This is a genomic window from Sphingomonas sandaracina (assembly GCF_036663695.1).
In the GTDB taxonomy this organism is placed as follows: Bacteria; Pseudomonadota; Alphaproteobacteria; order Sphingomonadales; family Sphingomonadaceae; genus Sphingomonas.
In genome coordinates this window covers 397,160-454,830 of the sequence record NZ_JAXOJK010000002.1, presented here as the reverse complement: position 1 = coordinate 454,830, position 57,671 = coordinate 397,160, and the positions used below count along the sequence as shown (strand labels likewise).

The window sequence follows — 57,671 nt, the reverse complement described above, 5'->3', positions numbered from 1 at the left end:
CGCGTGCCGCATTCGACATACGCTCGAACAACGTGCCGCCAAGCTTCACGCGCGGCGCGGCCGGAACGGCTTCGGGCGCAGCCTCGGCACCCGGAGCGAGCCAGCGGCGACGTGCGCCACCTTCGTCGGCAGCCGGTGTCGGCACCGGAACCGCAGGGGCGACCGGGGCGCGAGCGGGCGGCACCGACGATGCCGAAGCCGGACGCGCGATCGGGCCGCGGCCGTAAGGCTCCTCGCCATAGGTGCGCGGCGCGGGCGCTGGCTGAGGCGCTGGAGCAACCGGCGCAGGCGCGGCCTGCGGCACGATCGTTTCTGCACCGAGCACCAGTTCGTCATCCGACTTCGACGACGCCGGCTCGACTTCCGACGACGCGTTCAGATCGAGCGGCTCTTCGTCAGCCGACGACGCAGCGGGTGCGGCCGACGAAGCTGCGGGCTCGCTCGGACGGAACGAGGTGTTCTCGTCGGTCTTGCGCGATCCGAAGCTGAACGAGCGGGTCGGCTCGGGCGCAACTTCCGGAGGACGGGCATCGGCGTCGATCCCGGTCGCGACGACCGAGACGCGGATCTTGCCTTCCAGCTCCTGGTTGAACGCCGAACCCCAGATGATGTTCGCATCCGGATCGACCAGATCGCGGATGTGATTCGCGGCTTCGTCGACTTCGAGCAGGCGCATGTCGTCGCCGCCGGTGATCGAGATGATGACCCCCTTCGCGCCGCGCATGCTGACGCCTTCGAGCAGCGGGTTCGAGATCGCCTTTTGCGCAGCCTCCAGCGCGCGGTTGTCGCCGCTCGCCTCGCCGGTGCCCATCATCGCCTTGCCCATCTCCTGCATCACCGAGCGGACGTCGGCGAAATCGAGGTTGATGAGGCCCGGCATCACCATCAGGTCGGTGATGCTGCGGACGCCCTGCTGGAGCACCTCGTCCGCCATCGTGAACGCTTCCTTGAAGGTCGTGTTCGCGTTAGCGATGAGGAACAGGTTCTGGTTCGGAATGACGATCAGCGTATCGACGTACTTCTGCAGTTCCTCGATGCCGCCCTCGGCCGACTTGGCGCGACGGTTGCCCTCGAACGCGAACGGCTTCGTCACGACGCCGACGGTCAGGATGCCCATGTCGCGCGCTGCCTTGGCGATGACCGGCGCCGCGCCCGTACCCGTACCGCCGCCCATGCCGGCGGTGATGAAGCACATGTGCGCGCCTTCGAGCATCTTGGCGAGCTGGTCGATCGTCTCTTCGGCGGCCGCACGGCCGATCTCGGGACGCGAACCGGCGCCGAGACCTTGCGTGATCTTGGTACCCAGCTGGATTCGCTGCGGTGCGGTCGACTGCTTCAACGCCTGCGCGTCAGTGTTCGCCACGAGGAAGTCGACGCCCTGGACGTCGGCCCGCATCATGTTGGCGATCGCGTTGCCGCCCGCGCCGCCGACGCCGATCACCGCGATGCGGGGGGCCAGATCGTCCACTTCGGGACTAAGGAATTCGATGCTCATCGCCGTTCTCCGCACAACCCGGTAGATACGCTACGGCCGGGCCCCTGATTAATCTGTGTGCACCAACGTCACGGCCTGTTCCAGCCGAAATAACGCCAGCGCCCTCGAAACTCTTAATAATTCGCGCGTGCCGCCTGAATCAACTTGCGCATCATGCCCATACCCTTTGGCCGATGCACCGTCGTCCGCTGCGGCGCGAGCCCGCGAAGGTCGATCGGGTTGGTCGCCGCATAGAAGGCCAACCCGGCTAGCGTCGCGAACGCCGGTCCGCCATGCGCTTCCGGCAGCGCGGTCAGACCACGCGGTCGACCGATCCGCACCGACCGCCCGAGCGCCTGTTGCGCATAATCGGCGATGCCCTTCAGCTCGGCACCACCGCCGGTCAGCACGACCTGACGCCCGACCGGCCCCTCGAACTTCAGCTTGGTGAGCGCGTTGCGCACTTCGCCCATCTGATGCTCGAGCCGCTGGCGGATCACGCCGATCAACTGCGCCTTGGTGATCTGAGCCCCCTCGCCCGCGCCGTCCTCGGCGGAGATCGGCATGACCGGGATCATGTCGTGATTGTCGCGGGGGCTCGCATTGGCCGAGCCGTGGAAGCACTTCATCCGCTCGGCATTCTGCCGCCGCGTGCCGAACGCGCTGGCGATGTCGTCGGTGATGTCCTGCGCGCCGATCGGGATCGAGGTCAGCCCGACGAGCATGCCCCCTGCGAACAGCGACACGTTGGTGATCCCCGCCCCCATCTCGACCAAGGCGACGCCAAGCTCGCGCTCCTCGTCGCTAAGGCACGCAAGGCCCGTCGCGACCGGCGAGGCGATGATCGACTTCACCTCGAGATGCGCCGACCGCACGCACAGATCGAGGTTGCGCACCGGTGAACCGTCCGCTGCGACGACGTGGATATGCACGCCGAGCCGATCCGCATGCAGACCGAGCGGCGTCTTCACGCCCGTCAGGCCGTCGAGCGTATAGAGCGCTGGCTGCGCGTGCAGCACCATGCGGCCCTGCGGATCGATCGAGTTGCGTCCGGCGGCGAGCAACGCGTCGATATCCTGCTGCTCGACGCGGTGGCCGCCAAGCTCGAACTCGACCTCGGCGACGTCGGACACGAGCCCGCCGGCCGAGAACCCGACCCAGACGTTCTCGATGTTGATCCCGGCGATCCGCTCGGCCTGCTCGACCGCCTCGCGCACCGCCGCCTCGGTCGTCGCCATGTCGGCGATATAGCCGCGCTTGACGCCGCGGCTCTCGCGCTGGCCGGTGCCGAGCACGATCAACTCGCCCCCGTCCCCCTTCTGCGCGATCATCGCCGAAACCTTCGACGATCCGATATCGAGCGCCGTGATCAGCCCTTCCGGTGCCACCTTCGCCATGTCATCCCTCCCCGCCCGTTACGTTCGCGCCCGCCGTTTGCGACGGAGTATTCGTAGTTTCGCCTGCCGCCGGCGCGCTTGCCCCTGCGCTGGCTGGTGCCGGCACGTCGACGCTGTGCGCCAGGCTCGCGCCCGGCTTGCGCGCGACCAGCTTGGTCGGATCGCGCATGTCGAACCGGATCCAGCCGCGCCCGAGCAACGGCCGCGCCCCATCCAGTTCGGCGAACTTCACCAGCGCACGCGGCGCACCGTCTTCGGGCAGCGCCAACGTCTCGCCGCTCTCGAACGTCAGGTCCCAGCGCCGATTGCCGACCCAGGTCGCCGCCTTCACGCGCGGCTTGAGCGCAGGCGCGGCGGCGAGCAGCGTCTGGTACGACGCCTCCTGCCGATCCGCACCCGGCCCGATCACCAGCGGCAAATTCGGGATCGCATCCGGCTGGACCGGCTCCAGCAGCACGCCCGAAGAATCGATCAGCGTCAGCTGCCCATTGTCCTGCCACACCGCGGCGGGGGTCCGCTCGACGATATCGACCAGCATCGTATTGGGCAGCCGCCGCGAGACATGCGCGTCCGCGATCCAGCCATAGCGCAGCAGTTTCTGCCGCACCGCCTCCAGGTCGACCGACAGCATGGACGTCTGGTTCTGCTTGTCCTCCAGCGCGACCGCGTAGACCGACATCCGGTCCATCCGCTTGAGGCCCGTGACCTCGATCTGCTCGACCTTGAAGCCGGCGCGCCCGGCGCCCTCGGCCACCGCCGCGCCGATCATCCCGGGGATGCCGACCCACGTCGCCGCCGCGATCGCCACCGCACCACCCGCGCCGAGGATCGACCAGGTCGCGATTTTCCGGAGCGTGTCCTCGCTGACCGGGAGCATCCCGACCAGCCGGTCCATCACCGACACCTTCTTGACCGCGACCTTGCGGCGCGGGGCGGGCCGCTTGGGCGGCGGACCGCGCTTGATCGTGCGGCTCATGGCGCCCCGCTTTGCGCAAGCGGATGATCCGCCAGCGCCTCGTCGACGATCGCCTGGACCAGTTCGGCATAGCTCATGCCGATATGCCGCGCCTGTTCGGGCACGAGGCTCAGCGGCGTCATCCCCGGCTGCGTGTTCACTTCGAGCAGGAACAGCCCGTCGACGCCGCGCTCGTCATCCCAGCGGAAATCCGACCGCGAAGCGCCCTTGCAGCCGAGCAACCGGTGCGCTTCGAGCGCGAGGCTCTTGCAGGCGTCGGTGATCTCGTCGGGAATCTCAGCCGGGCAGACGTGGACCGTCATGCCATCGGTGTATTTCGCGTCGTAGTCGTACCAGCCGCTCTTGGGCTTCAACTCGGTGACGCCGAGTGCCTTGCCGCCGAGCACAGCAGTCGTGAGTTCACGTCCACGGATATACGGCTCGGCGAGTAGTTCCTCGAACTCGCCCCACGGCCCGACGCTGTCCCGCGCGATCGGATTGCCGTAATTGCCGCTGTCGGTGACGATCGCCACGCCGACCGACGAGCCCTCGTTGACCGGCTTCAGCACATACGGCCGCGCCATCGGGTCGCTTTCGAACAGGTCGGCGGACTTGACGATTCGCCCACCCGGCATCGGCACGCCCGCGGGGACGAGCAGCAGTTTGGTCAGTACCTTGTCGATTGCGATCACCGACGTCGCGAGACCCGAATGCGTGTAGCGCAGACCCATCAGGTCAAGCAGCCCCTGCACAGAGCCATCTTCGCCAGGCGTCCCATGCAGCGCATTGAACACGAGATCGGGCTTCGCCTCGACGAGCTTGGCGGCAACATCCCGCCCCATATCAATCCGCGTAGCCCGGTGCCCGAGCGACTCAAGCGCATCCGCACAGCCATTACCCGACATCAGCGAAACCTCACGCTCCGCCGACCAGCCACCCATGAGCACCGCGATGTGAAGAGCCACAGTCATGCCTCCCCTCCCGCATGCGGGAGGGGACCGAGGGGTGGGCGCCCGCCATCACCGGCCGCATCGCTGGTGGAAAGCGCGGGCGCAGCACTGCTTGGCTGCCCCTCACCTCGACCCTCTCCCCGCAGGGGAGAGGGAGCAGCGATGCCAACCCGCTGGATTTCCCATTCCAACGTCACCCCCGAATGCGCCTTCACTCTGTCCCGTACCTCTTCACCCAGCGCCTCGATCTCCGCACTCGACGCGGACCCGAGGTTCAGCAGGAAATTACAATGCTTCTTACTGACCTGCGCATCGCCGCGTGTCAGCCCCCGACACCCGGCCGCGTCGATCAACGCCCACGCCTTGTGCCCCTCGGGATTCTTGAACGTCGACCCCCCGGTGCGCGAGCGGAGCGGCTGCGAAGCCTCGCGCTCGGCCGCAATCCGGTCCATCTCCGCACCGATCACTGCCGGTTGGCCGGGTGTACCGGAGAACACCGCTTCGACCACCACGGCGCCCGCCGCAAGGTCGGAATGACGATAGGTGAAACCAAGTTTTTGGGCAGGCCAGACTTCCACCGAACCGTCCCGCGTGACGACGGTAGCCTCGACCAGAATATCGCTGACATCCCGCCCATAAGCGCCCGCGTTCATCCGAACCGCACCGCCGACCGTCCCCGGGATCCCGCGAAGAAACTCAAGCCCGGCAATCCCCGCGTCCCGCGCAGCGCTGGCCACGGTAATCCCCATTGCCCCCGCGCCCGCCCTAACGCGCCCGTCCTGCACTGAAACCTTCGCCATAGCTTTCGGAAGTCGTACGACGACCCCCGGCACGCCACCATCGCGCACGATCAGGTTGGACCCGACCCCGACTGGCAGCACCGGTGTCGAAGGATCGAGGGTCTTTAGCAGGTCAGCCAAATCCTCGACATCCGCAGGTCGCACTAACACCTCCGCCGGCCCGCCGGTCCGGAACCAGATAAAGTCCGCGAGCGAACCACCGGCCTCGACGCTCCCCCTAATGTTCTCCCGCGAAGGCGGGAGCCCAGTCTGGGTCCCCGCCTTCGCGGGGAAACAAGCTGCCGCAGAACTCACGCCAGCACCTTCGCGCGCTCGGCGGCGATCGCGTCGGCCAACCCAGCCGCCCACTTCGTGATGTCGCCAGCGCCGAGACAAACGACCATATCGTCCGCCTCGATCGTCGCCGCCAACTCCACCGCGAGCGCATCCGCATCCGCGACCACACCCGCAAACCGGTGTCCGCGCCGCTTCAGCCCCTCGACCAGAGCCGCCGCATCGACCCCCTCAACAGGCACCTCGCCCGCAGCGTAGACCGGCGTCACCAGCACCCGGTCCGCGTCGTTGAACGCAGTCTGGAAATCCTCCATCAGATTGCCGAGTCGCGAATAGCGATGCGGCTGCACGACCGCGATCACGCGACCCTTCACGCCTTCGCGCGCCGCCGCCAGCACGGCGCGGATCTCGACCGGGTGATGGCCGTAATCGTCGATGATCGTGACGCTCCCACCTTCGACGGCCACTTCACCGACCTTGGTGAACCGCCGCTTCACGCCGCCGAACTTGGCGAACCCCTGCTGGATCGTTGCGTCCGCGATGCCCAGTTCCAGCGCCACGCCGATCGCCGCCAGCGCGTTCTGCACATTATGCCGCCCCGGCATCGGCATCTCGATTCCGTGAATCGTCCGCGTCGCGCCATCGCGCTCGCGCACGACGCAATCGAAGCGGTTGCCGCCCGGGATCGACGTAACCTCCACCCCGCGCACGTCCGCCTGCGCCGAGAAACCGTACGTTACTACCCGCCGATCACGCACCCGCGGCAGGATCCCCTGCACCTCCGGATGATCGAGGCACAGCAACGCCGCGCCATAAAACGGCACGTTCTCGACGAACTCAACGAACGCATCCTTTACCGCGTCGAACGAGCCGTAATGGTCGAGATGCTCGGGATCGATGTTGGTCACCACCGCGATCGTCCCATCGAGCCGCAGGAAACTGCCGTCGCTCTCGTCCGCCTCGACCACCATCCAGTCGCTCGCGCCCAGTCGCGCGTTCGAGCCGTACGAGTTGATGATCCCGCCGTTGATGACCGTCGGATCGACCCCGCCCGCATCGAGCAGCGCCGCGACCATCGACGTCGTCGTGGTCTTGCCATGCGTGCCGGCAACCGCAACCGTCGACTTCAACCGCATCAGCTCGGCTAGCATTTCCGCGCGCCGCACCACCGGCACGCGCGCGTTCAACGCCGCCTCGACCTCCGGGTTCGAGCGCACGATCGCGGTCGACACGACCACCACCGCGGCGTCGCCGATGTTCGACGCGGCGTGACCGATCGCCACAGGAATGCCCTTGTCGCGCAACCCCTGCACGACATAGCCCTCGGCCACGTCCGACCCCTGCACACGGTAGCCGAGGTTCTTCATCACCTCGGCGATGCCCGACATGCCGATCCCGCCGATGCCGACGAAGTGGATCGTGCCGATATCCGTCGCGACGCCCTTCATGCGAACTGCGCCTTGGGCTTGGAGGGCGCGCCAACGGGGATACGCGACACCGGCGCATCCAGGCTCTCGACCAGATCGGCCAGATCGCTCGCCGCATTCGGCCGCCCGCAACTGCGCGCGCGTCCCGCCGCATTCTGCAACGCCGCCGGATCGAGCCCGAGTTTCTGCATCTGCTTGGCCAGTTCCACCGCGGTAAAATCCCCTTGCGCGATCGTCCGCGCGCCGCCGGCCCGCGTCATCTCGCGCGCGTTGACGGTCTGGTGATCGTCGGTCGCACTCGGCAACGGCACCAGGATCGCGGGTCGCCCCGCCGCGGTCAGCTCCGAAATCGTCGACGCCCCGGCGCGTGCGATCACCAGATGCGCCCAGGCCAGTTGCTCGGGCATATCCGGCAGATACGTCGCAAGCTCCGCCGGGATATGATGCTCGGCGTACTTGGCGCGCACCGCATCGATATCCTCGATCCGCGCCTGATGCGTCACCTGCAACCGCCGCCGGAACGTTACCGGCAGCATCGCCAGACCATCGGGCACGACCTGAGACAGGATGCTAGCACCCTGGCTGCCACCGGTCACGAGCACACGGAAGATGCCATCTTCCTCCAGCAGCGGATAGGGCCGAGAGCGCAGCGCCAGCACCGCCTCGCGCACCGGATTGCCGACCAGATGCGTCTTGCCCAGCAGCTTCGGCGCCAACCGCTCGGTCGGCTCGGAAGACGTCGCAATCGCATCCACCCGTCCCGCGACGAACCGGTTCACCCGCCCCAGCACCGCGTTCTGCTCATGCACCGCAGTCGGGATCTTATCCGCGAACGCTGCCAGCAACGCCGGCAAAGCAGGATACCCACCAAAGCCGATCACTGCTGCCGGCTTGAACGTAGCGTACAGCTCGCGCGCCATCGCTCGCCCGCGCCACATCTCGCGCGTCGCCCTCGCCCAGCCAAGCGGTCCGCCAGTAAAGCGCCCCGCCGGCAGGACATGCGTCTGGATCTCCTCGAACAGCCCCGGAAACCGCACGCCGCGCGCGTCGCTGACCAGCGCGACGCGGTGGCCACGCTTGGTCAATTCGGCCGCGAGCGCCGCTGCCGGAACCATGTGTCCGCCCGTGCCACCGGCGGCCAGGACATAATGCTTACTCATTCACCACTCCAGCGGACGACATAGGGGCTCCGCGTGAGAAACGGATTGCGCCGGGTAAACGCCAGCAGCAACCCCATCCCGATCGACAACGCGATCATCGAAGACCCGCCATAGCTGATGAACGGCAGCGTCATACCCTTAGACGGCGCGAGGCCCGTGTTGACCGCCATGCTCACCAGCGCCTGCGCGCCGAACTGCGTCGCGAGGCCGGCGGAGGCGAGCAACTTGAATTCGTCCTGCTCGTCCAGCAGCTTGACGAACACCCGCACGACGATCGCGAGGAAGATCACCGCGATAACCGAACACGCGATCAGCCCGAACTCCTCGCCGATCACCGAGAAGATGTAATCGGTATGCGCCTCGGGAAGTCCGAACTTCGCCGCGCCCGCGCCAGGCCCGGTCCCGGTCCAGCCCCCCGCGGTCAGCGTGTTATGCGCGGCGTTCGTCTGGAAATGGTCCGATGCGCCCTCTCCTTCGACGCCCGGAAACAGGAACGCATCGATCCGCGACCGCGCCACGCCGTAGAATATATAGGCCGCGATCAGCCCCGCCGGCGCCAATGCGATCAGTCCGATCAACACCTTGGCCGGCGTCCCCGCGATCATCAGCAGCGCCATCCACACCGCGCAGAAAATTATCGTCTGGCCGAAATCGGGTTGCAGCATTAGCAACACGGCAACGCCCGCGGTCATCGCCCCGGTGATCAGCACGGTCGGCAGTTCGCCATCCTTGGCGCGCAACGACAACAACCACGCGACCGTGACGATGAAAAAGGGTTTGAGGAACTCGGACGGCTGGAACTGCGCGAACCCGACGCCGAGCCAGCGCCGCGCGCCGTTCGCCTCCACGCCGATGAACGGCGTCACCATCAGCATCAGCACGAGCACCGCGCATCCGCCGATCGCCATCCGCCGCGCCATCGACACCGGCATCATCGACACACCGAACAACACCGGCAGCGACACGCCGACCCACATCAACTGTCGCCAGAAATAGTAGAGCGGCGCGATCTTGTGATGCTCGCCCGAATAGCGGACCGCACTCGCCGGCGACGCCGCCGCCACCGCGATCAGCCCGATCGCGATCAGGAACAGCGTCAGCAACAGCAGCATCCGGTCGATATCCCAGAACCACGTGCCGAGCGGCGACTGATCGCCCCGCCCGCCGCGCCGCTTCATCTTGGCGACGATCCCGTTCTTCTGTCCGGACGCATCCATATCCATGGTCCCAACGCGCATATCGGTCATGCCAGCGACGCAACCGCAGCGCGGAACGCCGCCCCGCGCGCTTCGTAATCGCGAAACTGGTCGAAGCTAGCACAGGCTGGGGATAACAACACCGTGTCGCCGGGTTTGGCGTTGGCCGCGGCGCTACGGACGGCGGCGTCGAGCGTACCGACGTCCTCGACGGGCATGGACTCTTTCAGGATCTCGGCGAATTTCGGCCCCGCGTCGCCGATCGTGTAGGCGCGGACGACACGGCCGAAGGCGGGCTTGCACGCATCGAGGTCGTCCCCCTTCGCGCGCCCACCGACGATCCAGTGGACCCGGTCGAACGCGGCAAGCGCCGGCGCGGTACTCTCGGGATTGGTCGCCTTGCTGTCGTCGACATAGGCGACGCCGCCATACGAGGCGATCTGCTGCATCCGGTGCGGCAGGCCGGTGAAGCTGGCGAGGCCACGGTCGATATCGACCTCGCTCACACCCAGCGCTTTGGCGACAGCAATAGCGGCGAGTGCGTTCTGCGCGTTGTGCGGACCCTGGAGCGCGGGCCAATTGCCTTGAAACAGGCACACGCCCGGCGCGATTTTAGTCAGATGCTCGCCCTTCGCGGACAGTCCGCGCGCGATCAGGGCGGACGGCGCATCGCCGATGCCGATGACCGCGTCATGCTCCGTCGACTGCATTGCGAACAACCGTGCCTTGGAGGCCGCATAGCCCTCGAAACCGTCATACCGGTCAAGATGATCGGGCGTGATGTTGAGCAGCACCGCGACGTCGCAATCGAGCGTCTGCGTCAGGTCGATCTGGTAGCTCGACAGTTCGAGCACATAGACGCCACCCTCGGGCAGCGCGTGCTGCTCGAGGATCGGCAGCCCGATATTGCCGCCCATCAGCGTCGGGATGCCGGCAGTCCTAAGGATATGGTGCACGAGCGCGGTGGTGGTCGACTTGCCGTTGGTCCCGGTGATCCCGACGACCCTGTGGGGGGGCAGGTCTGCGCGGGCCTGCGCGAAGAGTTCGATGTCGCCGATGATAGCCACGCCCGCCTCGCGTGCGGCGGCGGCGAGCGGGTGCGTGTTGAGTGGCACTCCCGGCGACACGACCAAAGCGTCGAACTCCGAAAGGTCCTCCAACGGCGCGACACTCAAATCCTCCCCGGTACGGGGAGGGGAACCGCCAGCCGCAGGCTGGGGGTGGAGGGGGCCATCCGCAGGCGTAACGCCTGGAACAGCCCCCCCTCCACCAGCAGAGCTGGTCCCCCTCCCCGTACCGGGGAGGATTGCGTCACGCCGAGCCTCGTCCGAGTCCCACGCGACGACCTGCGCCCCGCCAGCCACCAGCGCCCGCACGGTCGCAGCCCCTGACCGCGCCAGCCCCAGCACCGCATAGCGTTTCCCGCGCCAAGCGTTCGCGACGATCACCGCAGCTTCAACGTCGAGAGGCCGACCAGCGCCAGCACCAGCGCGATGATCCAGAAGCGGATCACCACCGTCGGTTCGCTCCAGCCGAGCTGTTCGAAATGATGGTGGATCGGCGCCATCCGAAACACCCGCTTGCCGGTGCGCTTGTAGAAGAACACCTGGATGATCACCGACAGCGCCTCGATCACGAACAGCCCGCCGATGATTCCCAGCACGATCTCGTGATGCGCGACGACCGCGATCGTCCCGAGCGCGCCGCCGAGCGCCAAGCTCCCGGTATCGCCCATGAACACCGCCGCCGGCGGTGCATTGAACCAGAGGAACGCGAGACCCGCGCCGACGATCGCTCCACAGAATATCGCCAGCTCGCCAGCCCGCGGCACGTGAGGAATGCCGAGGTAATCCGCGAACTTCACGTTCCCGACCAGATACACGATCACCATGAACGCGACGCTGGCGATGATCACCGGCATCGTCGCCAGCCCGTCGAGCCCGTCGGTAAGATTGACCGCATTGCCGAACGACACGATCGTGAACGCCGCGAACACAGGGAAGAACCAGCCCAGATCCAGATACATGCGCGACGTGAACGGCAGATACAGATGCGGCCCGTTCTGCGACATGATGATCGTCGCGGCGACGCCGGCGATGATGAACTCGAGCAACAGCCGGGTGCGCCCGCTGATCCCCGCCGTGCTCGCCTTACGCACCTTGTCGTAGTCGTCCATGAAACCGATCGTCCCGAAGCCGAGCGTCACGAACACGCACGCCCAGACATACGGGTTGCTCAGGTCCATCCACAGGAAAATGGCCAAGCACATCGAGGTCAGGATCATCAGCCCGCCCATCGTCGGCGTGCCGCGCTTCGACAAATGCGACTGCGGGCCGTCGGCGCGGATCGGCTGGCCCTTGCCCTGCCGCACGCGCAACCAGCCGATGAACTTCGGCCCGATGATCAGGCCGATGATCAAGGCCGTCGCCACCGCGCCGCCGGTCCGCACCGTCTGGTAACGGATGAGGTTCAGCAGACCGGGAAACCCCAGATGCTCGGCGAGCCAGTACAACATTCAGTTAATCCCGCCTTTGAGGCTAGCCCGAAGACCCGAAACGACACGAGCGAGGCCCACCCCGTTCGATCCCTTGACGAGCACGACATCGCCGGGCGCCAGGATCGTCCGTAACGACGCGAGCGCGGCCGCAGCGTCGCCCACATGGACGGTTTCGACTTGTCCCTCAAGCACCTGCGCTAGCGGCGCCATCGCTTCACCGACAAGCAGGGCCATTTCGACCCGCGCGGCGAGGATAGGTTCGGCCAGCCGGGCGTGATAGTCGGCAGCCCCCTCGCCCAGTTCCCGCATCTCGCCGAGCACCGCGACATGGCGGCCGGGTTCGTGGCCGAGCACGCTGAGCGTTGCACGCATCGACGAAGGGTTGGCGTTATAGCTCTCGTCGATCACCAGCGCCTGCCCGCCGCCCACGTCCACCATCGACCGCGCACCGCGTCCCTGGAGTCCGCCAAGCTCGGCCAGCGCCAACCCGGCCAGCCCAAGATCACTCCCCGCCGCTTGCACGCACGCCAGTACGCCGAGCGCGTTTGACACCCAATGCGCACCGGGCTGCGCGATCGTGAAACTGAGCTCGTGCTCGGCCCCCTGCCCCATGCGCGCGGTGACGAACGTCCCGCCGATCGGTAGCCGCATCGCCTCGATCGCGCGGACATCGGCGCCCTTCTCGCTGCCGAACGTGACGATCTGCGCAGCGTGCGGCGCGGCATGGCCGAGCAACCGGTCGCGGTGTGGGCTGTCATAGGGCAGGATTGCGGTCCCGCCCGGCTCGAGTCCGGCAAAGATCTCGCCCTTCGCGTCCGCGATCGCGCTTTCGTCGGGGAAGAACGCGGTATGCGCCGGCGCGATTGCAGTGATCATCGCGATGTGCGGGCGTACGAGTTGGGTCAGTTCGGCGAGTTCGCCGGCGTGGTTCATCCCCATCTCGAACACGCCGAACTTCGCGTCGCGCGGCATGCGGGCGAGGCTCAGCGGTACGCCGGTGTGGTTGTTGTAGCTCTTGACGGAGCGATGCACCTCGCCCGGGACTGCGCGGTCGAGGCACGCGAACAGCGCCTCCTTCGCGCTGGTCTTGCCGACCGAGCCCGTAACGCCGATGATCCTGGCGCTGGAGCGCGCGCGGCTGGCGCGGCCGAGTGCTTGCAACGCGCCGAAGCTGTCCGCAACGAGGACGTGCGGGTGGTCGCAGGGTTCGGACACGATCGCCCCTGCCGCGCCCTGCGCAAAGGCCTGGTCGAGGTAGAGGTGGCCATCGCTGGCCTCGCCCTTCATGGCGATGAAGAGGTCGCCAGGGCCAACCTCGCGCGAGTCGAACGCCACGCCACTGACGGAGAAGTCGCCAGACGCGACGCCGCCGGTAGCGGCCGCGATCTCAGCGGAAGTCCACAAACTCACTTCCCCCCCTCCCGCAAGCGGGAGGGGGTCGGGGGGTGGGCACGCGCTATCAACGAAGCGCAGCACTCGCCGAACCTGCGAGCCCACCCCCGGCTTCTCCCGCTTGCGGGAGGGGAGAAGAAGGTCGCCCCCCTCACGCCGCGCACTCCCGGGCGACGGTCACGTCGTCGAACGGCAAGACCATGTCGCCGACGATCTGTCCTTGCTCGTGCCCCTTGCCCGCAATCAGTACGATATCCTCCGGCCCTGCCTCGCGTACCGCCGAACCGATCGCCGCCCGCCGGTCGCCGATTTCCTCGGCCCCGCGCGCGCCCTTCAGCACATCGCAGCGGATAGCCCGGGCGTCCTCGGTCCGTGGGTTGTCGTCGGTCACGATAACGCGGTCGGCGTGCTGCACGGCAACCTGCCCCATCGTCTCGCGCTTGCCGGTGTCGCGGTCGCCGCCAGCGCCGAAAACCACGACGAGTTTTCCACCTGCATGGGGTTTGAGCGCGGCGATTGCTGCTTCGAGCGCGTCGGGGGTGTGGGCGTAGTCAACATACACCGGCGCGCCGGACTTTGCGATCACAGCACGCTCCAGCCGCCCGCGAACTGGCTGCAACCTCGCGAGATTGGCGATCGTTGCCGCCACATCGCCCCCGGTCGCGATCACCAGCCCGGCCGATACCAGCGCATTCGCCGCCTGGTACGCGCCGATCAGAGGTAGCGTCACCGTGTACGTCTGGCCCTCGGCCTCGATCGTCAGTCCCTGTCCCAGCAGAGTCGGATCACGTCCCACCAGCCGCAACGTCTCGCCCTGCGTCCCGACCGTCACCAGCCGATTGCCGCGTTCGCGCGCTAGGTCGATCACCCGCGCCGACTGGGGATCGTCCGCCCAAACCACCGCCGTCCCGTCGGTCGAAAGCACTTCGGAGAAAAGGCGAATTTTGGCAGTGAAATACGCCGCCATATCGCCGTGATAGTCGAGGTGATCGCGGCTAAGGTTCGTGAACGCCGCGGCGGCCACCTTCAGTCCCTCGGTCCGGTACTGCGTCAGCCCGTGACTGGAAGCCTCGAACGCCAGATGCGTCACGCCTTCCCGCGCCAGCCCAGCCACGTTCGACAGGAACGTTACCACGTCAGGCGTCGTCAGCCCCGTCGTCACCCGCTCGTCCGCGGTCGTGACGCCCAACGTGCCGATCGAAGCCGCGTGGAACCCCGCCATCCGCCACAGCTGACGAGTCATCTCGACGCACGACGTCTTTCCGTTCGTCCCCGTGATCGCCACCGACGTCTCGGGAAAAGGCGCGAAGAACTTCGCCGCCAGTTGCGCGAACCGCTCGCGAGGATTGTCGTCGGCGATGTAGGTGACGCCCTCGACCGTCAGTCCCGGCCGCGCGACCACCGCGATCGCGCCCGAACGGATCGCGTCATCGATAAAGTCCTCGCCGTTGACGCGCGCGCCTTCGAACGCGCCGAACACGGTGCCCGGCGCGACCTTGCGGTGATCGATCGCGAACCCCGTCACCTGCGCGTCTTCCGTCCCGTCGGTCAGCGCTGCGAGTTTCATGCAATAGTCCTCATTGCCCGGTCGGCTGTGTACGCGACGGGTCCTGCCACAAAGTCGGCAGGATGTCAGACACGTCGATATCGCGGTGCGCATCGGGCACCACGCCCAGGATCGCCCCGACGCGCGAGATCGTCCGCCCGACGACCGGCGCGGTATTCCACGCCGCCGTCTTCCAGCCGAAGGTTTCCTTGGTCCCCAGCGGCGAGTCGAGCATCGCCAGCACGACGTAACGCGGCGCATCCATCGGAAACGCCGCCGCGAACGTCGCCACGTTGCGCGAATGGTCATACCCGCCCGAGACCGCCGCCTCTGCCGTGCCGGTCTTGCCGCCGACGCGGTAGCCCGGCGCATCGCCCTTGCGACCCGTGCCGCGCTGCACGATCAGCCGCAGCATCTGCCGCATCCGCGCGCTGGTCTGCTCGCTGATCACGCGACGACCGGCAACAGCATGACCCGGCGCGACCTTCAACAACGTCGCCGGCCGCCAGATCCCGCCATTGACCAAAGCCGCATAGGCGCTCGCCAGATGCAGCGGCGTGACCGCGATGCCGTGACCATAGGCGGTGGTCATCGTCGTCGTCCGCGCCCAGTATTTCGGCCACAACGGACGGCCTTTCTCGCGCAGTTCGATATCGGGCTTGGTGTCGAAGCCAAGCTTCTTGAACATCGCCTGCATCTTCGCGGGCCCGACCTCGTCGGCGACGCGCGCGGTGGCGATGTTGGACGAGTAGATCAGCGTCTCGGCCATGTTGAGCCAGCGCTTCGGATCGCCGCGCTCGTCGTGAATGGTGAAGCGTCCAACCTGGAGCGGATGAGTCGCATCGAAGCGTCGCGCGAACGACGTCACCACGCCGGTATCCATCGCGGTCGCCATCGTGATCGGCTTGAACGTCGACCCGAGCTCGAACACGCTCTGCGTCGTGATGTTACGCAGTTCCTCGCTGCCCGCCATGCCGACGCGGTTGGGATTGAACGTCGGCAACGACACCATCGCGATCACCTCGCCGGTCTTCACGTCGAGCACGATGCCCCCGGCGCCCCGTGCCGAAAACGTCGCCATAGCCCGGCCGAGTTCGCTCTCGATCGCCGCCTGGACGCGATTGTCGATCGACAGCGCGACCGGCGTGCCGTTCAGCGCCGGGTTGGTCAGCCGCTCGTCGAGCACCCGCTCCATCCCGCTCATGCCGTGGCCGGCGGTCGACAGGAAGCCCAGCGCATGCGCCGCCATGGTCGATTGCGGGTACAGTCGCTGCGTATCGCGGTCGAACACGATGGCAGGCTCGCCGATCGCGTTGACCTGCTCGACCAGCGCCGGCGACGCGCGCCGCTGGAGATAGATGAAGCTCTTCCCCGACGTCAGCAGCGCATAATAATGCGCCTGGTCGCCCGCCTCGGGCATCAGCGCGGCGAGCTTGCTGGCGATCTCGGTCGGATCGCCGATCAGTTTCTTCGGATGCACCGCGATCGTCCACGCGTCGATCGTCCGCGCGAGCGGCGCGCCGTTGCGATCGACGATGTCGCCCCGCGCCGCGATCGCTGCGGATAGCGCCCGCGGATCGGCAAGCGATGCCTGCACCGCGAGCATCCCGAGCCGCCCTATCACCACCAGCACCGCTGCGCCGAACAGGAACATCAGCATCATCAGGCGCGTGTGCGCCGTCGCCACCAGTGCATGACGCTGGTTGGCGCTACGGTGTTGCGAGACAGGCCGGGCGACCAAGGCGGTCACCGCCGCTTACGGCTCTCGGATCGGGCGCCGCTCATGATGTCACCCAGCGTCGTGTCGGACAGCAGCTTCCGGTCGAGCATCGCGACCGCCTGTGGCCGAACCTTCGATACGGCCGCGAGACGCTCGGTCTTCGCCGCACGAACCAGCGCAGCCTCGGCCGAGCGCGGCGTCGAGACGGACGCGCGGATCACGACCGGCTTGAGCGCTGTCTTCGACGCAGCCTGGATCGCGACGTTCATCGCACGGGGTGCGCTGACCTGCGCCATCTGGACGGGAGCTAGCTTTACCACGGCAGGCGCGGCGGTGACCGGGACGATCGGCATCGTCACGGCGGAGCCGGCACCCGATGGCACCAGCAACGCGGCGGTCTGGACCCCGTCCGCGCGCAGGCTGTTGACGTCCAGCGCCGCGAGCGCGGCCTCGCTCACGACGAACTGGCCTGCGGTCGGTGCCGACAGCGCCAGCGTGTCGCCGTTCCAGCGCTCGAGCTGCGCCAAATTGCCGCGCGTGTCGAACTCGGTCTCGAGCGCACGGATGTCGCGCTGCGCGACACGGATCTGACCATTGACCGCCTCCAGCTTCTTGCGCTCGGCGGCGACCTGCAGCGATACGAGGTAGAAACCGAGCACGACGGCCACGCAGCCCCCGAACCAGCCCACACCCTTCATCCGATACGCCGCCGTCATGTCGTCACCTCTTCCGTCCAGGGTAAAGCGGCTGTCCGCCGCGCCGTCCGTAATGTCGCCGAGCGCGCGCGCGGATTGCGCGCGATCTCGGCCTCGCCGGCGCGAACACCGCGGCCGACATGAGAAAAACTAGGTTCCGCAACGGCTTTCACCTGCGGAAGATGACGGGACCCTGAAGGCGAGCCACCGGACCGCGTGCGCAGGAAGCGCTTCACCATCCGGTCCTCGAGGCTGTGGAACGTCACGATCGCGAGCCGACCGCCGGGCTTCAGAACGCGTTCGGCCGCCAGCAGTCCGTCGGCGAGTTCGCCCAGTTCACGGTTCACGTGGATCCGGATCGCCTGGAAGGCGCGCGTCGCGGGGTCCTTCTTGTCGTGTGCCTTGTAGCCGAGCGCACGCCGGACGATGTGCGCCAGCTCGCCCGTCCGCGTCAGCGGGCGCGCCGCGACGATCGCGCGCGCGACACGCCGCGACTTGGGCTCGTCGCCATATTGATAGAGCACATCGGCGATCTCGTTCTCGTCCGCCTCGTTGACGAAGTCCGCCGCCGACATGCCGGCCTGCGCCATCCGCATGTCGAGCGGGCCATCCGACTGGAACGAAAAGCCGCGCTCGGCCTGGTCGAGCTGCATCGACGACACACCGATATCCAGCGTCACGCCGTCGACCGGCGCCAGGCCACGCGCTTCGAGTTCGGACGCCATCGCCGAAAAATCCGCCGAGATCAGCGTCAGTCCGTCTTCGGCCTCCTCAATCGACCGACCGGCGGCGATCGCGTCGGGATCGCGGTCGAACGCGACGATCCGCGCGCCCGACTTGAGCAACGCCAGCGTGTAGCCGCCCGCGCCGAACGTGCCGTCGACCATCGTCTCGCCGGGCTCGGGGGAAAGCGCGGCCAAGACTTCGTCAAGCAGGACGGGGATGTGTGGCGCGTCGGGGTTGCTCACAGCTGCACCCCCTTCTCGGCCATGTAGAAGCGCGCCATCTCCTTGACGACGGGGGGCATGCCGTCGGTGGCGATCAGCGTCGCCGGGTCCCAGATCTCGATATAGTCGAGCACGCCATAGAAGAATGCATGCCCCTTGATGCCCGCATAGAAGCGCGGGAACGCCGGCATGATGAAGCGCCCGGAGCCGTCGAACGGCACCGCTTCGCCCGACGCGGCGGCGCGTTTGATGTTGTAGTCGTATTCGCCATTCTCCGACGTGTTCTCGGATTCGCGGCGGTCGAGGCGTTCGGCAAGGATGTCGACGTAACCGGGATCATACGCGACCAGGCAACGATTCTTCTGATGCGCGCCGATGATGATGGTGCCGCCGTCCTTACCGTTCGCCTTGGGAGCATTTGCCGAGAGCGTGGTGCGGAGTGCCGAAGGGATGGCTACCCGGCCCTTGTCGTCGACAAGGCCGATACCGTCTCCTTGATAGCGACCACGTACCGACACGCCAAAACCCTTCGAAATGGCGCACACGCTTCACCGTTTCGAAACACGACCATCGTCGCGTCCCGACCGCGCCATCAGCAAACGGTGAACGTGCCCCTGTATTAACCTCCATCTACCATAGCGCCTCAGGGACGCAACGGGATTTTTGGGGATTGGACGGAATCCACGGTCGGTTTCGCTGATCAAATCGGGGAAAATTGGGCTCCACGACGCGGATTAACGCGCCGTTAGGGACGGTAGGCTGGGGATTTCCGGGGATCCGGCGCGGATGGCGTGCGAACGAGCAGTCTCGTCGTACCCAGGCGAAAATTCGTCATGATGCGAATCGCGTCAAGCGAACCGCCACGGTTACTGTTCAATCCGGGGAAGCAGTCGGCGTCAGCGGGTCGGGGCTTGCCCGTTACCACTCGGGGCGACACCCATTTCGGCCAGAGGCTCGCCGGAGTCGGCTGCGTCGGCGCTGTTCGTCATACCCATGTTCGCGACCACGTCGGGCTGGGCTGCCCCGGCCGCCGCCACCGGCCGCTCGCGGCTTGCCGAACCGATGATCGCGCTGGCAAGCCCGATCAACAGCACGACCGCGGCAAGCCCGATCAGGCCGACTTTAACGCGCTGCATGCGCTGATAGGGATCATTCGACGACTTCATCTTGTCCCGCCCCGATACCCGACCACCGTCCAGTTGTCGATTCTCGGGCCCGTCCGGCCTCAATCGAGCCCCTTGGATGCGCGCCATTCGGGATCGTACAACGTCGATAGGTACCGAAATCCGGTATCGCACAGGATCGTCGCGATGCGCTTACCCGGTCCCAGATGACGCGCCAGGGCGACCGCGCCCGCCACGTTGATACCGGAGGACAGGCCGAGACATAGTCCCTCGTCGTCGAGCAACCGGCGTACCCAGGCATAGCCTTCCTGATCCGAGATTCGGAACTGCGTATCGATCGGCGCGCCTTCGAGGTTGGCGGTAATCCGCCCCTGCCCGATACCCTCGGCGGCAGACGACCCTTCCGACTTCAGCTCACCGTGCGCGTAGTAATTGTAGAGCGCCGCGCCGTGCGGGTCGCTGAGCGCTATGCAGACCGCCTCGTCCTTGGCCTTCAATCCCAGCCCGACGCCGGCGATCGTGCCGCCGGTACCGGCCGCACAGGTGAAGCCGTCGACCCGGCCTTCCATCTGGTTCCAAATTTCTTCCGCGGTGCCGACGATGTGCGCGCGACGGTTGGCGATATTGTCGAACTGGTTGGCCCAGATCGCGCCCGGCGTTTCTTCGGCGATCCGGCGCGAGGTGTGGACGAAATGGCACGGCGAGGAGAATGCCGCAGCCGGCACGAGCACGAGTTCGGCACCCAACGCCCGCAGCGTATCCATCTTCTCCCGGCTTTGCGTCTCGGGCATGACGATGATCGTCTTGTAGCCCTTGGCATTGGCGACGAGCGCAAGGCCGATACCGGTGTTACCCGCAGTCCCCTCGACGATCGTGCCGCCGGGCTGGAGCAGGCCGCGCGCCTCCGCATCCTCGACGATGAACAGCGCAGCACGGTCCTTCACCGACGCGCCGGGATTCGCGAACTCGCATTTTCCGAAGATATCGCAGCCCGTTGCGTCGCTGGGCCCCTTGAGCCGAACCAGCGGGGTATTGCCGATCAGGGCAAGCGTGTCAGGTATCGTGTGCATCCCCGCTAGATGGCGGCAGCGCCAGTCGCGAGCAACCCATCGAAAGTTTGGCGCGCTAAACCCCGCCTCCGTCCTGCAACGCAGCCTCTGGTATCGGCGCACCAAGGTTGCCGAACAGGGGAGCACGAATCAGGCGTGATCGCGGCAACGCTCTGGTCGTGACGCATATTGCGACGCCGATCGATCCGGACGAATTGCGCCTTATGGACCTGCGCCGATCACAAGGTCGTGGATCGAAAAGGCACTGATCCTTCCGCCCCGCCCCTCCTGTCAGGCCATGGAGCTATCTCGATCAACTCGTCAGCAACGCTGACCTGTTCATCGTCACATATTGCGATGGTAGCGCAAACACCTTGACGCCCTATGCTGCATGCGCGAAGCGGAATCCCGCTATGAAGATCATCCCCATCACCGCCGTTGCCGCGCTGCTTGCGCTGGCCGCCTGCAACTCCAAGCCCGCCTCGCCGGAGGTGATCGACTCCAATCCCGATCCCATGGCGAACACGCTGGCGAACGCCGCTCCGGTCGAACTGCCGCCCGCGATCAAGTCGGAAAAGACGCTACGCTGCAAGGACAACAGCCTGTTGTACGTGACGTTCTTCCAGGGCGACAAGCAGGCCGTGGTTCGCACCAAGCAGAATGGTCCCGCTACCACGTTGAAGTCGGACGTCGCCGGTTCGCCGAAGACCGCGGACGGCGGCTGGTCGATGGCCGGCGACGAGGATAGCGTCACGTTGACCCGTCCAGGCAAGTCGGCGCAAATCTGCCACTCATAAGGTTTGTACGGCCAAGATCCTGGCTTGAACGGTTGAAAAAACGGCTGGCGGTTTCCCCGCCGGCCGTTTTTCTTTGTGTCATGCACCCTTGCCCGGACGCCGCCGGCCCGGCACCGTGTGCAGCATGGCAACATTAGCGATCTACAGCCTGAAGGGCGGCGTCGGCAAAACGACGCTCGCCGTAAACCTCGCATGGTGTGCTGCCGCGCTTTCGGCGCGGCGAACATTGCTCTGGGATCTCGACCCCCAGGCCGCCGCGACCTGGATACTGAATAGCGGCGCCAAGACCAGGAGCGGATCCACCGATCAGGCGCATGCGATGTTCACCAAGGACATCGGCGTTCGCGACCAGGCGCGGCCAACTGCATACCCCCATCTCGACCTTATCGGCGCCGATGCGTCGTTGCGTGGGCTGGACCAGCTCTTCTACGATCTCGACAAGAAGAAGCGGCTGGCAAAACTGGTGTCAGACCTCGCCGGTTACGACCGCGTCGTCCTGGATTGCCCACCTGGCCTGACCGAAACTGCCGATCAGGTCATGCGAGCCGCCGACCTCATCGTCGTGCCGGTCATTCCCTCGCCCTTATCGACCCGCGCCTATGACGCCGTCGTCGCCCATCTCGGTGGACGGACTCCGTTCCTGCCGGTTCATGTCATGGTCGACAAGCGTCGCGCATTGCATGCCGAAGCGCTCGCCCGGCACCCCGATTGGCCGGTGATCCCGATGGCGAGCGGGATCGAGGCGATGGCATCGAAACGCGCGCCGGTCGGCGTCTTCCAGCCGAAATCCGCTGCGGCACGGGCGTTTGCCGATTTGTGGCGACGGGTCGAACAGCGGCTTGCCCGATGAGCGACGTCCTCGACCCCAACCTCGTCCTCGGCGCCTATTCGGTAGGCGTCTTTCCGGTGGCCGACAGCCGCGATGCCGCCAGCGTCTACTGGGTCGAACCGCGCCGCCGTGCCGTATTGCCGCTCGACGCGTTTCGGGTTTCGCGATCGCTGCGCAAGACGATCGTCGCCGATCGCTTTCAGGTCACCGTCGACACGGCGTTCGAGAATGTCCTCCACCTCTGCGCCGAAAGCGTCGCCGGCCGGCCCGAGACTTGGATCAACGCCGGCATAGAACGCGTCTTCATGACCCTGCATGCGATGGGCTTCGCACATTCGGTCGAATGCTGGGACGGCGGCAAGCTGGTTGGCGGGCTCTACGGGCTCGCCCTGGGTCGGGCATTCTTCGGAGAGAGCATGGTCAGCCGCGCGACCGATGCCTCGAAGGTCGCGCTCGCGCATCTGGTCGCACGCCTGCGCGTCGGTGGCTTCACGCTGCTCGACTGCCAGTTCCAGACCTCGCACCTCGCCTCGCTCGGCGCAGTCGAGATCGAGCGCGCGGACTACGTCGCGTTGCTCGCCGCTTCGCTGGACGGGGTCGTCGGCGCGGCACCCGCATCGCTCGGTATGGCGGCAGGAGATTTCCGGGCGCTGGACCGGCTGGCCGGCGCAGTCGGAACGACCGGCGCGGTATCGGGGCCCGTCTCGGGGAACGTCATCGCGCAGCTTTTGGTCCAGACGTCGTAGACCGGATGCTGCACGGCGTTCAGGGCCGGACGCTCCTTGTAGAGCCAGCCCGAAAACGTTCGGCGCCAATGGGAGTCCACTCCGCGAACCAACACCTGAACGAACGCCCCCGTCAGTTGCTCCTGCTCCCAAGGTGCTGTCTGTTCGCAGGCGCGCAGACGTAAGACCACGTCACCCATCCGCGTCGCCTGACCCGGCTTCAGCGTGACATCCCGCGTCTCGCCGTTACGTTTGTTGAGAAGGCCGAGTACCGCCACGCGTTGCGCCATCGGCGTCCCGCCGTTCGCGATCGTCGCCGCGCGGGTATCGATCGTCTCGACTGAGGAGTTCGCCGGCTCGCCTGCCATCGGCAGGTCCTGTTGAACGACTCCGGCTGCTGTTCCGGACGTATTCAGCGCGCGATAGCCGAACCACCCGCCGACGCCCAGCACCACGACCAGCACGGCCGCGGCAAGCCAGCGCAAGTTCACCCTTCAGGCGCCCAGGCTTCGTAATCACCGGTAGCCTGCGCACGCGTGCCGCCCTTTTCGAGCGCACCCGACGGCCGATAGGCCAGTGCAGTACCGGTCATGTTGGGCACAGCCGGCTTCTGCCAGGCCCGCACCGGCGGCAGTGCGCGGTCGGGAACATCGTCGACCTGATGATGCAGCCAGCTGAACCATGCGGGCGGGACGCGGCTCGCGTCGGTCGCGCCCTGATAGATCACCCAGCGGCGGGGGTTGCCGGCAGTATCCTTGCCGCCCTCGTAATAGACGTTGCCGAGCGCGTCCTCGCCCTTCTTCGCCATGCTGCGCAAGCCGAATTTGGTGCCGAGGGTGGCGCCGTTCCACCACGTGAAAGTCGATGCAAGAAAGCCCATGCCGGTGCGCTTAACCCGAGTAGGAAGCGGCTTCAACCAAGATCGTGGCGAACCGCGTCGCCGTTCTCTTTACAGTTTGCGCTACACGAGCCGGCATGACGGCCATCACCGGGCGTTCTTGTCCCACGTCACCCGATCGCCTTCCGCAATGCCGAGTTCGGCCGACCGACCGCCCATCAATTCGAGTACCGCACCGACCGGTTCGCCGGACGGGATCGGCGCTTCGGAAAACGGCACGGTGTTCTCGGCGATCCGCGCGATCGTCCCGTCCGCGCGAATGTAGAGAATATCGAGCGGACTCGGCGTATTCTTCATCCAGAAATTGGCATCGCGAGGTGCGCCGCCGCCAACCGGATACGGCCAGAACAGCATCCCGCCATCGGGTTTCAGATCAGTCCGGTACATCAGACCGCGTTGCTGTTCGTCCGCCGTCTTCGCACTCTCGACCACGAACACATGCGCGCCATTCGTACTTTTGATCGTGAGTGGCAGCGTGACGACCGATCTGCTCTCGGTCTTGGTATTGCTCTGCATGTACGCGATCCCACCAGCGCCAACACCGATAACGAGCACCGCGGCCAACCCGGCCTTGGCAAGAGCCCTCATTCCAGATCCTCATCTACGGCGACCGCCAACGGCCCCTTCCGTCCTGCGACGACCCGCGCCCGCAGCGGCTGATCGGGTTCGACCGATTCGATTCCGGCACGACGCAGCGTTTCCATATGGACGAAGATGTCACTGCCGTCAGCGCCGCGTACCAGGAAACCATAGCCCTTGAGACGATTGAACCATTTGACGACGACCGGCTCGAACGGCCCGGCGGCATCGATCATCGCAATCGGATCGACCCGGTCGGTAAAGGACGGCACGCGGACCGTCTCCTCCACCGCGTTGGTCATGTCGATCGAGACGATCTCGCGCGCCTGAAGCCCGCGACCGCGCTGTACCGACAGCGTTTCGACCCGCGCGCCCTCGGGAAGGCTGCGGCGGCCATGCGGCTGCAGAACGGAGAAATGCACGAGGATATCGCCAATCGCGTCGTCGTCCGCGACCGCAAAGCCGAAGCCGCGCGTCACGTCGAACCACTTTATCACGCCGCCGATCGCTCGCACTTCGGAAATGGTCGAGGTCAGCCCGGACGCTACGCCGAGCACAGGCGCCGAACTGGGCTCGGCGACCGCAATCATCGTCGATACGGCATGCGCCGTCATATCCGCATCCTGCTGCGTATCGTTACGCATTGTTACACCCCTAGGCCCCTTGCTAGCACGCTTCGTCGCAGCCGCAACGAATCCGTTGCGATCAATCAGTCGAAATCAACCAATTCGGGTGTATCGGACGGCGGTGCAGCGACAATTCTGCGGGCGAGATCGAACCGATGCCCCGCGCGCATCATCGCCGCGAGCTGTTTCTCGTGCAGTTTCCGATCCCCGTCGCCATTGCCGTAAGGTCCGATTCGCTTGCGCCGCGCAAAGGCGAGAGCGGATTCGACCGCACGATCGGCGATTGCTGGCGCGACCGATTCCGCGTCGCCCTCGTCGATCCCGGCCTCACGAAACGCACCCGCAACGCGCCGTGCGCCCAGTCCGCGCCGCTGCATTGCCGCAGCACGCTGTTCGGCAAAGGCGCGATCGTCGACATAGCCTAGGTCCGCCATCCGTTGCGCCAGTTCGGCGGGCTCGGCCGACGCTTCGGTGGAACCTCCATCCCAGCCGCGTTCGCGGATCTTGCGCATCAGGTAATCGGTCAGCCGCCCGCGCGTCGTCGCGAACCGCTCGACGTAGCGAAGCGCCATGCGTTCCAGCGCCGCAGCATCCAGCGGCTTGGGCGGCGCACGTTCGGCATTACGCCCGCCGCCACGCGAGTTTCCCCGCCCGCCACCAAGCCCGCCTTTCAGCCCGGCACCGCCGTCCTTGCCGCGGCTTTTGGGGCGCCCTGTTGCGCGATCGGAGTCGTCATCGTTGGACACGCCATCATTGTGCCACACTGGCACCCGAAGTTGAACGGCTAGACTAGAAATAGGCGGGGTGCGTTCGACCGCCATGCCGGGCAAGACGCCAGAGACAGGAACTGCGATGACGACAGAGACGCTTCAGAAGGGCGGCCAGACCGCGGCGACGATCGTTGCGACGCCGACCGAAGACGCCCTGCCGCGCCGGTTCGCCGATTTCGGTACGCTGGGCGAAGCGCTCGATTACGCCGCCAGTGGTAACCGCGGGCTGAATTTTCACGACGCCCGCGGTACATTGTCGCAAGCCTATCCCTATGCCCAACTCCGCGCCGATGCGCGAGCGATGGCCGATCGTCTGATCGCCGCCGGGGTCGGACCGGCCGATCGCATCGCGCTGGTCGCAGAGACCGGACCGGAGTTCGCCGCACTGTTCTTCGGCGTCGTCTATGCCGGCGCATGGCCCGTACCGCTGCCGCTGCCGACCTCGTTCGGCGGCCGTGAATCCTACATCGAACAGCTTCGGGTCCAGCTGGCCAGCTGCGATCCGAAGATGCTGATCTTTCCACCCGAACTCGCCCAGATGGCGGGCGAAGCGGCGCGCCTGTCCGGCACCGTCGGCGTCGACTGGTCCGAGTTCGCAACGCGCGACGCTCCCGCTGCAGCCTTGCCCGAGGCGAAGCCCGACGACATCGCGTATCTGCAATATTCGAGCGGATCGACGCGCTTTCCGCACGGCGTGGTCATCACGCATGCCGCCCTGCTCAACAACCTGGCCGCGCACAGCCACGGCATGGAGGTGTGCGACACCGATCGCTGCGTCTCGTGGCTGCCCTGGTATCACGACATGGGACTGGTCGGTTGCTTCCTGTCGCCGATCGCCAATCAGGTCTCGACCGATTATTTGAAGACCGAGGATTTCGCGCGCCGTCCGCTCGCCTGGCTCGATCTCATCAGCCGCAACACGGGTACGACGCTCAGCTATTCGCCGACCTTCGGCTACGATATTTGCGCGCGTCGCATGTCGTCGCAGACCAAGGCGAGCGACCGTTTCGACCTGTCGCGCTGGCGCGTGGCGGGCAATGGCGCCGACATGATCCGCCCCGACGTGATGCAGTCGTTCGTCGACGCGTTCGCCGATGCGGGCTTCAAGGCCAGCGCATTCCTGCCGAGCTACGGCCTTGCCGAGGCGACGCTCGCGGTATCGCTGATGCCCCCTGGCGAAGGTATCCGCGTCGAACTGGTCGAGGAAACCCAGCTTTCCGGTGGCAGCCGCGGCGGTGACCGCCCCCAGCGCTACCGCGCGATCGTCAATTGCGGCAAACCCGTCCGCGACATGAGAATCGAGATCCGCGAAGAGGACGGCACGCCCCTCCCCGAGCGGGCGATCGGGAAAGTCTGGTGCAAGGGCAAGTCGGTGATGGTCGGCTATTTCCGCGACGATGCCGCGACCGAGGCGTGCATGTCCGACGGTTGGCTCGATACCGGCGACATGGGCTACATGTCCGACGGCTACATCTACATCGTCGGCCGTGCGAAGGACATGATCATCGTCAACGGCAAGAATCACTGGCCGCAGGACATCGAATGGGCGGTGGAACAGCTTCCGGGCTTCAAGGCCGGTGACATCGCCGCGTTCGCGATCACCACCCCGGGCGGTGAGGAAACCCCCGCCGTGCTGGTCCAGTGCCGCAGTTCCGACGAGGCGGAACGCCTCCGCCTGCGCGAGGAGATTCGCGAGCGCGTCCGCTCCGTGACCGGCATAAACTGCCTGATCGAACTGATTCCGCCCCGCACCCTGCCGCGCACCTCGTCGGGCAAGCTCAGCCGCGCCAAGGCACGCAATCTGTATCTCAGTGGCGATATCAAACCGTATGATATCGCAGCCTAAATAGCTCTGTCATTGAGGCCCTCCGGCGTGTCCGTATCGGCTAGGACGCGCCGGGCGGACCCAGGAGTCGGATGAACCGTGCTCCGGACGGCAAGGGGCCAATGTTCCGCTAACCAAAGTTCGGTACGGTTCGGCCCGTGAGTATCCAAACCCCTTCGCCGTTGCGCAGAGCCGCCGTCACGCTTCCCCTGTTGCTCGGCTTGCGCGACGGCTCCGATCCGTCCGAATGGAGCCGGATCCGCGCCGCCCAATTGCGCGGCGGGCGCCGGATGACGCTCGTCATGCTTGCCGCGAATTTCGTTGCCGCGACTGTCACAGCGCTGCTGGTCTATAGCACCACGCCGCGGTGGCAGATCGCCACCTGGGTCGGCGCGCTGCTGGTCGTCACGATCGGCATCGGCGTCCGCCGTCTCAGCTCCCCTCGGCTGGGTGACGGCCAAACGGCCCTGCGCGAGGTGCAGAACACCGGCTGGGAAGGACTGCTACTGGCGTTGACATGGTCGACCGTACCCGCCTTGTTCTGTCAGCATGCACCATCCGGAACGACCGCCGGTCTGGGGCTTACTCTGTGTGCGCTGATGACCGGCGCGGCATTCGCGATGGCGCCGCTGACGCTGGGAACGCTGATCTTCCTGGGCTTCCTGGGCATCGCGGTCACCATCCAGCTCGCAATCGCCGGAACGACCGCGGCAGCGGTCGGCGTGTTGGTCTTCACGCTGCTGCTGATGCTGGTGTGCGTCAGCCGTGCCCGCACGCTGATGCTGCTGCACGCTAGCGAGATGGCGCTCGACGAACGCGACGAGACGGTCAGTCTGTTGCTGCGGGAGTTCGAGGAAACCAGTGCCGACTGGCTGTGGGAAACCGATGCCGCGCGTCGCATCATTCGCGCGTCGCCGCGCTTCGCCTTCGCCCTTGGCCTCGATCCGGTCAGCATCGACGGCATGCCGCTGCTTCAGGTTCTCGCCGGCCCGACCTGGGAGACCGGTGACTTCGCCACCGGCTTACGGACGCTCGCGGAAAAGATGAAGACGCGCGAGAGCTTTCGCGATCTCCGCTTGCCCGTGCAGATCGACGGCGAAGCCCGCTGGTGGGAGATTGCGGCATCGCCGCGCTTCGACGAGCGCGGCGTGTTCAGCGGGTTTCGCGGTGTCGGCTCCGACATCACCGAACAACGCGCGTCCGTCGACAAGATCAACCGGATGGCGCGCTTCGACACACTGACCGGCCTGCCCAACCGGCTGATGGTCAACGAAACGCTCGTCCGAACGATCAACGATGCGGGCACATGGGGCGGCCGATACGCCTTCATGATGCTCGACCTCGACCGGTTCAAAGCGGTCAACGACACGCTCGGTCACCCGATCGGCGATCGCCTGCTGAGCCGCGTCTCCGAACGGCTGAGCCAGTTGATGACCGACAACGAACTCTGCGGCCGGCTGGGCGGTGACGAGTTCGCCGTCGTCGTGCGCGACGCCAGTGATCAGGCCACGCTGGGATCGCTCGCCCAGCGGATCATCGACTCGCTGTCACTCCCCTACGAGATCGACGCGCATACGCTCTACATCGGCGCCAGCATCGGTCTCGCGATCGGCCCACGCGATGGCCGCACCGCGGAAATGCTCATCCGCTCCGCAGATCTCGCGCTGTACCGCGCCAAGGATGCGGGCCGCGGTGTCTTTCGCAGCTACGAGCCCCAGCTTCACGTCCAGGCCGAAGAACGCCGCGTTCTCGAAATCGCGCTTCGTACTGCGGTCGAAAACGGCGAGATGCATCTCGTCTACCAACCCGTCGTCGACGCCGAAACCTGCAGCCTGTTGGGGTTCGAGGCACTGCTGCGCTGGGACAGCCCGGAATTCGGCACCGTGTCGCCCGACAAGTTCATTCCGCTCGCCGAGGAAACCCGGCTGATCGCGAATATCGGCGCCTGGGTGCTGCGGACGGCATGCGCAGAGGCGGCACACTGGCCGTCCGTCTTTCGGATCGCGGTCAACGTCTCCCCCGATCAATTGCAGAACCCCGGTTTCGTGACGACCGTCACCGGCGCACTCGCCAGCACCGGCCTGTCTGCCGAACGGCTCGAGCTGGAAGTGACCGAGAGCGTCTTCATGCATGAGGGATTGGGCGTCGCCAAGGTCCTGGAGCGCGTCCTCGACCTGGGCGTGCGCCTTAGCCTCGACGATTTCGGCACCGGCTATTCATCGCTCGGCTATCTCAGCCGGACGCGCTTTTCGTCGATCAAGATCGACCGCAGCTTCGTCCAGGATGCTGCCAAGGGCGTACGCGAGGCGATCGCGATCATCCGCGCCGTCGTCGCACTTGCCGAAAGCCTTGGCATGGCAACGACCGCCGAAGGCGTCGAGACCGAGGCGGAGCACCGGATGGTCCAGTCGTTCGGCTGCACCAAGGTTCAGGGCTATTATTTCGGCCGTCCGCTCCCGGTCAAGGAAGCCCGCGCGCTGGCACACCGCGGATGGAAGACATCGGCGGCCGCCTAATCGGGCAGCCGCGGCCCTGCCTGTTGATTACCGCCTGCTGGTTATCGCCGCTTGTTACCGGCGCCGTTCGCGCCCTGCAAAGCTGACGACGCTCTCGACGCCACTCGCCGACAAGGACGACACGCCGACGAAATTGTCATCGACCGGCACCTGCGTCAGAACCGCCTGCGTACCAGTCACGTCGCGGACGTCCGTCCAACCCTGCATATCGTTTCGGCGCCACCGGACGCGGTAACGCGCCGCGCCGGGCACGGCGGTCCATTTGACCGTCGTATCGCGCGACAGCGCGCCCGCGATCGAAACGTCCTCAGGCGCTGCTGGCGCGTCGGCGATCCGAGCGATCGTTGCAATGTTTATCGCGGTCACTTTGGCCAGGTACGGAAAATCCATGCCGTCGATCGTGTCGCCATAGACGACGCCATTTTCTGTACGCAGATCCTGATGCTGGCGATCCCAATTCTCGGCCGCGACCGAAAACCGTACCGCGGGATAGCCAAGCTTCAGGAAGGGTTCGTGATCGCCGCCGCGCCCAAACCGATCCGGACGCCGGTCCAGCATCACATCGAGGCCGCCGGGAAGGCCGCTGGCGATCCCGTCAATCGCCTTGGCGAGAGCGCGACTCGGGCCATCGTCCTCGCCCCCCTCGGCGCGGCGTCCCTGTTGCGCGACCATATCCTCGGACGCCCGTATGCCCTCGGAAAATACCCGCACCTTGTCGGCGACCCGCACGCCGCCCTGCCCGACCGTGTTACCGACGATATCGTTGTTGAGCATCGCCGAAACGTTCCAGCCACGCGCCTTCGCGGTGTCGGCAAGCAGCTCGGCACCCCACAGGCCCTGCTCCTCGCCCGAAAAGACCGCGTAGACGATCGTAGCATCGAACTTGTGCTGCGAGAGCAGCCGCGCCGCCTCCAGCACCAGCGCCACCCCCGATGCGTTGTCGTTGGCACCGGGCGCATCGGACGTCACGTTCATCACGTCGGTCACCCGACTGTCGATATGCGCGCCGACGATCACGACGCGATTGGGATCGCGGCCCTTCTGGATACCGAGCACATCCTCGACCACGACACCCGTCGGTGCCCGCGGCCCCGTGAACGTCCGCGCGATCCGGTCGACAACGATACACCCGCCACAGGATGCGCCGATCTGGGTAAAGCGTTGCGCCGCCCAGGTCCGCGCCGCACCGATGCCACGCCGAGGATCGGTGGTGGTGGACGCCGTATGACGCGTACCGAAATCGACCATCGTCGTGACGTCGGCCTTCAATCGCGTCGTCGACGGCGCAGGCAACCGGACGGGTGGTGAGGACGGCGAGGCGGCTGCCAGAAGCAGGGGTACGACGAGGATGGGCATCCGCGAACCGTGACGCGATCGGTCTCCCGGCTCAAGTCATAAATGCGACGTTTCCAGCGTTCGCTGATCTTCCAGTATTCCAGTACGGTCGACAGCCTTGTCGCATCCTTACAAAAGGTATTTGGCGGCAACCTAATCGAAGTATGAGATTTTTTTCATACTTCATGCTAAACATATGTTTGACTTGTAGGAGCAGTCGGTGGTTGTCGGGCATTCTATCTCGAGCGCGGACGGTGTTATTCTCGCGATCGATGAACCGGTCGCGACGATGCTGCAGCGTCATCGTGACCAACTCATCGGCATTTCATATACCTCCATCACCCACCCCGATGATCTCGCGCTCAACTTGACCAAGATCGCCGCATTGCGGCCGAACGGACAATCGACCCGTATCCGGAAGCGCTATATCGGCGGCAAGGGCGACATCATCACGATGGAAGTTCAGGTTTCGCGGCTTGCAGGAAGTGATGGCGGTCAACTCGTAGGCACATTGTCGACGGTCGACGACATGACTGGCCATGAAATGGCGCCGCATCGACTGTGGCGTCGCGCCCGGGACCTGATCGAGATCGTGCGGGCGCGCGACGAGCTTCTCGGGGCCGATCTTTTCGCCGATCATGCATGGACGATTCTGCTGCAGACCTATGTCGCCGAAGCCGAGGGACGGATCGCCTCGACGGCGATGATCTCCGACCATCTATCGCTATCGTCGGCGACGATCTCGCGCTGGTTGCGCGTACTGCAATCGAAGACCCTCCTCGAGCCGGTGCTTCCCGGCATCGATGCGCTGCAACTCACCCAGACCGGAATCGATCGGGTCGAACGCCTGCTGGACCAAAGGCTGCCGGAACCTGTCGCGTGACTACCCGCCGCCTATGCGCGGCACCAGAACAACATCCCACGCGCTCAACTCAGCCGGTCGATCGCCTCGCGCGTCAGCGATCCCGGGATGATCATGACCGGCACCGGCAAAGCCCCTGCGTCGGTGCCGGCGAAATGCGCGATGAGTTCGCCAGGGGCACCGATCGCCGCCGCGCCCAGCACCAACGCCGCAATATCCGGGTTCGCCGCGATCATCTCCCGGATGATCTTCGGGCTTTCACCTTCCCGAACGGTAATCGACGGACGCAAACCGGATTCCTCCAGCAGGGTCCCCGCCGCGCCGGCGACGAGCCCCTCGGCATGCAGCCGCGCCTCTTCCTCGATCGTCGCCTGGACGCCGCCGAACGCGATGAACTCTTGCGGCGGGATCACGGTGAGGATCTCGACGCCGCCGCCCGTCTTCACGGCGCGACGCGCGGCGAAGCGCAGGGCGATGCCCGCTTCCGGACTGTCGTCGATAACCACCAGATAAATGCGCATTGTCGCCCCCGTTATCGGACGTAGGTGGCCCGAAGCCGGACGCTGCGCAAGACCACGCACTTGTGCCGACGGGGTTGACCCGAGCGGACGAGGGCGCGAGTAGGCATGCCGTTACGTCACGCCTTGGGGAAATCCATGTCGATCGAGATCAAGATGCCTGCCCTGTCCCCGACCATGGAGGAGGGAACCCTCGCCAAATGGTTGATAAAGGAGGGCGACGTCGTGAAATCCGGCGACCTGATGGCCGAGATCGAAACCGACAAGGCGACGATGGAATTCGAAGCCGTCGACGAAGGCACGGTGGTCAAGATCCTCGTCGCCGAAGGTACCGACAACGTGAAGGTCGGCACCGTAATCGCGATTATCGCCGAAGAGGGCGAGGACGCGTCGTCCGTGTCGTCCGCTCCCACCAAGAGCGAGACTCCCGAGCCAGCCGCCAAGGAATCGGAAGCCAAGCCCGATCCCAAGGATCCGAACGCCACCGGCAGCGAGGCCAAGCCGGTCGCGCGAACCGAGGCATCGGCCGAGGATCACGGCCGTCCCGACGATGCCGGTGCGGCCAAGCCCGCCGCCAGCGGTGACCGCGTGAAGGCAAGCCCGCTCGCGCGCCGCCTCGCTGCAGACAAGGGCATCGATCTCGGCTCCGTCTCGGGTTCCGGTCCCAAGGGTCGCATCGTCAAGGCGGACGTCGACAGTGCGAAGCCGGGCGCTGCGGCTGCTGCAAAGACCGAAGCGGCCGCTCCGACCGCTTCCGCTGCTGCCCCCGCTCCCGCCGCGAAGCCCGCGATCGTGCCGGATATCCCGCACGAGGCGACGAAGCTCAGCAACGTCCGGAAGACGATCGCGCGTCGCCTGACCGAGTCGAAGCAGACCGTTCCGCACATCTACCTCACCGTGAACATCCGCCTCGACGCACTGCTCAAGCTGCGCGGCGAACTGAACAAGAGCCTCGAGGCGCGCGGCGTGAAGCTGTCGGTCAACGACCTGCTGATCAAGGCGCAGGCCGTGGCGCTCATGCAGGTCCCGACCTGCAACGTCATGTTCACGCCGGACCAGCTGATCACCTTCCAGCGCGCCGACATCTCCGTCGCGGTCAGCACGCCCTCGGGTCTGATCACGCCGATCATCGTCGGTGCCGATACCGCATCGCTGTCGTCGATCTCGATGCAGATGAAGGACCTCGCCGCACGCGCCCGCGACGGCAAGCTGAAGCCGGAAGAATATCAGGGCGGCACCGCCTCGATCAGCAACATGGGCATGTTCGGCATCACGCAGTTCGACGCGGTCATCAACCCACCGCAGGCGATGATCCTGGCGGTCGGCGCGGGCGAGAAGCGTCCGTACGTCGTCGGCGACGAACTGACCGTCGCGACCGTGATGTCGGCAACCGGCAGCTTCGATCACCGCGCGATCGACGGTGCCGACGGCGCCCAGTTCATGAAGGCGTTCAAGCACCTCGTCGAGAACCCGCTGGGAATGCTCGCCTGAGATGGGCCTGGTATCGTCGTTCAGGTCGCTTTCGGGCACCACCATCGAGATCCTGCACATCGTTGCAGGACTCGTGGCGGCGGTGGCGATGACCTGGGCGGCGGCATGGTCCTACCCGCTCGGACAGGATGTGATCTGGTCGTGCGGTGCGGCAGCGATGGTGGCGACGGTAGCGATGGGCGTTGGGCCACTGCTCCGCGCTCGCCGTCTCGATGTCCGGAACGGTAGCCAGACCCGCAGGAGTAAAGCGTGACCGAACTGCCCCCCAACAAAGCGCCGACGATCCGCGTGACGGCAATGCCCGCCGACGCCAACCCGTACGGCGACATCTTCGGTGGCTGGCTGATGGGCCAGATGGATCTTGCCGCCGGTTCGGCCGCCTCCAGGCGTAGCGGCGGCCGTGCCGTCACCATCGCGGCGGACGCGATGAAATTCCACATGCCGGTCGTCGTCGGCGACGAAGTGTCGGTCTACGCCGACCTCGTCAGCGTCGGCCGTACCTCGATGACGATCGAGGTCGAGGCCTGGCGTCGCGCGCGCCACAGCAACGACAGCTGCAAAGTGACGCAGGCGCGCTTCATCTTCGTGGCGGTCGGCGACGATCGCAAACCGCGGCCCGTGCCGCTCGAAACCAACTGATCCAAAGGATTCTACCGTGGCCGATACCTATGATCTCGTCATCCTCGGCTCGGGTCCCGGCGGTTACGTCGCCGCGATCCGCGCGTCGCAACTCGGCCTGAAGGTCGCGATCGTCGAGCGTGAGCGCTTGGGCGGCATCTGCCTCAACTGGGGCTGCATCCCGACCAAGGCGCTGCTGCGCACGTCCGAAATCTACCACTACATGCAGAACGCCGAGAGCTACGGCCTGAAGGCGGACAATGTCGGTTTCGACCTCGCCAAGGTAGTCGACCGCTCGCGCAAGGTCGCGGGCCAGTTAAACGCGGGCGTCAAGGGCCTGATGAAGAAGAACAAGGTGACCGTCGTCGAGGGCGTCGGCACTGTTACCGCAAAGGGCAAGCTCAGCGTCAAGCAGGGCGACAAGACCGTCGAACTCGAAGCCAAGAACATCATCGTCGCGACCGGCGCCCGCGCCCGTGACCTGCCGTTCGCGAAGGCCGATGGCGAACGGATCTGGACCTACCGCCACGCGATGGTCCCGACTGAGATGCCAACCAAGCTGCTCGTCATCGGTTCGGGCGCGATCGGCGTCGAGTTCGCCAGCTTCTACAACGACATGGGCGCCGACGTAACGATCGTCGAGATGCTCCCGCGCATCCTCCCCGTCGAGGACGAGGAAGTCTCCGCGTTCATGGACAAGGCGCTGTCGAAGCAGGGCATCAAGCTGCTGACCCAGACCGGTCTGGAGGGCCTCTCCCCATCGGCCAACGGCGTGACCGCCAAGATCAAGGCGAAGGACGGCAAGGTTTCCGAAGAGACCTTCAGCCACGCTATCATCGCGATCGGCATCGTCCCCAACACCGAGAATATCGGGCTGGAGGCGCTCGGCGTCGAGACCGACCGCGGGCATATCAAAACCGACGGCTATGGCCGCACCAACGTCGACGGCATCTGGGCGATCGGCGACGTCACCGGCGCGCCGTGGCTCGCGCACAAGGCCAGCCACGAGGGTATCATCGCAGTCGAGAAGATCGCCGGCGGTTCGCCGCACCAGATGGACAAGGCCAACATCCCCGGCTGCACCTATTCGCGCCCGCAGGTCGCGAGCGTCGGCATGACCGAGGCGAAGGCGAAGGAAGCCGGTTACGAGCTGAAGGTCGGCAAATTCCCCTTCATCGGCAACGGCAAGGCGATCGCGCTTGGCGAGGCGGAGGGCTTCGTGAAGACGGTGTTCGACGCGAAGACCGGCGAACTGCTCGGCGCGCACATGGTCGGAGCGGAAGTCACCGAGCTGATCCAGGGCTATGTGGTGGCACGCCAGCTCGAGACGACCGAAGCCGAACTGATGGAAACGGTGTTTGCGCACCCGACGCTCAGCGAGATGATGCATGAGAGCGTGCTCGGCGCATACGGCCGGTCGATCCACTACTGATTCTTACTCCTCTCCCGTTGTACAGACGGGAGAGGAGTAAGCCGGACGGTTGAGGTCAGGCGACGTATTCCGCCTTTTTCCTTAGCGCTGAATTTCCGCCCAATCGTGCGCCCATCTCCCCCGTCATCCTGAGCCGACCGAACGCGGCTTCAGAGCGATGCTCCTCGATATCGGGGGCGGTGGTCCGACACCGATTTGAACACGGCCGGTCGACCGTTCCGACACCCGAGCCGTCCGCTGCCTCGGGCAAAATATCCCGTTCCGGTCCTATCGGGCTTGACCCTCGCTCGCGACCCTTCAAAAGACCGAGACATCTGCGAGTCCTTTGGGGCATCGCGGCGTACAAGCCACCGGTGCGGGAACCGCGAATGTCGATCGAACCTGTCTCCCGCCTCACGCAGCGCCACGTCGCCTTTGCCGCGATAGCGCTGTGTATCGCCTCGCTCGCGATCTTCTGGCCGGGCACCGCGATGTACGACACCGTGACGCAATACCAGCAGGTCTTGTCCGGGATATATGACGACTGGCACCCACCGGCGATGGCGCGCGTCTGGGCGCTGCTCGCACCGCTCGGGCCCGGGGCGAGGCCGATGCTGATCCTGCAACTTGTCACCTATTGGTTTGGGCTCGGGCTGATCGCCGCAGCCTTGGCCCGCATCGGACGCGGTCGCAGCGCCGCGGCGATTCTTGTGATCGGCCTGCTTCCACCGTTCCTCGGCTGGCAGGGCGTCGTCCTCAAGGACGCGCAACTTACCGGCGCGTTGCTCGCCGCGGTCGGCATCATCGGCTGGTGGCGGTTTGCGCGGCGCCCATTGCCCGGCGCGATGTGGATACCCGTCACGCTGCTGATCACCTACGCTGTGCTGGTCCGCGCCAACGCCGTGTTCATCGTCGTCCCCCTGCTCGTGACCCTCGCGCCGCGCCCGACGCACCCGCTAGCGAAGCTCGTTACCGCGCTTGCCGGCGTGGCCCTCGTGCTCGGCGTCGCGCCGGTCGTGAACCACCAATTGCTCCGCGCGCAGTCCAGCGGGGTCGAGTCGACACAAGCACTCTTCGACCTCGCAGGCATAGCCGCGCGGGCACCGGACAGCGCCACCACCGGCCTTACCCACTCGGAGGCGGCCACCGTGGTCGCCCGGCGTTGCGCCAAACCATTCTTCTGGGATCCGCTCGGCGACGATGCGCATTGCGGAACGACGATGGCCCGGCTCCGCGATCTGCCTACGTCGACGCTCTACGTCACGTTGGCGTCGGCGGCGCTGCATCATCCGATCGCCTATGCGGGCCACCGCCTCGCGCACCTGAACTCGACCGACCGCTGGTCGGTCCCGTTCCATTGGCCGAGCGCAGCGCCGCCTGCCGCGTCCGAGCCGAACACGCTAGGCCTGGCCGACCCCGGTGCCTCAGCCCGCGCGTGGGAGGCACTCACCGCCGTTGCCGTCGAGACCCCGCTGGGCTGGCCGATCGCCTGGATCGTCGTGGCGATCACGGCGCTTGCCGCAAGCTTGTCGCGCCCGCGCGATCCGGTTCGCGACTTCGCCACCGCGCTGCTCGTGTCAGCGCTTGCGCTCGAAGCAAGCTTCGCGGTCCTGAGCATCGCGTCGGATCTGCGCTATCACCTGTGGCCGATGATCGCGACGGCGCTGGCGACCGTCCTGCTCGCCGATCGGCCGCCGCCGCTGAGGATATTGCTCGTCGGCGCTAGCGCGTTCGTACTGGTCGTCGGCAGCGGCGTCGTGGCTCGCGTCCTGCTCCCCCAGCCGCCACAGAGCTATGTCGGCATGCTCGGCTAAGCGGTTGGCACCTCACCGCCGCCGCCGGGCCTTCCTGCGGGGATAGGGCACGGTGTCGTAATATTCGGTCGTGGTCGTCGTGGTCGTGGTCACCGGCGCCGACTGTACCACCACGGTCGTCGAACCGTTCGAATACCCGCCATCGCTCGTCGTGACGGTCGTTGCGCCGTCCGCCGACGTCCATGTGCCACCCGGTGCAACGGTGTAGCTACGCGGTTGCCGGTATCCGTCATCATAGGGGGACGGTGGCGGGGGGTAGTCGCTGGCATAAGCCGGTGGAGCGTAATCCGATGCGTATGCGGGCGGCGGAGCGTAGCCCGCACCGTATCCCCCACCGTAACCTGTGCCCGGCGGCGGTGATGCCCGCCGGCCGCGATCCTCGGTCTTGTCGATCGCATAGCCGGCCGCTGCGCCGACACCCGCACCGATCAACGTCCCACCAAGCCGATTGCCACGACCGCCGATGACGTTGCCCGCGACACCGCCGGCCACTGCGCCGATCGCCGCACCGCCCAGACCGGTGTCACGACGCGGTGCCGGACGATCCGTGTAGGGGGGCGGGGCGTACCCGCGCTCGCTCGGACCGGAATAGACCGAATCGTTGCGGGCGTAATCGCGGGGGTTGGCCGCGATGTAGCCGCCGCCGTCGGCGCGATCCCAGTCAATGTCGCTTGCCGTATCGTAGACCGATCCGCGCGAGTCGATCAGCACCGCGTCATCGTAATAGCGCGCCCATCGATAGCCCCGGGTCGGTTGTGCGAGGCCATAGTTCGACCAGTCGCTGACGTAGAAGCGGGGCGTATTCCAATAGCTCGGCACGGCCCAACCGCGGTACGGGCGGCGATACCCGGCCCAGCCCCCCGGGGCGTTCGCACCACCCCACCAGCGACCGCCGATCTTGCTGCCCCAGCGTGATGCACGCGGCGCAGGACCTGTTCGGGTCGGAGCCTGTACGATGGCGTTTCGCGCTGCGATCGGACCGGGGCGGTTCGGGCGTGACATCGGCGCCTGCATGGCGGCGCCGGGCGCGGCATAGTTCGCGCCGGGGGTTGGCCGCTGCGCCGCTGCCGGCGCGCTTGCCAGCACGAGCCCCGCGCTCGCGATCAAAAGCCTCCGCATGTCCGTCTCCCTGGTTTGCCACCCGATCCAGCGCAAACGCCAGATATCTCGATGCGTTGCTTACCAAGTACGCGGCGGTGCCGCCAGACAACGGGCCGTCCCGAAACGGGGCGTCATAATCCGTCCTAACCGAGCCGCTGGCCGAGCAAGGCGGCCAACGCCTCGCACCCTGCCGCATCCTCCTTGTCGAACCGCGCCGGCTCCGGGCTGTCGAGGTCGAGCACCGCGATCAGCTTGCCGTCCTTGATCACCGGCACAACCAGTTCCGACCGGCTGGCCGCATCGCAGGCGATATGCCCTGGAAACGCGTGCACGTCCTCGACCAGTTGCGTCGTCAGCGTCGCCGCCGCAGCTCCACAGACCCCCTTGCCGACGGGGATACGGATGCAGGCCACCTTGCCCTGGAACGGTCCGAGCACGAGTTCGTCCCCCTGATCTTTGGGCACCAGCCGGTAGAACCCCGCCCAATTGAGATCGGGCAGATATTCCCACACCAGCGCCGCCGCGTTCGCCATGTTCGCGATCGGATCGCGCTCGTCCGCGGTCAGCGCATCGAGCGCGGCGAGCAAGTCGCGATAGAGATCGGCCTTGGTGCCGGCGGTAATATCGAACTGGTACATATGGTCTTCCTTGGTCGGCAGCGTGCGATCGAGCAACATCGAAACGCTCGCCCCACGATCAAATTCCGTCACGCCAGCGAAAGCTGGGGCCTTCATGTTGGCGCCCGTTGATCGTTCCTCAAGGATACCCCGACTATTGCTGGGGTAACGGACAAAAGCGAAGGGCGGATCCGTCGCTCAATCGTCGCGCACCTTCCCCCGGCCCGCCTTCACGCTGCTCCGCACCTTCTTCGTATCCACCCGCCGCGCCTTCGCCGACTTGGACGGCTTGGTCGGACGACGGGTTTTCGGCACGATCGTCGCGTCCTTGATCAGCGCGAAAAGCCGCTCGCGGACCTCCTGTCGATTGAGCAGCTGCGACCGCGATCCCTCGCTGCGCAGTACCAGCACGCCATTGCGGGTGAGGCGCGATCCGGCCAGTACCGCGATGCGGTTCTTCACCGCCAGCGGCAGCCCTGGCGACAGCCCTACGTCGAACCGCAGTATCACCGCGCTGTCAGTGGTATTGACGTGCTGACCACCAGGACCGCCCGATCGCGTAGTGCTCTCGATCAGTTCGCTGTCGTCGATCGAAATCGATCGGGTAATCGGGATCGCGACCATCAGCCCCTGCCCTCGGCCCGATCAGTCGTCGACGGAGTCCGGCGTAGCGCCGCTACCCGTCATGCCGTTGCCAGTCGCGCTCGACAGCTCCGGCGTGTCGGAAACCGCCGCAGCAGCCTCATCCGCGAAACCCGCCTTGGCGAACCGCTCGGGGAGCGGCGCTTCGGCGAGCACATCGGGCTTGCCCGCGCGCGGCACGATCAGGCGTTGCGCATGCAGCATCATGCCCAGCCCATCCGCCTTGCCGTAAACGCCGTCGCCAACCACCGGCGCACCGAGGCCACTGGCCGCATGCACGCGGATCTGATGCGTGCGCCCGGTCTCGGGCAGGAACTCGACCAGCGAGCGCCCATCCCTGATCTCCAGCACGCGCCATTTGGTACGCGACTTCTTGCCGTCCGGATCCTCGACTATCCGCCAGCCGGTCTCCGCCGTGCTGACCTTACCGAGCGCCATTTCGATTAGGCCCGATTCACCGTTAACCTCACCGTCGAGCAGCGCGACGTAGCGTTTCGAGACGAGGCCCTGCTCGAACGCCTGCTGCAACCGGGCATGCGCCTTGGGGTTGCGCGACAACAAGAGGCAGCCGCTCGTGTCGCGGTCGAGCCGGTGCACCGCCTTCGGCCAGCGCTGGAAGCCGAACTTCAGGCTTTCGAGATGATTTTCGAGGCTCAGCGAGCCGTCGCGGGGCGGATCGACCGGCAGCCCTGCGGGCTTGTCGATCACCAGGGCCTCGCCGTCGAGGAAGAGTACGCGTTCACCATGCATGGCGCCGCCCTTGCCATCATTAGCGCCTGCGTGCCAGAGCCAGCGTCGATGTTGCACCGCATGCTGGCCCTCGCGCTCCTCTTCGCCCCGACCGTCGCGGCGGCACAATTGTGCGATGGACAGAGCGCGGCGACCGCGCCCGACGGTCGCGCCTTCGGGCATCTGCCCTATGGCGACGCCCCCGAAACCGAGCTCGTCACGCTGCCGTCGGACTATTCGGTGGGCAATCCCTGCGTGGTTCGCGCCGACATGTTGCCCGATCTGCTGCGGCTGTTCGCGGCCGCACAAGGCGATCCTTCGGTAATGGGCCAGCTCCGCGCCCTGTCGTGCCAGCGGTCGATCGCCCGCCAGCGCAGCGTCTTTTGCCGCGGCGAGACGACCAGCGCCGCCGACCGCGCGATCTCGGTCGCACCGCCGGGGTATAGCGAACATTCGACCGGCTATGCGCTGGACTTCGCGGTGCGCCCCGCGAACGGGTGTCCGGATGCGGAAGCGTGCATGGCCGCCACCCCCGCCGCCCGCTGGCTGCGGCTGAACGCGCCCCGGTTCGGGTTCGAGCAGAGCTTTCCCGGCGGCAACAAGCAGAACGTGAAGTGGGAGCCCTGGCACTGGCGCTGGGTCGGGGCGAGCGGGAGTGCGCCTGGGGCGGCAAAGGCGCGGTTCGTGTTCGCGCGGGCCCGGCGGTTGTATCCGGCGGATCCGGCTGTGGTACCGTTGGTGATCAGGGTGACGGCTCAGCCGCCGGTTCCGGTCGTTCCGCCGGTTGCCGTGCCGACGAAGAAGAAGCGGCGCTAGCGAAACGTCGACTATCTCCCCAATCGCGACACCACCCCGGCGAAGGCCGGGGCCCAATTGGGAGACGCCAGTGATATAGGGCGGCGCTCCGTTGCTACCGCCTCACCAATTGGGCCCCGGCCTTCGCCGGGGTGGTGCTGTCTGGTCGTTCTACCTGATAGATAACGATTGGCCCCACCTGCACTCAGTGCAGCACCAGACCACCCGGACGCACCACGCCGTCGCGCAGCGCATGATCGTACAGCAACTCGGTCTCCAGTTTCACCTGCTGCGACAGCCGGTCCAGCATCGACTCCGCCTGCACACCGAACACCGCCCAGTCTTTCGGCGAGATCGTCGGCAACCAGCGGCCGATAAAGGCCTTCCAGTCCGAACGGAGAATATCGAGATCCTCCTCCATCATCGCGATCGTGTCGGCCGAGCAATGCGCCTCCATCGCCACGACGGTCCGATCGATAACCTCATCCTCGACGCCGAGATGATCGGCGACGGTCACCGCCAGCTCGATCAGTTTGCGCGACGCCATCGCGCTCTGCGCTTTCGACTGCCGCGCCAGAATGACGAGTTCGACACACTGCCCCGCGATCTTTTCGTGATCGTCGATCAGGCGCGCCCAGTTCGCACGATCCTGGTCTGATACTGTCCGCACTGCGATCTTCTCGTCCATGACGCCGCTACTCCCCTGCGAATGTCACCCGGTAGTGTCGTAAATACGCGCTACACATTGTCACGGATGCAGTTAGCGTTGCCGACCGCCTAGTAGCTATAGTATTTCGAACGGCGGGACCGTGTCGGAACGACCGTTTGCGTTGCTCCTTTGGCGTCACGACCCTTTGACATGACGACACGCCGCCCCTATATCCGCCTTTCACCACAGCATCCGGGAAATGACATGCCGTCGCGCAGCGTGTCGATCGTATTGGATACCGAGGTTCATACGCTGGAAGCCGCCGCACCTGATGCGCGCGGCCTTTTTGCGTTAACGTGCGCCCCGCCTGGGGGTTCCCAGGCACGAAATTACGACTGACCCGTCAGTTTTTATAGGGCGAAACAAAACCTATGGCTTCCAAGGCGATCAACGAGGGCGCTGCAAAGCAGCGCGGCGAAGGCGGCACGGCAAAGCGCCGCATCCGCAAGGTCTTCGGCAACATCCACGAAGTCGTGCAGATGCCGAACCTGATCGAAGTCCAGCGCGAGAGCTACGAGCAGTTCCTGCGCTCCGACAAGTCGATCGGCCACGTTTCCGGTCTCGAGAAGACGCTGCGCAGCGTGTTCCCGATCCAGGATTTCGCCGGCACCGCCTATCTCGATTTCGACGATTACGTCCTTGAGCCGCCGAAGTTCGACGTCGAGGAATGCCGCCAGCGCGGGATCACCTACGCCGCGCCGATGCGCGTCACGCTGCGTTTGACCGCATTCGAGGTCGATCCCGATACCGAGGCCAAGTCGGTCATCGATATCAAGGAGCAGGACGTGTACATGGGCGACATGCCGCTCATGACCGAGAACGGCACGTTCTTCATCAACGGCACCGAGCGCGTCATCGTCAGCCAGATGCACCGTTCGCCGGGCGTCCTGTTCGATCACGATCGCGGCAAGACCCACGCATCGGGCAAATATCTGTTTGCGGCCCGCGTGATACCGTATCGCGGTTCGTGGCTCGATTTCGAGTTCGACGCCAAGGACATCGTCAACGTCCGCATCGATCGCAAGCGCAAGCTGCCGGTCACCGCGCTGCTTTACGCGCTCGGCATGACGTCGGAAGAGATCCTCAACTATTTCTACAACCGCGTGACGTTCGTCCGCGGCCAGGGTGGCTGGATCGTTCCGTTCCAGGTCGAGAACTGGCGTGGCCAGAAGCCGATGTTCGACATCGTCGATGCGAAGACCGGCGAAGTCGTGTTTCCGAACGGCCAGAAGATCAGCCCGCGTGCTGCGAACAAGGCGTTCAAGGACGGCCTCACCGACCTGCTGATCCCGACCGAGGAAATCTTCGGCCGCTATTCGGCATACGACCTGATCGACGAGTCGACCGGCCGCATCTACATCGAAGCCGGTGACGAAGTGACCGCCGAGAACCTCGAACTGCTCGACCAGGCAGGTATCGAGCGTCTCGACCTGCTCGACATCGATCACGTCGCGACGGGTCCATGGATCCGCAACACGCTCAAGGTTGACAAGGCCGAAGAGCGCGAGCAGGCGCTGTCCGACATCTACCGCGTGATGCGTCCCGGCGAGCCGCCGACGCTCGAGACGGCGGAGTCGCTGTTCTCGGGTCTGTTCTTCGATCCCGATCGCTACGACCTGTCGGCCGTCGGCCGCGTGAAGCTCAACATGCGCCTCGACCTCGACGTCGAGGATACCGTGACGACGCTGCGTACCGAGGACATTCTCGAGGTCATCAAGACGCTCGTGAACCTGAAGGACGGCAAGGGCGAAATCGACGATATCGACAACCTCGGTAACCGTCGTGTCCGTTCGGTCGGCGAGCTGCTCGAGAACCAGTACCGCGTCGGCCTGCTCCGCATGGAGCGCGCCGTGAAGGAGCGCATGTCGTCGGTCGACGTCTCGACCGTCATGCCGAACGACCTGATCAACGCGAAGCCTGCGGTTGCCGCGGTCCGCGAATTCTTCGGCTCGTCGCAGCTGTCGCAGTTCATGGATCAGACCAACCCGCTGTCGGAAGTCACCCACAAGCGTCGCGTGTCGGCACTTGGACCAGGTGGTCTGACGCGTGAGCGCGCCGGCTTCGAAGTCCGCGACGTTCATCCGACGCATTACGGCCGCATCTGCCCGATCGAGACGCCGGAAGGCCCGAACATCGGCCTGATCAACTCGCTCGCCAGCTTCTCGCGGGTTAACAAGTACGGCTTCATCGAGACACCGTATCGCAAGGTCATCGACCACAAGGTGACCGACGACGTCGTCTACCTGTCGGCGATGGAAGAGGCCAAGCACACGATCGCGCAGGCCAACGCCGAGCTGACCGAAGACGGCCGCTTCAACGAGGAGCTGGTGTCGTCGCGTCAGGCTGGCGAATTCCTGATGGCGCTGCCCGACAACATCACGTTGATGGACGTCAGCCCCAAGCAGCTCGTCTCGGTCGCCGCATCGCTCATTCCGTTCCTGGAAAACGATGACGCCAACCGCGCGCTGATGGGCTCGAACATGCAGCGTCAGGCCGTGCCGCTCGTCCAGGCCGAGGCGCCGTTCGTCGGCACCGGCATGGAAGAGACGGTTGCGCGCGACTCTGGTGCAGCGATCTCGGCCAAGCGTGCGGGCATCGTCGACCAGGTCGACGCGGCGCGTATCGTGATCCGGGCCACCGGCGAGATCGATGCCGGCAAGTCGGGCGTCGACATCTACACGCTGATGAAGTTCCAGCGTTCGAACCAGTCGACCTGCATCAACCAGCGTCCGCTGGTGAAGGTGGGCGACGCGGTTCGTGCAGGCGACGTGCTCGCCGACGGCCCGTCGACCGAGTTCGGCGAGCTGGCGCTGGGTCGCAACAGCCTCGTCGCGTTCATGCCGTGGAACGGCTACAACTACGAGGATTCGATCCTGATCTCCGAGCGGATCGTGAAGGACGACGTGTTTACGTCGATCCATATCGACGAGTTCGAGGTGATGGCTCGCGATACGAAGCTTGGGCCTGAGGACATCACGCGCGACATCCCGAACGTCGGCGAGGAAGCGCTTCGCAACCTCGACGAAGCGGGCATCGTCTACATCGGTGCAGAGGTCGAGCCGGGCGATATTCTCGCCGGCAAGATCACGCCGAAGGGCGAATCGCCGATGACGCCGGAGGAGAAGCTTCTCCGTGCGATCTTCGGCGAGAAGGCCAGCGACGTGCGCGATACGTCGCTTCGCCTGCCGCCGGGCGTGTCGGGTACGGTCGTCGACGTTCGCGTCTTCAACCGTCACGGCATCGACAAGGACGAGCGCGCGATGGCGATCGAGCGCGAGGAGATCGAGCGCCTGAAGAAGGATTCGGACGACGAGCGTTCGATCCTGAACCGTGCGACCTGGTCGCGTCTTCGCGAGATGCTGCTCGACCAGACCGCCACCTCGGCGCCGAAGGGCGTCAAGAAGGGCGTCGTGATCGACATGGATCTGCTCGACAGCGTCGACCGCCACGAGTGGTGGAAGTTCGCGGTCGCCGACGACAAGGTCCAGAGCGATCTGGAAGCGGTCAAGATCCAGTATGACGATGCGGCCAAGCTGATCACGGACAAGTTCCACGATCGTCGCGAGAAGCTGGAGCGTGGTGACGAGCTGTCGCCGGGCGTGCTGAAGATGGTCAAGGTGTTCGTCGCGGTGAAGCGCAAGCTGCAGCCGGGCGACAAGATGGCCGGCCGTCACGGCAACAAGGGCGTCATCAGCCGCATCCTGCCGGCGGAGGACATGCCGTTCCTCGCCGACGGTACGCCGGTCGATATCGTCCTCAACCCGCTGGGCGTGCCGTCGCGCATGAACGTCGGTCAGATCTTCGAGACGCATCTGGGCTGGGCCGCACGTGGCCTGGGTCAGTCGATCACCGCGGCTCTCGAAACGTGGCGCGAAGAGAACCCGGACGCCAAGCCGGGTGCGATGCCGGAGGCGGTCCGCGATCGCCTCAAGACGGTGTACGGCGAGCAGTATCACGCCGAGATCGACGCCCGTTCGGGTGACGAGATCGTCGAGCTGGCCAAGAACCTGAAGGGTGGCGTGCCGATGGCAACGCCGGTGTTCGATGGTGCCCGCGAAGCCGACGTCTCGGCGATGCTGGCGCTGGCGGGCCTCGACACGTCTGGTCAGTCGGACCTGTTCGACGGCCGCACCGGCGATCAGTTCGATCGCAAGGTGACGGTAGGCTACATCTACATGCTGAAGCTCCACCATCTGGTCGACGACAAGATCCACGCACGGTCGATCGGGCCGTACTCGCTGGTCACGCAGCAGCCGCTGGGTGGTAAGGCGCAGTTCGGTGGGCAGCGCTTCGGCGAGATGGAGGTCTGGGCACTCCAGGCCTATGGCGCGGCGTATACCTTGCAGGAAATGCTGACGGTGAAGTCCGATGACGTGGTCGGCCGCACCAAGGTCTACGAGGCGATCGTCAAGGGCGACGACACGTTCGAGGCCGGCATCCCGGAGAGCTTCAACGTGCTCGTCAAGGAAATGCGCTCGCTCGGCCTGAATGTGGACCTGAAGCAGTCGGAGCCTGGCTTCGACAGCGACGGCATCCAGATCGCGGCGGAGTAAGCCTCAGCTAATAGCTCCCCTCCCGAGGCGGGTTCCCATCAAAGTAATACTTTGATGGGGCCCTTCCGGGAGGGGTCGGGGGTGGGCTCCCGGCCGGTGATGGAGCGCCAAGATCGAACCGGGTGCCCACCCCTTCCCAAGCGAGAGCTTGGGCCCCTTCCCCTCCCGCTTGCGGGAGGGGAGTTGGAAGGATCAATATATGAACGAGATGACCCCCTTCGCCAATCCGGTCGCCAAGACCGAGACGTTCGACCAGATCCAGATCGGCATCGCGTCCCCGGACAAGATCCGTTCGTGGTCGTTCGGCGAGATCAAGAAGCCCGAGACCATCAACTATCGCACGTTCAAGCCCGAGCGTGACGGCCTGTTCTGCGCGCGCATCTTCGGTCCGATCAAGGATTACGAGTGCCTGTGCGGCAAGTACAAGCGCATGAAGTACAAGGGCATCGTCTGCGAGAAGTGCGGCGTTGAGGTTACCGTCTCGAAGGTCCGCCGCGAGCGGATGGGCCATATCGAGCTCGCCGCCCCGGTCGCGCACATCTGGTTCCTGAAGTCGCTGCCGTCGCGCATCGGCCTGCTGCTCGACATGCAGCTGAAGCAGCTCGAGCGCGTGCTGTACTTCGAGGCGTACATCGTGATCGAGCCGGGCCTGACCCCGCTCGAGAAGTACCAGCTGATGACCGAGGACGAACTCCTCGACGCGCAGGACCAGTATGGCGAGGACGCGTTCTCGGCCGGTATCGGTGCCGAGGCGGTCCGCATCATGCTCGAATCGCTCGATCTCGTCGGTGAGCGTACCGCGCTGCTCGAAGAGCTCGCGGTCACCAAGTCCGAGCTGAAGCCCAAGAAGATCATCAAGCGCCTCAAGGTCGTCGAGAGCTTCATCGATTCGGGCAATCGGCCCGAGTGGATGATCCTCGAGGTCGTTCCGGTCATCCCGCCCGAGCTGCGCCCGCTGGTGCCGCTGGACGGTGGTCGTTTCGCGACGTCGGATCTGAACGATCTGTATCGCCGCGTGATCAACCGCAACAATCGTCTCAAGCGCCTGATGGAGCTTCGCGCGCCGGACATCATCGTCCGCAACGAGAAGCGCATGCTCCAGGAGGCGGTCGACGCCCTGTTCGACAATGGTCGCCGCGGTCGCACGATCACGGGCGCCAACAAGCGTCCGCTGAAGTCGCTGTCCGACATGCTCAAGGGCAAGCAGGGCCGCTTCCGCCAGAATCTGCTCGGCAAGCGCGTCGACTATTCGGGTCGTTCGGTCATCGTGACCGGGCCTGAGCTGAAGCTGCACCAGTGCGGCCTGCCGAAGAAGATGGCGCTCGAGCTGTTCAAGCCGTTCATCTACGCCCGTCTCGATGCGAAGGGTCTGTCGATGACCCTTAAGCAGGCGAAGAAGTGGGTCGAGAAGGAGCGCAAGGAAGTCTGGGACATCCTGGACGAGGTGATCCGCGAGCATCCGGTCATGCTGAACCGTGCGCCGACGCTTCACCGTCTCGGCATCCAGGCGTTCGAGCCTGTATTGATCGAGGGCAAGGCGATCCAGCTTCACCCGCTGGTCTGCTCTGCATTCAACGCCGATTTCGACGGCGATCAGATGGCCGTGCACGTCCCGCTGAGCCTCGAGGCCCAGCTCGAAGCACGCGTCCTGATGATGTCGACGAACAACATCCTGTCGCCGGCCAACGGCAAGCCGATCATCGTTCCGTCGCAGGACATGGTGCTGGGGCTCTATTATCTGTCGATGATGAAGGAGAACGAGCCGGGCCAGGGGATGCTGCTCGGTGACATGGCCGAAGTGCATCAGGCGCTGAACGCCCAGGCGGTCACGCTGCACACCAAGGTCATCAGCCGCGTTCCGCAGACCGACGAGAAGGGTAAGCAGTACCTCAAGCGGTATGAGACGACCCCGGGCCGCATGCTGCTCGGCGAGTGCCTGCCGCATAGCCACAAGGTGCCGTTCGATACCGTCAACCGCCTCCTCACCAAGAAGGACGTGGGCGACGTGATCGACGAGGTCTATCGTCACACCGGCCAGAAGGAGACCGTGCTGTTCGCTGACGCGATCATGTCGCTCGGCTTCCGTCACGCGTTCCGCGCCGGCATCTCGTTCGGCAAGGACGACATGATCATTCCGGACGCCAAGGTTGGTCTGGTCGACGACACCAAGGCGCTCGTGAAGGACTTCGAGCAGCAGTATCAGGACGGTCTGATCACGCAGCAGGAGAAGTACAACAAGGTGATCGACGCCTGGAGCCGTTGCGGCGACCAGGTCGCGAACGCCATGATGGACGAGATCCGTGCGGTGAAGGTCGACGAGGACACCGGCCGTGAAAAGCCGATCAACTCGATCTACATGATGGCCCATTCGGGTGCTCGTGGTTCGCAGGCGCAGATCAAGCAGCTTGCCGGTATGCGTGGCCTGATGGCCAAGCCGTCGGGCGAGATCATCGAAACGCCGATCATCTCGAACTTCAAGGAAGGCCTGACCGTCCTCGAATACTTCAACTCGACCCACGGCGCTCGCAAGGGCCTCGCGGATACGGCGTTGAAGACGGCGAACTCGGGCTATCTGACGCGTCGTCTGGTCGACGTGTCGCAGGATTGCGTCATCATCGAACCGGATTGCGGCACGACCCGCGCGCTGGAGATGAAGGCCATTCTTCAGGGTGGTTCGACCATCGCAAGCCTCGGCGAGCGTATCCTTGGTCGTACGACCGCGGAGGACATCATAGATCCGAAGACCGGCAAGGTCGTCATCCCGTCGGGCACGCTGCTCGACGAGCCGATGATCACGACGATCGAGGGCCTCGGCACGCAGTCGTGCAAGATCCGCAGCCCACTGGTCTGCGAGTCGAAGATCGGCGTCTGCGGCAAGTGCTACGGGCGCGATCTCGCCCGCGGTACGCCGGTCAACATCGGTGAAGCTGTCGGCGTCATCGCCGCGCAGTCGATCGGTGAGCCGGGCACGCAGCTGACGATGCGTACGTTCCACATCGGTGGTGCGGCGCAGCTCAACGAAACGTCGAACCTCGAGGCGCATGCCGACGGTACGGTGCAGTTCCGCGATCTGCGTATCATCGTCGACCAGCGTGGTCGTCGCGTGGTGCTCAGCCGCTCGGGTGAAATCGCAATCGTCGACATGGACGGCCGCGAGCTCTCGGTCGATCGTATCCCCTACGGTGCGTACGTGCTGTTCGACGATGGTCACATCGTGTCGCGCGGCGATCGGATGGCCGAGTGGGATCCGTTCACCATGCCGGTGATCACGGAGAACCCGGGCACGATCAAGTATGTCGACCTGATCGAGGGCAAGACGCTCACCGAGCAGACCGACGAAGCCACGGGCATCGCCCAGCGCGTCGTGATCGAATATCGTGCGGCGACCAAGTCGAAGGAGGATCTGCGTCCGCGCATGACCCTGCTCGACGAGACGTCGGGCGAGACCGGTCGTTACATGCTGGCGATTGGCGCTACGTTGTCGGTCGAGGATGGCGCACAGGTGTTCGGCGGCGACGTCGTGGCCCGTGTCAGCCGCGAGAGCGCCAAGACGCGCGACATCACCGGTGGTCTGCCGCGTGTTGCCGAGCTGTTCGAGGCGCGTATCCCCAAGGACTCGGCGATCATCGCCAAGATTTCGGGCCGCGTGGTGTTCGGCAAGGATTACAAGGCGAAGCGCAAGATCGGCATCCAGCCCGAGGATGGCGGCGACGTCGTCGAGTATCTGGTGCCGAAGTCGAAGGTCATCGACGTGCAGGAAGGCGATTACGTCAAGCGCGGCGATAACCTGATCGGCGGCTCGCCCGATCCGCACGACATCCTCGAGACGATGGGCATCGAACCCCTCGCCGAGTATCTCGTGTCGGAAATCCAGGAGGTCTATCGTCTCCAGGGTGTGAAGATCAACGACAAGCACATCGAGACGATCGTTCGTCAGATGCTGCAGAAGGTCGAGATCACCGATGGCGGCGACACCACGCTGCTGAAGGGCGAGCAGGTCGATCGCGAGGAAATGGACGCGACCAACGAGAAGCTCGAGAAGAAGCAGACCCGCGCACAGGGCAAGCCCATCCTGCTCGGCATCACCAAGGCGTCGCTGCAGACCCGCAGCTTCATCTCGGCGGCATCGTTCCAGGAAACCACCCGCGTCCTCACCGAGGCAGCAGTCCAGGGCAAGCAGGACATGCTGATGGGCCTGAAGGAGAACGTGATCGTCGGCCGGCTCATCCCGGCAGGCACCGGTGCAGGCCTCAACCGCCTGCGGGTCGTGGCCAACAGCCGCGACGCATCGATGCGCGTCGCGCAGCGCAAGATGGCGGAGGTGTCGATCGTGGCACCGATGTCGGCTGCCGACGAGCATGCTGCCGAACTCGCGCGCTCGCCGCGCGATGCAGGCGGCACGGGTGAGGATCCGCTCGCAGCGGTCGTCACCTCGGGCACCGGCACTGACGCGGATGCCGGCGAGTATCTGAACGAAGCCGAGTAATCGGTTTCGTCAGACGCTTCGGCGCTGACGTAACGAAAAACCGCCGTCCGGGAGACCGGTCGGCGGTTTTTTCATGCCTGCTCGCGATCGGCGGTGGAGATATGCAGCATCATCGCGCCACGATGCAGTCGGACTGCCCGCCACACCCGATGAACGCGCTGCACACCGATGCCGCCAGCATGGGCGACGCGTCCTCCCTGCGGACCGCCGCGACCTCGCCCAGATCCCCGGAGGTCGCACCGGCCATCGTGGCGGCGCATCGATCGGCTTCGGCAATCGACATCACAGCGTATATTCGAGGCGCGGGACCGGCCTCGTCAGTATCAGGCACGTCGCGCAGATCGGCAGGAGACAGCCATTCGAGGCGCTTCGCCGGATAGTGCTTGCCGAGTTGGACCGGATAGGGCTGTCACGAACCGTCCGCCGCCGTGCCGGACAACGTGGGCAATGCGCAGGCGGCGACCGTCATGACACCTCGCGCAGCAAGGCTGACGTGCCTGGCCCAGCGACGGGCGATCCACGCAGCACGGGGAAACGAAACCGACGACATCACCGCAGCATGGGGTCGGGCATTACAGTGCGCTGACAAGAGCATGAAGGGTCATCGCGGTTTGGTCAGCGTGTCCCGACGCCACCGTGACCATCCAGGCCGCCACATTTGCAAGGCTCGCAGCGCCGCCGGCTGGGACTGCGACAAACTTGGACGGCTAATCGCTGCCCGACTATCCCGTGGATGTACCGCCTGATAATCCAGAAACATCGCGAACACATGGCCGACCTAAGAAAGACCGATGGACTCAACATCTGTTCAAGATTCGGCCAAACCCGTGTTGCTCGTCGTCGACGACGATCACGCGATCCGGACGCTGCTCGCGCAGAGCCTGGGGATGCACGGCTATCAGGTAGAGACGGCAACGAACGCGCAGGAGATGGACGGCGTCCTGGCGCGGCGGCCCGTGTCGCTCATTCTGCTCGACGTGATGATGCCGGGCGAGGACGGGCTGTCGGTCTGTCGCCGGCTGGCACGGGTCGGTGCACCGCCGGTCGTGATGCTGAGCGCGCTCGGCGACGAACCGGATCGCATCCTGGGACTGGAAATCGGCGCCAGCCATTACCTCTCCAAACCGTGCAGCCCGCGCGAAATATTGGCGACCGTACGCGCCGCGCTCCGCGCGCGGGAAATCCAGGACGCCGGGGAAAGCCGATCGTTCGGTTTCCTCGGTTGGCGAGTCGATTTCGCCGCGCACGAACTGTTCGATCCGGACGGCACGCTGATCGACCTGACCGACGGCGAATTCGCGGTGCTGCGCGCGTTCGTCGAACGTCCCCGGCGCGTACTGGCCCGCGATGCCCTGCTCGAGGCCGCGCGTGGCCCCGACACCGACGCGTTCGATCGCGCGATCGATGTCCAGGTCAGCCGGCTGCGTCGAAAGCTTCGGTCGCGCGGCGACGAAATCATCCGGACGATCCGCAACGAGGGCTATTTCTTCGTGCCGCGCGTCGTGCGGCAGTGACGGCGGTCGGCGCCCGGCCGTCCCGGATCCGCCCCTGGAGCCTGTTCGTCCGCATTCTCGCGCTGATGCTAACGACCGTGCTGCTCGTTCAGGTGCTCAACTTCGCCATCGTTCTGCTGATGCCGCCGCCGATGCCGGTCATCTACACGACGGCGCGGGTAGCCGGCGTCGTCCGATCGGGTAGCGACCCGGCCAAGTTGCTGACCATGAAAGTCGCCGGCGGACCACCGCGACCGACCGACAATCCGCGCGACCTCCGCCTGGCGAAACTGATTGCCGTCGACCTCGCGCTGCCGGCCGAACGCGTGACCGTCGAAACCGAACCCTCGGCCATGCCGTTGATGGCAGGCGCCCTTCGGCCACCGATGCCGATGAACTTGGGTAGGTCCCATCATCGCCCGTTCGAGAATGCGCTGTTCGGACCGTTCGTGGTCTCGATCGAACGACCGGACGGTCGCTGGCTGGTGATCCGGCCGACGAACGGCACGATCGGCCCATGGCGGGCGCGCATCGTGCTGTGGTTCCTGGTGGCGATGGCGGTCGTCGCGCCGATCGCATGGGCCCTGGCCCGCCGGGTCGCCAAGCCGATCGGACGGTTCGCCGAAGCCGCCGAACGACTCGGGCGAGATCCCCGCGCCGATCCCCTGCCCGTCACCGGCCCTCCCGAAATCGCCGAGGCCGCCAGCGCCTTCAACCTGATGCAGGAGCGGCTCAACCGCTATGTGGAGGACCGTACGACCCTGATCGCGGCGGTCGCGCACGATCTTCGCACGCCGCTCATGCGGCTGTCGCTGCGGCTAGAAAAGGCGCCGGAAGACATTCGCGTCGCAAGCGAAGGCGATATCCAGGAGATGAGCCAGCGGATCGGTTCGGCGATGGCGTTCGTCCGCGACATGACCCGGCACGTCCGCCGGCAAAAGCTCGACCTTCGATCGCTGGCGGAGAGCGTGACCGACGATTTCTCTGATCGCGGCGACCGGGTCGTGCTGCATCCCGGGCCGCCCCTGATCATCGAAGGCGACACGCCGTCGCTCAAGGCTCTGCTCGCGAACCTGGTGAGCAATGCCGTCAACTACGCCGGACACGCCGACGTCCAGCTTCGCCGCACCGGCGGCGTGGCGGTGCTGGAAGTGTCGGATTCCGGTATGGGCATGGCGCCCGCCGATCTGGCACGCGCGTTCGAGCCGTTCTTTCGTGCCGAGCAGTCGCGCAACCGCGATACGGGCGGCAGCGGGCTGGGTCTGGCGAGCGTCCGGGCGGTCGCCCGCGGACATGGCGGCGAAGCGACGATCGAGAACCGGGCGGAGGGTGGCCTGCTGGTGCGCGTGACCTTGCCTGTTTGACGGGACCGATGTGCGGGCGCCGGGGTGCCGACATATCGGGGCAACGATGTGCGCGTCTGACGGTCGTCACGATCTCGAGGAGGCTTCATGCGTATAGTGTTTCTTATCGCCTTGACCGGCGCACTGGCGGGGTGCGCGTCCGACCTGCCGAGCCGTCGCGGACCTGACGGTCCTGGCAATGCCGCACTTCGCCACAGCGACGGAGGCGCTGACGCGGGTTCCGCGCATGGCCGCGGGCAGTTGTTCATCAGCCCGATGGGCGAGCCTTTCAGGGCATCGCAACATGCCGGCGCTGCCCAGGCGCTCTGGTTCGCGGGCGCCGACCGCGATGGCGACGGTCGTATCACCGAGCCGGAATTTCAGCGCGATGCGATGCGCTTCTTCGTGGCACTCGATCGCGGCAACGATGGCGAGATCGATCCCGACGACATCGCCTATTACGAAAACATTCTGGTCCCCGAAATCCGTGTTGCGTCCGGTGGCCGTGGGCCGTCCTCCGGTGCGCGCGGTCCCGGGGGGCGTGGCGGTCGCGGTTCCGGTGGTGGACGCCGGCAAGGCGGTGGTGGTGGCGGTGGGGGTGGTGAGGGCAAGGGCATGCGTAACGACGACGCCAAGACAACCGATACCGTCATACGCGAACGGCTCGGCGCGGGACGCTTCGGGTTCTTCGATCTTCCCGAACCCGTCATCGCAGCCGACCGCAACCTGAACCGCGGCGTCGACAGATCCGAATTCGCGATGGCCGCGGCAACCCGGTTCGCGGCGCTCGATCGCAATCACGACGGGGCGCTGACCCGCGGCGAACTGCCGAGGGCCGGGGCGGACACATGGCGGAACGGTTCGGATCGGCCTTCTTCCCCGCCGACTTCACCCGACCGCGAGATGCCGTGATCCAGTCCCGGATGGCGGACCACGGCGTCGGCCTGGCGTCACGGTCGCGGCGGCGGCATCTCGCCCGGCGGCGGCAGCGGCGGACCGCCGTCCCGGCCATGCATCTGTCCCAGCGGACCCGGCCGATGCCGTAACCGCATCAACGCCTCGAACGTAGGTCGCTGCGCAGGATCGAGGCTCGCGTAGAAGGTGCGTGCGGCAGTGATCCTGCGCCCGTCCTCTTCCGATCGCCGCGCCGAATCCTGCGCCATCCGGTCGAGACGACGCGTGAAGCTTTCGTCCGGCCCGGCATCGTCCCCCCTGTCCTGCCCACGATCGCCGCCACGCAGCGGCAGCGGCGGTGGCGCCATCGACTGAACGAACGCCGCCAGCGCCGGCCGCTGGTCCGGGCGCAGCGCCAGCACCAGCGCCATGTCGTCGACCTCACGCGCCTGCATCCGAGCGACATCGATGCGCGGCGGTGGTCCGTCGCGTGGACCTTGCGCCAGCGCCGCGTGCGACATGCCGAGCATCGCCGCCAGCATCGCAAGGCGGGCCGATCCGGGGCAACGGAGTCTCGTCTTCATCATAGTCCCCTCTTCCATTGTCGTGACCGGATCAGCCCAGCAAACCCGAGACGATCCAACGGCGGCTGACCGCGGATTTGACGATCGCGGCGCCGCAGCGTCGACACGCCGAGCGCTGGATCGGCCGATCGGCGAGATCGCGGTGGCGCGACCGCGGCGCGTGCAACCCGAGGGCACAGTCGCTTGCCTGCGATGATGATCCGCGCACGTCGCCTCCGCCCCAAACCGAGCGTCAGTCATGGCGCGCCATGTTTTCCCCCATGTGTCTGCGGCGTGAATGGCCCGAGAGCGAGGGCGGTTATGCGGCGTCGATCGCCGGTTGGACGAGCAGCCGCGTACCGGCGAAGTCCTCTGCCGCGACCGTGGCGATCTGCCGCTCGATACCGCGCGTCAGATCGGCGGGAACCGTCACCGCAAACCCTCGGTCGATCAAACCCGCGACCGCCCAACGCACGCAATAGTCCGCGGCGACGCCGATCACCGTGACGTCAGTGACCCCGCCGGCCAGGACCTCGTCGAAAAACGCGTCGCGCGGCATGACAGGTTGCGCACCATCGCGCGCGTTTTCGATGACGAGGCCGGGTTCGGCCCACATGTCGAAGACGCCCTTCTCGATCCGCCACGCCGGGATCGCCCGATCGACCCGCGCGACGTCGAGCATGTTGCCCCAGCCTTCAGTCCCCCGAACGCAGTGGATCGGAAACATCTGCGCCTCCGGCGACGCGGCGTAGGTTTCGCGGAAATGCGTGTCGAACGTGAACAGGACGCCGGCGATGTCGTCGCGCTTCAGCGCCGACAGCCACGCCTGCATCGGCGCGACCAGGTCCGCAGCCCCGGCGACGCTCAGTGCGCCGTCCGCCGCCATGAAATCCCACTGCGTATCCACCACGACCACGAACCGCGCCATCGCCCGTCTCCTTCGACCGCTGCTTGACACATGCGCGTCTTCTCCGACACCCGCATCGGGCAACGCAGGAGCCCCACGCGCATGGCCGTGACCGATATCGCCACCCGGACGTACAATCACAATTTCCGGCTAGATCCGATCGTGCGCAGCCTGCTCGATACCGATTTCTACAAGCTGCTAATGCTGCAGATGATCCGGCAGGTGTATCCCGACGTCAGCGCCACCTTCGCGCTCATCAACCGGACCAGGACGGTGCGGCTGGCGGAGATCGTCGACGAGGACGAACTGCGCGCGCAGCTCGACCACGCCAGGACGCTCAGGTTCGCGAAGAAGGAGCTGATCTGGCTCGCCGGCAACAGCTTCTACGGCAAGCAGAAGATGTTCGGACCCGAGTTCCTGGCCTGGCTCGCCGACTTCCAGCTGCCCGCCTACGACCTGCGCAAGGTCGACGGGCAGTACGAGCTGCATTTCGAAGGGCCATGGAGCCACACGACGATGTGGGAGATTCCCGCGCTCACGATCATCAACGAGCTGAAGTCGCGCGCCGCCCTGCGCGATCGCGGGCGGTTCGCGCTCGATATCGTCTACGCCCGCGCCAAGGC

At 65.7% G+C, this 57,671-nt stretch carries 50 protein-coding genes and 2 pseudogenes (2 of these 52 running past the window's edge); 18 read left to right on the top strand and 34 right to left on the bottom strand.

Annotation, left to right across the window (positions count from 1 at the left end; genetic code table 11):
- The 18 genes and pseudogenes from ftsZ to U1707_RS07350 all read right to left on the bottom strand — a co-directional run.
- Nucleotides 1–1,495: the 5' portion of a cell division protein FtsZ gene (gene ftsZ, locus U1707_RS07435; protein WP_332799443.1), read on the bottom strand. Its footprint begins 83 nt before the window's first position; the window shows 1,495 of its 1,578 coding nt (coding positions 1–1,495); it begins with the start codon at nucleotides 1,493–1,495; its stop codon lies off the left edge, out of view.
- Nucleotides 1,496–1,608: 113 nt separating this feature from the next.
- Entirely contained in the window at nucleotides 1,609–2,871 is a 1,263-nt protein-coding gene (gene ftsA, locus U1707_RS07430) for a cell division protein FtsA (protein WP_056051322.1), read from the bottom strand.
- Between the two features lies 1 nt (nucleotide 2,872).
- Nucleotides 2,873–3,847, bottom strand: a complete 975-nt coding sequence (locus U1707_RS07425) for a cell division protein FtsQ/DivIB (protein WP_107952166.1) — start codon at nucleotides 3,845–3,847, stop codon at nucleotides 2,873–2,875.
- Nucleotides 3,844–4,797, bottom strand: a complete 954-nt coding sequence (locus tag U1707_RS07420; protein WP_332799442.1) for a D-alanine--D-alanine ligase — start codon at nucleotides 4,795–4,797, stop codon at nucleotides 3,844–3,846. The genes U1707_RS07425 and U1707_RS07420 overlap by 4 nt, the downstream gene beginning before the upstream one ends.
- 134 nt (nucleotides 4,798–4,931) lie before the next feature.
- Nucleotides 4,932–5,798, bottom strand: a pseudogene (murB, locus tag U1707_RS07415) (UDP-N-acetylmuramate dehydrogenase); the annotation flags it as partial.
- 68 nt (nucleotides 5,799–5,866) lie between these two features.
- Nucleotides 5,867–7,297: a UDP-N-acetylmuramate--L-alanine ligase gene (murC, locus tag U1707_RS07410; RefSeq protein WP_332799441.1), complete on the bottom strand. Its 1,431-nt coding sequence runs from the start codon at nucleotides 7,295–7,297 to the stop codon at nucleotides 5,867–5,869.
- A complete protein-coding gene (gene murG / locus U1707_RS07405; protein WP_332799440.1) occupies nucleotides 7,294–8,436 on the bottom strand; it encodes an undecaprenyldiphospho-muramoylpentapeptide beta-N-acetylglucosaminyltransferase in 1,143 nt (380 codons plus the stop codon). Before murG ends, murC begins: the two co-directional genes overlap by 4 nt.
- Complete coding sequence (locus U1707_RS07400; protein WP_443025678.1) at nucleotides 8,433–9,659, bottom strand: FtsW/RodA/SpoVE family cell cycle protein; 1,227 nt, start codon at nucleotides 9,657–9,659, stop codon at nucleotides 8,433–8,435. The genes murG and U1707_RS07400 overlap by 4 nt, the downstream gene beginning before the upstream one ends.
- A 20-nt stretch (nucleotides 9,660–9,679) precedes the next feature.
- On the bottom strand, nucleotides 9,680–11,080 hold the full coding sequence (gene murD, locus U1707_RS07395) for a UDP-N-acetylmuramoyl-L-alanine--D-glutamate ligase (protein ID WP_332799438.1): 1,401 nt from the start codon (nucleotides 11,078–11,080) through the stop codon (nucleotides 9,680–9,682).
- Nucleotides 11,077–12,147 carry a phospho-N-acetylmuramoyl-pentapeptide-transferase gene (gene mraY, locus U1707_RS07390; RefSeq protein ID WP_332799437.1) on the bottom strand — a complete coding sequence of 357 codons (1,071 nt, stop codon included), beginning with the start codon at nucleotides 12,145–12,147 and terminating at the stop codon, nucleotides 11,077–11,079. Before mraY ends, murD begins: the two co-directional genes overlap by 4 nt.
- Nucleotides 12,148–13,539, bottom strand: coding sequence for a UDP-N-acetylmuramoyl-tripeptide--D-alanyl-D-alanine ligase (locus U1707_RS07385; RefSeq protein WP_332799436.1), 1,392 nt, complete (start codon nucleotides 13,537–13,539; stop codon nucleotides 12,148–12,150).
- Between the two features lie 133 nt (nucleotides 13,540–13,672).
- The gene (locus U1707_RS07380; protein ID WP_332799435.1) at nucleotides 13,673–15,088 is read right to left on the bottom strand and encodes a UDP-N-acetylmuramoyl-L-alanyl-D-glutamate--2,6-diaminopimelate ligase; all 1,416 of its coding nucleotides are present in this window, start codon (nucleotides 15,086–15,088) and stop codon (nucleotides 13,673–13,675) included.
- Between the two features lie 10 nt (nucleotides 15,089–15,098).
- Complete coding sequence (locus U1707_RS07375) at nucleotides 15,099–16,817, bottom strand: peptidoglycan D,D-transpeptidase FtsI family protein (protein WP_332799434.1); 1,719 nt, start codon at nucleotides 16,815–16,817, stop codon at nucleotides 15,099–15,101.
- Nucleotides 16,814–17,503 (bottom strand): hypothetical protein, encoded by a 690-nt coding sequence (locus U1707_RS07370; protein WP_332799433.1) that lies wholly within the window; start codon nucleotides 17,501–17,503, stop codon nucleotides 16,814–16,816. Before U1707_RS07370 ends, U1707_RS07375 begins: the two co-directional genes overlap by 4 nt.
- The gene (gene rsmH / locus U1707_RS07365) at nucleotides 17,500–18,450 is read right to left on the bottom strand and encodes a 16S rRNA (cytosine(1402)-N(4))-methyltransferase RsmH (protein ID WP_332799432.1); all 951 of its coding nucleotides are present in this window, start codon (nucleotides 18,448–18,450) and stop codon (nucleotides 17,500–17,502) included. The genes U1707_RS07370 and rsmH overlap by 4 nt, the downstream gene beginning before the upstream one ends.
- Complete coding sequence (locus tag U1707_RS07360; RefSeq protein WP_056052920.1) at nucleotides 18,447–18,947, bottom strand: division/cell wall cluster transcriptional repressor MraZ; 501 nt, start codon at nucleotides 18,945–18,947, stop codon at nucleotides 18,447–18,449. Before U1707_RS07360 ends, rsmH begins: the two co-directional genes overlap by 4 nt.
- A gap of 378 nt (nucleotides 18,948–19,325) precedes the next feature.
- A complete protein-coding gene (locus U1707_RS07355; protein WP_332799431.1) occupies nucleotides 19,326–19,595 on the bottom strand; it encodes a hypothetical protein in 270 nt (89 codons plus the stop codon).
- Between the two features lie 59 nt (nucleotides 19,596–19,654).
- Nucleotides 19,655–20,623, bottom strand: a complete 969-nt coding sequence (locus U1707_RS07350; protein WP_332799430.1) for a cysteine synthase A — start codon at nucleotides 20,621–20,623, stop codon at nucleotides 19,655–19,657.
- A 392-nt stretch (nucleotides 20,624–21,015) separates the two neighbouring features.
- Between U1707_RS07350 and U1707_RS07345 the strand changes: the two genes are divergently transcribed.
- The 3 genes from U1707_RS07345 (at nucleotide 21,016) to aat (ending at nucleotide 22,974) form a co-directional block, all read left to right on the top strand.
- Nucleotides 21,016–21,399 carry a hypothetical protein gene (locus tag U1707_RS07345; protein ID WP_332799429.1) on the top strand — a complete coding sequence of 128 codons (384 nt, stop codon included), beginning with the start codon at nucleotides 21,016–21,018 and terminating at the stop codon, nucleotides 21,397–21,399.
- A gap of 124 nt (nucleotides 21,400–21,523) precedes the next feature.
- The gene (locus U1707_RS07340; RefSeq protein WP_332799428.1) at nucleotides 21,524–22,249 is read left to right on the top strand and encodes a ParA family protein; all 726 of its coding nucleotides are present in this window, start codon (nucleotides 21,524–21,526) and stop codon (nucleotides 22,247–22,249) included.
- The gene (gene aat / locus U1707_RS07335; protein ID WP_332799427.1) at nucleotides 22,246–22,974 is read left to right on the top strand and encodes a leucyl/phenylalanyl-tRNA--protein transferase; all 729 of its coding nucleotides are present in this window, start codon (nucleotides 22,246–22,248) and stop codon (nucleotides 22,972–22,974) included. The genes U1707_RS07340 and aat overlap by 4 nt, the downstream gene beginning before the upstream one ends.
- A gap of 35 nt (nucleotides 22,975–23,009) precedes the next feature.
- Here aat and U1707_RS07330 read toward each other — a convergent pair.
- From U1707_RS07330 to U1707_RS07310, 5 genes and pseudogenes are all read right to left on the bottom strand, one after another.
- A pseudogene (locus U1707_RS07330) lies at nucleotides 23,010–23,243 on the bottom strand (DUF2155 domain-containing protein); the annotation flags it as partial.
- A 197-nt stretch (nucleotides 23,244–23,440) separates the two neighbouring features.
- On the bottom strand, nucleotides 23,441–23,833 hold the full coding sequence (locus U1707_RS07325) for an NADH:ubiquinone oxidoreductase subunit NDUFA12 (protein ID WP_332799426.1): 393 nt from the start codon (nucleotides 23,831–23,833) through the stop codon (nucleotides 23,441–23,443).
- A 105-nt stretch (nucleotides 23,834–23,938) separates the two neighbouring features.
- Nucleotides 23,939–24,439, bottom strand: coding sequence for a DUF192 domain-containing protein (locus tag U1707_RS07320; RefSeq protein ID WP_332799425.1), 501 nt, complete (start codon nucleotides 24,437–24,439; stop codon nucleotides 23,939–23,941).
- Complete coding sequence (locus U1707_RS07315; protein ID WP_332799424.1) at nucleotides 24,436–25,074, bottom strand: cold-shock protein; 639 nt, start codon at nucleotides 25,072–25,074, stop codon at nucleotides 24,436–24,438. The genes U1707_RS07320 and U1707_RS07315 overlap by 4 nt, the downstream gene beginning before the upstream one ends.
- A gap of 65 nt (nucleotides 25,075–25,139) precedes the next feature.
- Nucleotides 25,140–25,802: a regulatory protein RecX gene (locus tag U1707_RS07310; RefSeq protein ID WP_332799423.1), complete on the bottom strand. Its 663-nt coding sequence runs from the start codon at nucleotides 25,800–25,802 to the stop codon at nucleotides 25,140–25,142.
- 106 nt (nucleotides 25,803–25,908) lie between these two features.
- Between U1707_RS07310 and U1707_RS07305 the strand changes: the two genes are divergently transcribed.
- The gene (locus tag U1707_RS07305) at nucleotides 25,909–27,672 is read left to right on the top strand and encodes a fatty acyl-AMP ligase (RefSeq protein WP_332799422.1); all 1,764 of its coding nucleotides are present in this window, start codon (nucleotides 25,909–25,911) and stop codon (nucleotides 27,670–27,672) included.
- A gap of 137 nt (nucleotides 27,673–27,809) precedes the next feature.
- The gene (locus tag U1707_RS07300; protein WP_332799421.1) at nucleotides 27,810–30,167 is read left to right on the top strand and encodes a putative bifunctional diguanylate cyclase/phosphodiesterase; all 2,358 of its coding nucleotides are present in this window, start codon (nucleotides 27,810–27,812) and stop codon (nucleotides 30,165–30,167) included.
- A gap of 54 nt (nucleotides 30,168–30,221) precedes the next feature.
- Here the strand turns inward: U1707_RS07300 and U1707_RS07295 are convergent, their stop codons facing one another.
- The gene (locus U1707_RS07295; RefSeq protein WP_332799420.1) at nucleotides 30,222–31,523 is read right to left on the bottom strand and encodes a M20/M25/M40 family metallo-hydrolase; all 1,302 of its coding nucleotides are present in this window, start codon (nucleotides 31,521–31,523) and stop codon (nucleotides 30,222–30,224) included.
- Between the two features lie 199 nt (nucleotides 31,524–31,722).
- Here U1707_RS07295 and U1707_RS07290 point away from each other — a divergent pair, with 199 nt between their 5' ends.
- The gene (locus tag U1707_RS07290; RefSeq protein WP_332799419.1) at nucleotides 31,723–32,385 is read left to right on the top strand and encodes a PAS domain-containing protein; all 663 of its coding nucleotides are present in this window, start codon (nucleotides 31,723–31,725) and stop codon (nucleotides 32,383–32,385) included.
- Nucleotides 32,386–32,429: 44 nt separating this feature from the next.
- Here the strand turns inward: U1707_RS07290 and U1707_RS07285 are convergent, their stop codons facing one another.
- On the bottom strand, nucleotides 32,430–32,885 hold the full coding sequence (locus U1707_RS07285) for a universal stress protein (protein WP_332799418.1): 456 nt from the start codon (nucleotides 32,883–32,885) through the stop codon (nucleotides 32,430–32,432).
- Nucleotides 32,886–33,020: 135 nt separating this feature from the next.
- Between U1707_RS07285 and U1707_RS07280 the strand changes: the two genes are divergently transcribed.
- The 5 genes from U1707_RS07280 (at nucleotide 33,021) to U1707_RS07260 (ending at nucleotide 38,216) form a co-directional block, all read left to right on the top strand.
- A complete protein-coding gene (locus U1707_RS07280; protein ID WP_332799417.1) occupies nucleotides 33,021–34,373 on the top strand; it encodes a pyruvate dehydrogenase complex dihydrolipoamide acetyltransferase in 1,353 nt (450 codons plus the stop codon).
- 1 nt (nucleotide 34,374) lies between these two features.
- Nucleotides 34,375–34,626 (top strand): hypothetical protein, encoded by a 252-nt coding sequence (locus U1707_RS07275; RefSeq protein WP_332799416.1) that lies wholly within the window; start codon nucleotides 34,375–34,377, stop codon nucleotides 34,624–34,626.
- A 44-nt stretch (nucleotides 34,627–34,670) separates the two neighbouring features.
- Complete coding sequence (locus U1707_RS07270; protein WP_332799790.1) at nucleotides 34,671–35,012, top strand: acyl-CoA thioesterase; 342 nt, start codon at nucleotides 34,671–34,673, stop codon at nucleotides 35,010–35,012.
- A 16-nt stretch (nucleotides 35,013–35,028) separates the two neighbouring features.
- Nucleotides 35,029–36,423, top strand: a complete 1,395-nt coding sequence (gene lpdA, locus U1707_RS07265; RefSeq protein WP_332799415.1) for a dihydrolipoyl dehydrogenase — start codon at nucleotides 35,029–35,031, stop codon at nucleotides 36,421–36,423.
- A gap of 368 nt (nucleotides 36,424–36,791) precedes the next feature.
- Nucleotides 36,792–38,216 (top strand): hypothetical protein, encoded by a 1,425-nt coding sequence (locus tag U1707_RS07260; RefSeq protein WP_332799414.1) that lies wholly within the window; start codon nucleotides 36,792–36,794, stop codon nucleotides 38,214–38,216.
- A 12-nt stretch (nucleotides 38,217–38,228) separates the two neighbouring features.
- Here the strand turns inward: U1707_RS07260 and U1707_RS07255 are convergent, their stop codons facing one another.
- The 4 genes from U1707_RS07255 to U1707_RS07240 all read right to left on the bottom strand — a co-directional run bounded on the left by U1707_RS07255 (nucleotide 38,229) and on the right by U1707_RS07240 (nucleotide 41,326).
- Nucleotides 38,229–39,335 (bottom strand): RcnB family protein, encoded by a 1,107-nt coding sequence (locus U1707_RS07255; protein ID WP_332799413.1) that lies wholly within the window; start codon nucleotides 39,333–39,335, stop codon nucleotides 38,229–38,231.
- A gap of 125 nt (nucleotides 39,336–39,460) precedes the next feature.
- Nucleotides 39,461–39,955 (bottom strand): free L-methionine (R)-S-oxide reductase MsrC, encoded by a 495-nt coding sequence (msrC, locus tag U1707_RS07250; RefSeq protein WP_332799789.1) that lies wholly within the window; start codon nucleotides 39,953–39,955, stop codon nucleotides 39,461–39,463.
- 177 nt (nucleotides 39,956–40,132) lie between these two features.
- Complete coding sequence (gene arfB, locus U1707_RS07245) at nucleotides 40,133–40,558, bottom strand: alternative ribosome rescue aminoacyl-tRNA hydrolase ArfB (RefSeq protein WP_332799412.1); 426 nt, start codon at nucleotides 40,556–40,558, stop codon at nucleotides 40,133–40,135.
- A gap of 21 nt (nucleotides 40,559–40,579) precedes the next feature.
- Nucleotides 40,580–41,326 carry an RluA family pseudouridine synthase gene (locus tag U1707_RS07240; protein WP_332799411.1) on the bottom strand — a complete coding sequence of 249 codons (747 nt, stop codon included), beginning with the start codon at nucleotides 41,324–41,326 and terminating at the stop codon, nucleotides 40,580–40,582.
- Nucleotides 41,327–41,356: 30 nt separating this feature from the next.
- On the opposite strand from U1707_RS07240, the gene U1707_RS07235 reads away from it, so the two are divergent.
- Entirely contained in the window at nucleotides 41,357–42,121 is a 765-nt protein-coding gene (locus U1707_RS07235; protein ID WP_332799410.1) for a M15 family metallopeptidase, read from the top strand.
- Nucleotides 42,122–42,305: 184 nt separating this feature from the next.
- Here the strand turns inward: U1707_RS07235 and U1707_RS07230 are convergent, their stop codons facing one another.
- Nucleotides 42,306–42,788, bottom strand: a complete 483-nt coding sequence (locus U1707_RS07230) for a hypothetical protein (protein ID WP_332799409.1) — start codon at nucleotides 42,786–42,788, stop codon at nucleotides 42,306–42,308.
- A gap of 392 nt (nucleotides 42,789–43,180) precedes the next feature.
- Between U1707_RS07230 and rpoB the strand changes: the two genes are divergently transcribed.
- The gene (gene rpoB, locus U1707_RS07225; RefSeq protein WP_332799408.1) at nucleotides 43,181–47,362 is read left to right on the top strand and encodes a DNA-directed RNA polymerase subunit beta; all 4,182 of its coding nucleotides are present in this window, start codon (nucleotides 43,181–43,183) and stop codon (nucleotides 47,360–47,362) included.
- Nucleotides 47,363–47,561: 199 nt separating this feature from the next.
- On the top strand, nucleotides 47,562–51,848 hold the full coding sequence (rpoC, locus tag U1707_RS07220) for a DNA-directed RNA polymerase subunit beta' (RefSeq protein ID WP_332799407.1): 4,287 nt from the start codon (nucleotides 47,562–47,564) through the stop codon (nucleotides 51,846–51,848).
- 109 nt (nucleotides 51,849–51,957) lie between these two features.
- Here the strand turns inward: rpoC and U1707_RS07215 are convergent, their stop codons facing one another.
- Nucleotides 51,958–52,131 (bottom strand): hypothetical protein, encoded by a 174-nt coding sequence (locus U1707_RS07215; RefSeq protein ID WP_332799406.1) that lies wholly within the window; start codon nucleotides 52,129–52,131, stop codon nucleotides 51,958–51,960.
- A gap of 508 nt (nucleotides 52,132–52,639) precedes the next feature.
- Here U1707_RS07215 and U1707_RS07210 point away from each other — a divergent pair.
- From U1707_RS07210 to U1707_RS07200, 3 genes are all read left to right on the top strand, one after another.
- Complete coding sequence (locus U1707_RS07210; protein ID WP_332799405.1) at nucleotides 52,640–53,362, top strand: response regulator; 723 nt, start codon at nucleotides 52,640–52,642, stop codon at nucleotides 53,360–53,362.
- Complete coding sequence (locus U1707_RS07205) at nucleotides 53,359–54,705, top strand: sensor histidine kinase (RefSeq protein WP_332799404.1); 1,347 nt, start codon at nucleotides 53,359–53,361, stop codon at nucleotides 54,703–54,705. Before U1707_RS07210 ends, U1707_RS07205 begins: the two co-directional genes overlap by 4 nt.
- Nucleotides 54,706–54,792: 87 nt before the next feature.
- Nucleotides 54,793–55,596: an EF-hand domain-containing protein gene (locus U1707_RS07200; RefSeq protein WP_332799403.1), complete on the top strand. Its 804-nt coding sequence runs from the start codon at nucleotides 54,793–54,795 to the stop codon at nucleotides 55,594–55,596.
- Nucleotides 55,597–55,634: 38 nt separating this feature from the next.
- On the opposite strand, the gene U1707_RS07195 is transcribed toward U1707_RS07200, so the two are convergent.
- The 3 genes from U1707_RS07195 to U1707_RS07185 form a co-directional block, all read right to left on the bottom strand.
- Nucleotides 55,635–56,162, bottom strand: a complete 528-nt coding sequence (locus tag U1707_RS07195; protein ID WP_332799402.1) for a Spy/CpxP family protein refolding chaperone — start codon at nucleotides 56,160–56,162, stop codon at nucleotides 55,635–55,637.
- 31 nt (nucleotides 56,163–56,193) lie between these two features.
- Nucleotides 56,194–56,370: a hypothetical protein gene (locus U1707_RS07190; protein ID WP_332799401.1), complete on the bottom strand. Its 177-nt coding sequence runs from the start codon at nucleotides 56,368–56,370 to the stop codon at nucleotides 56,194–56,196.
- A gap of 90 nt (nucleotides 56,371–56,460) precedes the next feature.
- Entirely contained in the window at nucleotides 56,461–57,069 is a 609-nt protein-coding gene (locus U1707_RS07185) for a cysteine hydrolase family protein (protein ID WP_332799400.1), read from the bottom strand.
- Nucleotides 57,070–57,150: 81 nt separating this feature from the next.
- Between U1707_RS07185 and pncB the strand changes: the two genes are divergently transcribed.
- Nucleotides 57,151–57,671, top strand: the 5' end (the start) of a protein-coding gene (gene pncB / locus U1707_RS07180; protein WP_332799399.1) for a nicotinate phosphoribosyltransferase. 784 nt of this gene lie beyond the right edge of the window; the window shows 521 of its 1,305 coding nt (coding positions 1–521); it begins with the start codon at nucleotides 57,151–57,153; its stop codon lies beyond the right edge, outside the window.

What these genes read in the sequence shown, in the direction of transcription:
- ftsA (WP_056051322.1), bottom strand. Translation starts at nt 2,871, where the DNA reads ATGGCGAAGGTGGCACCGGAAGGGCTGATCACGGCGCTCGATATCGGA.
- U1707_RS07425 (WP_107952166.1), bottom strand. Translation starts at nt 3,847, where the DNA reads ATGAGCCGCACGATCAAGCGCGGTCCGCCGCCCAAGCGGCCCGCCCCG.
- U1707_RS07420 (WP_332799442.1), bottom strand. Translation starts at nt 4,797, where the DNA reads ATGACTGTGGCTCTTCACATCGCGGTGCTCATGGGTGGCTGGTCGGCG.
- murC (WP_332799441.1), bottom strand. Translation starts at nt 7,297, where the DNA reads ATGAAGGGCGTCGCGACGGATATCGGCACGATCCACTTCGTCGGCATC.
- murG (WP_332799440.1), bottom strand. Translation starts at nt 8,436, where the DNA reads ATGAGTAAGCATTATGTCCTGGCCGCCGGTGGCACGGGCGGACACATG.
- U1707_RS07400 (WP_443025678.1), bottom strand. Translation starts at nt 9,659, where the DNA reads ATGGATATGGATGCGTCCGGACAGAAGAACGGGATCGTCGCCAAGATG.
- mraY (WP_332799437.1), bottom strand. Translation starts at nt 12,147, where the DNA reads ATGTTGTACTGGCTCGCCGAGCATCTGGGGTTTCCCGGTCTGCTGAAC.
- U1707_RS07380 (WP_332799435.1), bottom strand. Translation starts at nt 15,088, where the DNA reads ATGAAACTCGCAGCGCTGACCGACGGGACGGAAGACGCGCAGGTGACG.
- U1707_RS07370 (WP_332799433.1), bottom strand. Translation starts at nt 17,503, where the DNA reads ATGACGGCGGCGTATCGGATGAAGGGTGTGGGCTGGTTCGGGGGCTGC.
- U1707_RS07355 (WP_332799431.1), bottom strand. Translation starts at nt 19,595, where the DNA reads ATGAAGTCGTCGAATGATCCCTATCAGCGCATGCAGCGCGTTAAAGTC.
- U1707_RS07350 (WP_332799430.1), bottom strand. Translation starts at nt 20,623, where the DNA reads ATGCACACGATACCTGACACGCTTGCCCTGATCGGCAATACCCCGCTG.
- U1707_RS07345 (WP_332799429.1), top strand. Translation starts at nt 21,016, where the DNA reads ATGAAGATCATCCCCATCACCGCCGTTGCCGCGCTGCTTGCGCTGGCC.
- U1707_RS07340 (WP_332799428.1), top strand. Translation starts at nt 21,524, where the DNA reads ATGGCAACATTAGCGATCTACAGCCTGAAGGGCGGCGTCGGCAAAACG.
- aat (WP_332799427.1), top strand. Translation starts at nt 22,246, where the DNA reads ATGAGCGACGTCCTCGACCCCAACCTCGTCCTCGGCGCCTATTCGGTA.
- U1707_RS07325 (WP_332799426.1), bottom strand. Translation starts at nt 23,833, where the DNA reads ATGGGCTTTCTTGCATCGACTTTCACGTGGTGGAACGGCGCCACCCTC.
- U1707_RS07320 (WP_332799425.1), bottom strand. Translation starts at nt 24,439, where the DNA reads ATGAGGGCTCTTGCCAAGGCCGGGTTGGCCGCGGTGCTCGTTATCGGT.
- U1707_RS07315 (WP_332799424.1), bottom strand. Translation starts at nt 25,074, where the DNA reads ATGCGTAACGATACGCAGCAGGATGCGGATATGACGGCGCATGCCGTA.
- U1707_RS07305 (WP_332799422.1), top strand. Translation starts at nt 25,909, where the DNA reads ATGACGACAGAGACGCTTCAGAAGGGCGGCCAGACCGCGGCGACGATC.
- U1707_RS07295 (WP_332799420.1), bottom strand. Translation starts at nt 31,523, where the DNA reads ATGCCCATCCTCGTCGTACCCCTGCTTCTGGCAGCCGCCTCGCCGTCC.
- U1707_RS07285 (WP_332799418.1), bottom strand. Translation starts at nt 32,885, where the DNA reads ATGCGCATTTATCTGGTGGTTATCGACGACAGTCCGGAAGCGGGCATC.
- U1707_RS07280 (WP_332799417.1), top strand. Translation starts at nt 33,021, where the DNA reads ATGTCGATCGAGATCAAGATGCCTGCCCTGTCCCCGACCATGGAGGAG.
- U1707_RS07275 (WP_332799416.1), top strand. Translation starts at nt 34,375, where the DNA reads ATGGGCCTGGTATCGTCGTTCAGGTCGCTTTCGGGCACCACCATCGAG.
- U1707_RS07270 (WP_332799790.1), top strand. Translation starts at nt 34,671, where the DNA reads ATGCCCGCCGACGCCAACCCGTACGGCGACATCTTCGGTGGCTGGCTG.
- U1707_RS07260 (WP_332799414.1), top strand. Translation starts at nt 36,792, where the DNA reads ATGTCGATCGAACCTGTCTCCCGCCTCACGCAGCGCCACGTCGCCTTT.
- U1707_RS07255 (WP_332799413.1), bottom strand. Translation starts at nt 39,335, where the DNA reads ATGCGGAGGCTTTTGATCGCGAGCGCGGGGCTCGTGCTGGCAAGCGCG.
- msrC (WP_332799789.1), bottom strand. Translation starts at nt 39,955, where the DNA reads ATGTACCAGTTCGATATTACCGCCGGCACCAAGGCCGATCTCTATCGC.
- arfB (WP_332799412.1), bottom strand. Translation starts at nt 40,558, where the DNA reads ATGGTCGCGATCCCGATTACCCGATCGATTTCGATCGACGACAGCGAA.
- U1707_RS07240 (WP_332799411.1), bottom strand. Translation starts at nt 41,326, where the DNA reads ATGCATGGTGAACGCGTACTCTTCCTCGACGGCGAGGCCCTGGTGATC.
- U1707_RS07230 (WP_332799409.1), bottom strand. Translation starts at nt 42,788, where the DNA reads ATGGACGAGAAGATCGCAGTGCGGACAGTATCAGACCAGGATCGTGCG.
- rpoB (WP_332799408.1), top strand. Translation starts at nt 43,181, where the DNA reads ATGGCTTCCAAGGCGATCAACGAGGGCGCTGCAAAGCAGCGCGGCGAA.
- rpoC (WP_332799407.1), top strand. Translation starts at nt 47,562, where the DNA reads ATGAACGAGATGACCCCCTTCGCCAATCCGGTCGCCAAGACCGAGACG.
- U1707_RS07215 (WP_332799406.1), bottom strand. Translation starts at nt 52,131, where the DNA reads ATGTCGATTGCCGAAGCCGATCGATGCGCCGCCACGATGGCCGGTGCG.
- U1707_RS07210 (WP_332799405.1), top strand. Translation starts at nt 52,640, where the DNA reads ATGGACTCAACATCTGTTCAAGATTCGGCCAAACCCGTGTTGCTCGTC.
- U1707_RS07200 (WP_332799403.1), top strand. Translation starts at nt 54,793, where the DNA reads ATGCGTATAGTGTTTCTTATCGCCTTGACCGGCGCACTGGCGGGGTGC.
- U1707_RS07195 (WP_332799402.1), bottom strand. Translation starts at nt 56,162, where the DNA reads ATGAAGACGAGACTCCGTTGCCCCGGATCGGCCCGCCTTGCGATGCTG.
- U1707_RS07185 (WP_332799400.1), bottom strand. Translation starts at nt 57,069, where the DNA reads ATGGCGCGGTTCGTGGTCGTGGTGGATACGCAGTGGGATTTCATGGCG.